We start from the raw sequence: 55,697 nt of genomic DNA, 5'->3' as shown, positions 1-55,697 counted from the left end.
GTGCGCGCCGTCGTCGACGGTCTCGAGCGCACCGCCTGGACCGACCTGGCCGTGCTCCGGCTGCCGGAGCGGTCGGTCGGGACGTCCGCTCAGCCGGCCGGGCGGCGCGCAGTGCAGGATCTCCCGACGCGCCAGGTGGCGACCCCTGCCCCGCACCGTCGTCGGGTCGACGTCGAGACCACCGCCAGCCTTCCGCTGGCGCGCGACCACGTGACGCAGTCCGCCCCGGTCTCCGCGGGTGGCCGGCGCCGGGCGCCGGAGGACGTCGACCTGCGGCCGGCTCCGGCGTCCGCTGTCCCGGTGCCGCCCGGCCGGCACCGTGCGCCCTCCGCCGACCCGGACGCGGGCCGGCACCGCGCCGCGGACACCGAGCTGTTCCCGGCCGTCGTCGCCGAGTCCGCCCCGGCTCATCCGAGCGAGCAGTTCCCGCCGACGGCTGCCTGGTCGGTGCCCGCCGCCCGGCCGGTGCCGGTGGAGGAGACGATCGCCGACGTCGAGTGGGGCGGAGCCGGGGACCAGCTGCTGACCCGCCCGATGCGGTTGACCGACCAGGCGCCGCACTCGCGACGACCCCGCCTCGTGGCGCACTGAGCGACGCCCGCACGTCCCCCGACGGCGTCCGGCCCCAGGGCCGGGCGCCGTCGGCGTACCCGGGGAAGGGGGTGGAGCGGCACCGCCGGGGGACGGTGCCGCAGGGCTCTCCGCGCGTCGTGCACGGCGTGTCGTGTGACTGGTGGGTGCCGGTGTTCCTCCTGCGCACGTCCGGGTCTGGGCGGAACACGCCGAGGAAACGATCACTTGCACATCTTGTGGAGCCCGGCCTAGGGTTCCCCTACATCTAGTAGTTACAGAGCTGTAAGCCCATCCACAGGCTCGTCCTCAGGTTCTCCCCGGCGCATCCACCGGATGTCCCCAGGAGGGTCCACAGGGCACCGGTGGAGGGCCAGGCCGGAACGCTCCGGGCGTCCGGCCGGAAGGGAGGTGAACCACCGTGCGCTGCCCGTTCTGCCACAACCCCGACAGCCGGGTCATCGACTCCCGCGAGGCCGACGAGGGCGCCACCACCCGGCGTCGTCGGTCCTGCCCGAAGTGCGGACGGCGGTTCACCACCGTCGAGGAGGCGGTGCTCGCCGTCGTCAAGCGCAACGGCGTCAGCGAGCCCTTCAACCGCAGCAAGGTGGTTGCCGGCGTCCGGCGGGCCTGCCAGGGCCGGCCGGTCGACGAGGACCAGCTCAAGCTCCTCGCCCAGCAGGTCGAGGACGCCATCCGCGCCAGCGGCGCCGCGGAGGTCCCGAGCAACGAGGTCGGCCTGGCCATCCTCGGCCCGCTGCGCGAGCTCGACGAGGTGGCCTACCTCCGGTTCGCCAGCGTGTACCGCTCCTTCACCTCGGTGGCGGACTTCGAGCGCGAGATCGCCGAGCTCAAGGCCCGGGAGTCGGCACCACCGCCGCCCGGGACCACTCCGCCGGCGCCCCGGGACCCCGTCCCGTCCGGCGGCTGAGAACTGTCAGTGCCGACCGATAGACAGCAGTTCGAGCAGTTACCGATCGCGGCTCTTCCCCAGCCTCAGATCCCGCACCGCGCAGCCCCGTTGCGCAGCCCCGCGAAGCACCACGCGACACACGACCAGGGAGAGCTCCACACCATGACCGAGACCGACGACCGCTTGGCCACCCGGGCCCGCCGTTCGAGCAAGGCACCCAGCCGCAAGGGCCTCAAGATCAAGCGCGTCTTCACCACCGCCGGTGTGCACCCGTACGACGACGTCACCTGGGAGCGCCGGGACGTCGTGATGACCAACTGGCGGGACGGCTCGATCAACTTCGAGCAGCGCGGCGTGGAGTTCCCCGCCGAGTGGAGCATCAACGCCACCAACATCGTCACCACCAAGTACTTCCGTGGCGCCGTCGGCCAGCCGCAGCGCGAGACCAGCCTCCGCCAGCTCATCGACCGCGTGGTGCTCACCTACACCGAGGCCGGTCGCGAGCACGGCTACTTCGCCACCGAGGGCGACGCCGAGGTCTTCGAGCACGAGCTCACCTGGATGCTGCTGCACCAGTACTTCAGCTTCAACTCACCCGTCTGGTTCAACGTCGGCACGAGCGCCCCGCAGCAGGTCAGCGCCTGCTTCATCCTCGCCGTCGACGACGAGATGGACTCGATCCTCAACTGGTACCGCGAGGAGGGCCTGATCTTCAAGGGCGGCTCCGGTGCCGGCCTGAACCTGTCCCGCATCCGCTCCTCCAAGGAGCTGCTCTCCTCCGGTGGCACCGCCTCGGGCCCGGTCAGCTTCATGCGCGGTGCCGACGCCTCCGCCGGGACCATCAAGTCCGGTGGCGCGACCCGCCGCGCGGCGAAGATGGTCGTCCTCGACATCGACCACCCCGACATCGAGGAGTTCATCGAGACCAAGGCGCGCGAGGAGAACAAGATCCGCGCGCTGCGCGACGCCGGGTACGACATGGACCTCGGTGGCAAGGACATCACCAGCGTCCAGTACCAGAACGCCAACAACTCCGTCCGCGTCTCCGACGAGTTCATGCGCGCGGTCGAGGAGAGCGGCGAGTTCGGGCTGCGGGCCCGCATGGACGGCACCGTCCTCGAGACGGTCGACGCCAAGGCGCTGTTCCGCAAGGTGACCCAGGCCGCGTGGGAGTGCGCCGACCCGGGCATCCAGTACGACGACACGATCAACGACTGGCACACCAACCCCGAGACCGGCCGCATCAACGCGTCCAACCCGTGCTCGGAGTACATGAGCCTGGACAACAGCTCGTGCAACCTCGCGTCGCTGAACCTCATGAAGTTCCTCAAGGACGACGGCACCTTCGACTCGAAGAACTTCGTCAAGGCCGTCGAGCTGGTCATCACCGCGATGGACATCTCGATCTGCTTCGCCGACTTCCCGACCGAGCCGATCGGTGACACCACCCGCGCCTACCGCCAGCTGGGCATCGGCTACGCCAACCTCGGCGCGCTGCTCATGGCCACCGGCCACGCCTACGACTCCCGCGGCGGCCAGAGCCTGGCCGCGGCCATCACCTCCCTGATGACCGGCACCGCCTACCGCCGCTCGGCCGAGCTCGCCGGCATCGTCGGGCCCTACGACGGCTACGCCCGCAACGCCGACGCCCACGCCCGGGTCATGCGCAAGCACGCCGCGGCCAACGACGCCATCCGCCCGGTCGGCGCCGACGACGCCGACGTGCTCAAGGCCGCCACCGCCCAGTGGCAGGACTGCCTGGAGATCGGCACCGAGAACGGCTGGCGCAACGCGCAGGCCTCGGTGCTGGCCCCCACCGGCACCATCGGCTTCATGATGGACTGCGACACGACCGGCATCGAGCCGGACTTCTCGCTGGTCAAGTTCAAGAAGCTGGTCGGCGGCGGCTCCATGCAGATCGTCAACCAGACGGTGCCGCGGGCGCTGCGCAGCCTGGGGTACCAGGAGGAGCAGATCGAGGCGATCGTCGAGTACATCGCCGAGCACGGCCACGTCGTGGACGCCCCGACCCTGCGCCCGGAGCACTACGAGGTGTTCGACTGCGCCATGGGCGAGCGGGCCATCTCCCCGATGGGCCACGTCCGCATGATGGCCGCGGTGCAGCCGTTCATCTCCGGCGCGATCAGCAAGACGGTCAACATGCCCGAGACGGCGACCGTCGAGGACGTCGAGACCATCTACTTCCAGGGCTGGAAGATGGGTCTCAAGGCGCTGGCGATCTACCGCGACAACTGCAAGGTCGGCCAGCCGCTGTCCGGTGGCAAGGGCAAGAACGACGGCACCAAGGACGAGGCGAAGGTGGCGGCCCCCGCCTCCTCCGAGCTCTCCCACCCGGTGCGCAAGCGGCTGCCCAAGAAGCGGACCAGCGTCACCACGTCGTTCAGCGTCGCCGGTGCCGAGGGCTACATGACCGCCGGGATGTACGAGGACGGCAGCCTCGGTGAGGTCTTCCTCAAGCTCGGCAAGCAGGGCTCGACCCTGGCCGGTGTCATGGACGCCTTCTCGATCGGCATCTCGCTGGCGCTGCAGCACGGTGTGCCGCTGGAGACCTACATCTCCAAGTTCACCAACATGCGCTTCGAGCCGGCCGGCATGACCGACGACCCGGACATCCGGATCGCCCAGTCGGTGATGGACTACATCTTCCGTCGCCTGGCGCTGGACCACCTGCCCGTGGAGAAGCGGGCCGGCCTCGGCATCTTCACCGCCGAGGAGCGGGCGGCGCAGGTCTCGGGCTACGGCTCGTCGGCCTCGACCACCGCCGTCCAGGAGGAGGAGGTCGACCTGGAGCAGCTGCGTGGCTCCGCGCCGATCGAGACCGCCAAGGTGGAGGAGAAGGTCACCCCGGAGGGCCCGAAGTCGGTCAAGGAGGCGCACTCCTCGGCCGAGCTGCTCGAGCTGGTCACCGGCACCGCCACCGACGCGCCGCTGTGCATGACCTGCGGCACGAAGATGCGTCCCGCCGGCAGCTGCTACGTCTGCGAGGGCTGCGGCTCCACCAGCGGCTGCAGCTGATCTGATCGGCCCACCGGCCCGGTTCCCCTCGGGGAGCCGGGCCGGTGGCATGTCCCGGGTCGGGCGGTCCCGCATGGCGCACCGGTCGATGTCACGGATCTGTCATGCGTGTGGCCGGGGGAAGCCCTGCCTTCCCGGGTAGGCAGGACCGCCCGGCGTCGCCGGGACAGGGAACCGTGGAGGAGGAGGGTCGATGCGCCGCCGCGCAGCAGCGGACCCCGGACCGCACGTGGCCGACGTCGGCTCCGGTCCGATCCGGGCCCCCCTCGCCGGACAGTCGACCGGACCGGATGGGACCCCGTGCTGATCGACGTCGTCCTCGTCGCCTCGGGAGCGCTCGGCCTGGCCGTCGCTGCGGCCTCCGGCCGGCTCCGCCGGTGGCCGGTCTCCGAGCCGGTGCTCGGCCTGCTCATCGGCATCGTCCTCGGCCCCCACCTGCTCGGGGTGCTGGACCTGGCGCCCGTCACCGAGGACCAGACCTGGCTGCACACCGCCACCCGGCTGCTGCTGGCCGTCTCGGTGATGTCGGTGGCGCTGCGCTACCCGCTCACCGACGCCCGCTCCCGGCTGCGCCCCGTCCTCCTGCTGCTCGCCGTCGTCATGCCGGTCATGGCCCTGGTCACCGCCGGGCTGGCCGCCCTCACCCTGGGCGTCGGCCTCGGTGCCGCTCTGCTCATCGGCGCGGCCCTGAGCCCGACCGACCCCGTGCTCGCCTCCAGCGTCGTCACCGGGACGCCGGCGGAGGAGGACCTCCCGGCCCGCGACCGGCAGATCCTGTCCCTGGAATCGGGAGCCAACGACGGCCTGGCGCTGCCGCTGGTCCTGATCGCGCTCGCGATCGCGGGCGCCGACAGCATCGGTGCCGGGCTCGCCGAGTCCCTGTGGCAGGTCGCCGGCGCGGTCCTGCTGGGCGTCCCGGCGGGATGGCTCGGTGCCCGGGCGCTGCGGACGGGTGAGCAGCACGGGTCCACCGATCCTGCGCCACGCCTGCTCTTCACCGTCGTCCTCGCCTTCGCCGTCCTCGGCGCCGCGGGCCTGCTGCACGTCGACGGGATCCTCGCGGTGTTCGTCGCCGGCCTCGCCTTCAACGGGGTGGCCACCGGCTCCGACCGCACCGACGACGCCCCCATCGACGAGGCGGTCAACCGCTTCCTCGTCCTCCCGCTGTTCGTCGCCATCGGCGCCGTCCTGCCGTGGGCGGCGTGGGCGGAGCTCGGCTGGCGCGGCCCCGCGCTCGTGGTGGGCGTGCTGCTGCTGCGCCGCCTGCCGGCGATCTGGCTGCTGCGGCGTCCCCTGCGGTTCGGCCGGCCCGACGCCGCCTTCGTGGGCTGGTTCGGTCCCATCGGCGTCTCGGCCCTGTTCTACCTCTGCCTGGAGGCCGAGCGCCTGGCCCTGGACCCGGTGGTGCTGGCCGCCGGCAGCCTCGTCGTCGCGGCGAGCACCGTCGTGCACGGCATGACGTCGTCCCCGGGCCGAGTCCTGTACCGGCGGGCGCACACGCCGGCCGACCGCCGCTCGAACGCCTGAGGAGAGAAGACAACACATGTGGTTCGACTCGTGGTCCGACCTGGGCCGCATCATCGCCATCGGGCTGAGCGCCTACGTCACCGTCGTGGTGATCCTCCGCCTGTCGGGGAAGCGGACGCTGGCGAAGCTCAACGCCTTCGACCTGGTCGTCACCGTGGCGCTGGGCTCGACCCTCGCGACGATCCTGCTCAGCAGCGACGTCTCCTGGACCGAGGGCGCCCTGGCCCTGGCGGTGCTGGCCTCCGCCCAGTTCCTCGTCGCCTGGCTGACCACGCGCTGGCCCCGCTTCCGCAACGTGGTCACCTCGCGGCCGACCCTGGTCCTCCGCGACGGCGAGCCGCTGGCCGACGCCCTTCGGGAGCAGCGCCTCTCCATGGACGAGCTCCGCCAGGCCGTCCGTGCCAGCGGCTCCGGCGACCTGTCCTCGATCGCCGCGGTCGTGCTGGAGAGCGACGGCTCCCTGAGCGTCGTCCCGGCGCAGAAGATGGGCAGCGGATCCAGCCTCGAGGGCGTGCTCCACGCCGAGCAGCGCGCCGGCGGCTGACCGCCGATGCGCCTCAGGGCTGCACGGTCCAGCGCCCCGCCAGTGCGTCGGACAGGTGCGTCCGCCAGAGCGTCGTCTCGGCCCGGTCGATGCTCGTCGACTCCTCGGCGAGCGCGACCACCTGGTCCAGGCGGGTCCGCAGCGTCTCGTCGAGGCTGCCCCGCGGCGCCCGCCAGGCGAGCTCCCGGAGCAGTCCGGCCAGCCGGCGGAGCACCGCGGGCTGGCCGCCCGCGTACTGGATCGGCTCCTCGATCCCCAGCCGCACCAGCTCCTCGGCGGTCCACTGCGGCAGCACGAACCGCAGCACGCCGTCCTCGTCCCGGAACGGGGTCGCGTCCAGCGGGCAGCTGACGAGCTCCCCCAGCAGGGCGGACACGTGCGAGAGGCCGTGCACCGCGGTCGTCGGGTCGTTGGACCCGGGGGACAGCGCGCGCCCGGTGATGTCGACGGTCTTGCGCAGGCTGTAGGCCACGTCCCGGTCGGGTGTGCGCTCGAAGCTGAGCCGGACGCCCTCGGCCAGCGCCTCGCCCACGGCGTCCAGGTCGACGGCGGATCCGGGCGCCGCGGGCCACGCGTGCGCGATCGGGGTGCCGGCCACGACCGAGTCGCCGATCCGGTGGGCCAGCAGCACCGTCGCACCGGCCCGCTCGGCCGCCTCGGCGATCCGCGGGCCGTCCACGTCCACGACGAACCCGCTGCTGCGGGCGAGGACCGGGCGGGGTGGGCCGGAGGGCAGCTCCGCCCTGGCCGACGCCGGTTCGCTGCCGGCCTCCGGCAGCTCCCGCGCGAAAGTCGCCCGGGCCTCGTCGGAGACGTCGCGCAGCATCGTCTCCACGCGCAGCGACCGGGCGAGGTGCCCGAGGAAGAGCACCAGGGCCATCACGCTGATGACGGTCAGCCCGAAGGCCACGGTGACCGACAGCCGGGGCACGAAGGCCACGTCGTCGGCCCCCTCGGTCCGCACGGTCCGCAGCACGGTGAGCGCGTAGACGAAGGTGCCCACGAGGACGCCGAGCGTGGCCTGCACGACCCGGTCAGTGACGAAGGTCTGCAACAGCCGGGGGGAGTGCTGGCTGCTGCTGAGCTGCAGGGCCACGACCGTGAAGGAGAACGTCAGGCCGGTCACCGAGATCAGCGAACCGGCGATCGCGGCCAGGACGTCGCGGGCCGCCGAGGGGCCGCCGCCGAAGGCGAAGGTGAGCGGGTTGTCGTCCCCCGGCCCGCCGAGCAGCCCGTCCAGCGCGGGGAGGGTGACCCCGAGGCCGACGGCCAGCACGATCGCCAGCGCGGGAACCGGCCACAGGGCACCGCTGAGCCGGTTGCGCACCTGCCGGAGCGCGCCGGTCGGGCTCATCGCCGGCCGCCGCGGACGGCCGGACGGACCGGCCGGCGTCCGGTGCGGGACGCCGGTGCCGACGTCGGGGGCACCGCCTCCGTCGGTCCGGGCGACGGCGCCGGTCCGGTCGACGAGGCGGGCGCCGAGGACCCGTCGGGCTGCTCGGCCGGCGCCACGGAGGCGTAGTCCTCGCGGCCGACGGGCCGGTCGGTCAGCCCGCGGTCGGTCGGCACCTCCAACGGCTCCTCCTCGGCGGTGAACCGCACGCGGTCCACCGTCGGGAACTGGGTCGCCGTCCAGACCACCTGGGCGACCGCGAGCTGCTGGTTGCCCCCGATCAGACCGGTGAACTCGCGGGTCACGTCCAGGGTCACGATCCGGTCCTCCGGGGTGGGGCCGTTGTGGTCCAGTTCCTGCGGACCCAGCGCCGTCCGCAGCCCGGACGCCGCCTCGTCGGGGCTCGGGCCGGTGACGAGCGCGGCGAGCACCGTCGGGACGTCGGCGGGCGAGACCGGCCGGGAGACCGCCTCCAGCCGTCGCCCCCGCACGAGCCAGATCTGCGCCTCCTGCCCGCCGAGGGACGCGGTCGGGTCCGCCGGCGCCTCGGGGGCGGGGACCTCGAGCCGCTCGGGCTCCTCCTGGGGCGGCACCCCGCAGCCACCCAGCCCCAGCGCCGCGAGCACGAGCGCCGCCGTCAGCCGCCTCACGGCGCGTCCTGCAGGGGGAGGGTGACGGTGAAGCGGGCGCCGCCGTCGGGGCTGTCCGACACCGCGACCCGGCCGCCCATCGCCGACACGTGCCGGGTCACCAGCGACAGCCCGAGGCCGGCGCCGTCGGTGCGTGCCCGGTTGGTGTCCCGGCCCCGCGCGAACCGCTCGAACACCCGCGAGCGCTCGTGCTCGGGGATCCCCGGTCCGGCGTCGTCCACCACCAGGCGGGCGTCGGCCGGTCCCGCCTCGACCCGGACCGCGGTCACGCCACCGCCGTGCTTGTCGGCGTTCTCCACCAGGTTGCCGATCACCCGTTCCAGCCGGCGCTTGTCGGCCAGCACGACCACGTCCGCGGCGTCCGGCGCGACGACGAGCGGAGCGGTGGGGCGGCCCTCGACGCGGCGCCGGGACAGCGATTCACGGACGAGGGCGGGCAGGTGGACCTCCTCCAGGACGGCGTCCGCGCTGCCGGCGTCGCCGCGCGAGATCTCCAGCAGGTCGGCCACCAGCCGCTCGAAACGGACGACCTCCGCCTGCAGGAGCGCCAGTCCCTCGCGGCCGTCCTCGGGGAGATCCTCCTCGTGCTCGGCCAGGAGGGCGAGCGCGCCGAGCATCGTGGTCAGCGGGCTGCGCAGCTCGTGGCTGACGTCCGCGGCGAAGCGGGCGTCGCTGCGGACCCGCTCCTGCAGGGCGCTGACCGTCGTGTCGAACGAGCGGGCGATCGGGACCAGCGCGGGGTCCCCCTGGGGGTCGATCCGTGCGTCCAGGTCCCCGGCGGCGACCGCCGCGGCCGCCGCGGAGACCCGGTCCAGGGGGCGCAGGGTCGGACGGGTGGCCCAGCTGCCGACCAGCAGCGAGGCGGGGACGACGGCGAGCACCGCGGCCGCGAGGACCCCGGCGAGCACGCGGTAGGTGTCGTCGAGCTCCTCGAGCGGGAAGACCTCGAAGTACGCCTCGCCGGATCCCTCGAGCGGCAGCCCGATGGCGAGCACCGTCCGACCGTCCACCTGGAACCGCTGGCGCGCGGGGGTCCCGTCCAGCACGGTGCGCCGCAGCTCGGCAGGCAGGTCGTCCCGGCCGATCCCCAGGGAGCTGGTGATCCACCGGTCGCCGTCGGCGATCAGCGACGTGGAGCCGCTCTCCCGGGGCAGCTGCGAGAGCAGCTGCTCGGGGGACAGCCCCTCGGCGGACGCGGCGCGCTGCACCTGTGCGGCGTTGGCCGTGGTCTGGGCCAGGGTGGCCCGTTCCCGGCCGAGCAGCAGGTAGCGGGAGACGCCCAGCCACACGCCGACGGCCAGGACGAGGCTGAGGACGACCGCCACCGCCGTGAACGCGAGGGTGACCCGGCCCCGGAGGGTGCGCGTCCAGGAGGCAGCGCTCACCCGGGTACCCGGTAACCCATGCCGCGCACGGTGGTGACGACCTCGGGGTTGGCCGGGTCGGTCTCGATCTTCTTGCGCAGCCGCCGGATGTGGACGTCGACCAGCCGGGAGTCGCCGAAGTAGTCGTACCCCCAGACCCGCTGCAGCAGCTCCTCCCGGCTGAGCACGCGGCCGCGGTCGGTCGCCAGCTCGGTGAACAGCCGGAACTCCGTCCGGGTGAGCTCCAGGGCTCGGCCGTCGCGCGTGACGCTCCCGGCCAGCGGCGAGATCTCCAGGTCCCCGACGGTGATGACGGGGATCTCCTCGACCTCGCGGGCGCGCCGGGTGAGGGCGCGCACCCGGGCCACGAGCTCCTTGGGGACGAAGGGCTTGGTGACGTAGTCGTCCGCCCCCGCCTCCAGCCCCGCGACGACGTCGTCGCTGTCCGAGCGGGCGGTCACCATGATCACCGGCGTGGTGCTCGTGCGGCGGATCTCGCGGCACACCTCGAACCCGTTCATCCCGGGCAGTCGGAGGTCGAGGAGGACGACGTCGAAGGGGCGGGCGGCGAGCCGGACGAGGCCGTCCTCGCCGGTGGCGACCTCGGCGACCTCGAAGCCCTCCCGGGTGAGCGTCATCTGCACCATGCGGCGGATGCGGGCGTCGTCCTCGATGACCAGTACTGAACGCGGCACAGGGAGCAGTGTGCCCATGACGGCGGCCGGGGTCTCATCCACCGCCGTACTGTGCTCACCGCCTGCGGTCCTCGCGCCCCGCCGCGCGGAATGTCACGCACCTGTCATCCGGATCCCGACTGCGCCCCGGACGAGGGGTATGGCCCAGCGTCGGGACCCTTGGGTGCGAGGAGGCAGCGGGTGCAGGGCGAGCTCACGGCGACCGGCGCGCTGATCGGCGCGCTCGTGCTCAGCCTGCTCCTGGCCGCCCTGCACGTGGCCGCACCCCGGCTGCGCGGGCTGCCCCTCGTGCCGGAACGGGTCACCGGGTCCTTCGCCGGCGGCCTCGCCGTCGCCTACGTCTTCCTGCACCTGCTGCCCGAGATCGCCGAGGGCAACGAGGCGATCGGGGAGGCCCTCAGCGACGTCCTGGAGCCGACCCCGCTGCTGGACCTGGGCGTCTTCCTCGTGGCGCTGGCCGGCTTCGCCGCCTTCTACGGCCTGGACCGGCTGGCCCGGTCCCGGGCGGTGGCGGCCGGCTCGACCGGTGGGGCGGGCGCGGGCGGCCGGCAAGCGGGTGGCGAGGGTGCGGGCGGCGCCGAACCGGCCGGTGTCTACTGGCTCCACCTCGGGTCCTTCATGGTCTACAACGCGCTGATCACGTACACGATGGCGCTCCGGCTGCAGACCGGGGTGGCGTTCGCGCTGCTGTTCGCGGTCGCGATGGGGCTGCACTTCGTGCTCACCGATCGGTCTCTGGAGGAGCACTACCCGCACCGGTTCCCGCGCTCCGGCCGGCTGCTGCTGGCGGCGGCGCTGCTGCTCGGCTGGGGCGCCGATGCGCTGTTCGCGCCGACCAGCACCGTGGTGGTGGCGTTGCTGACCGCGCTGCTCGGCGGCTCGATCCTGCTCAACGTGTTCAAGGAGGAGCTGCCCGCCAGCGGGCGGTCCAGCTTCGGCTGGTTCCTCGCCGGGCTCACCCTGTACGCGGGGCTGCTGACCCTCGTCACCGCGCTGGGGGAGTGACGTGGGCGGTGCGGCGCTCGTCGCCGCCGGCTCGGTCCTCGTCCTGCTCGTGCTCGCCGACGTTCTCCTGACGACCCTGACGCTCGGCGAAGGGGCCGGTCCGCTGACCCGTCGCCTCCTCGGTCTGCTCTGGCGCGGCTCGCTACGGCTGCGGCGGCCGGGGCGGCGGTCGCGGTTGCTGTCGAACTCCGGGCCGGCGCTGCTCGTCGTCACCGTCGCCTTCTGGCTGACCACCACGTGGCTGGGCTGGTGGCTGGTCTTCCTGGGCAGCGGTTCGGTCCGGTCGGCGGAGACGCAGGCGCCCGCCGGCCCGGCCGACGTCGCCTACTACGCCGGCTACGCCATCTCGACCCTCGGTACCGGCGACTTCGTCGCCGACTCGTCGGTGTGGCGGATCCTCACGGCGCTGGCCGGGGTGGAAGGGCTGATCCTCGTCACCCTCTCGATCACCTACCTGCTCGGGGTGGTCTCCGCCGTGGTGGCCCGCCGCGCACTGGCCACGCAGGTGCACGCGCTCGGCGGCACGGCGGGGGAGATCGTCGTCGAGGGGTGGACGGGGCACGGCTTCAGCCCGGCCTTCACGCAGCACCTCGTGGGGCTGACCACCGCGCTCACCGGCGTCGTGCAGCAGCACTTCGCCTACCCGGTGCTGCACTACTTCCGGACGGCGTCCCCGGCGGAGTCGGCGCCGGTCGCCGTCGCCCTCCTCGACGACGTGCTGCTGCTCCTGGACTCGGCGGTCGACGCCGGCGTCGCTCCCGATGCATCCGCGGTCCGGCCCGCCCGGCGGACGGTGGCCGACTACGTCCGCACCGTCGGCGGCCTGGCCGCCGGCGGGCATCCGGGCGATCCGCCGCCGTGCCCGTCGGTCGTGCCGCTGGAGCGTGCCGGCATCCCGCTGCGGTCCACCGCCGAGCGCGACAGCGCCTTCAGGTCCGGCACCGACCGGCGGCGCGGGCTCCGGCAGCTGGTCGAGGAGGCCGGCTGGTCCTGGCCCGGCGCCTGAGCCCGGCGCCTGGACCCGGAGCCCGTGTCAGTTCGGTGACGGACCCGGCCCGGCTCGTTTTCCGCTCCCGGGCACGGGCAGCCCTGAGGCGGAGCGCGACGCGGACCCGGCGGCGGTCCCGGGCGCTGCCGGACGCGAGGAACGAGGAGGACGACATGGCACAGCCCGCACGCACGAGAGCCCGGTGGACGGCCGTCGCCGCCGCGGCGGTGTTCGTCGTCGCCGGCTGCGGGGCCGACGAGCCCGACGTGGACGACAGCGGAGCCGTGGGCCCCGACGAGGCCGTCACCGAGGACCTCAAGCTCCTGCAGGTCCAGCTGGAGTACCCGCTGGACGGCGTGCACGACACCGGTGAGGACGCCGAGCTCTTCTTCGGCATCGCCAACACCGGCTCGACCGGGGACGAGCTGGTCGACGTCCGCGGCCCGGACTTCGCCGGTGCGACGCTCACGGCCGACGGCGCGACGGGGGCCATCCCGGTCCCGGAGGACGACAACGTGTACGTCGGCGCCGAGGGGGCGCCGTCGGTGGTGCTGCAGGACCTGCAGACCGACCTGCGGTCCTCGGAGTCCATCCCTGTGACGTTCGTCTTCGAGGAGGCCGGCGAGATCACCATCGACGCCATGGTCGCGGCGTCCGGGCAGGACCCGGGCGAGCCGTTCGACTTCGAGGACCCGGCCGAGGACCCCACCGGGAACTGACGCTCGGCGCGGGCCGGATACCGGGGGACGGCGGGACGGGCGCCTAGCCTTCCCGCGTGGGTCAGCTGCTGCGGTTCGCCTGGGTCGAGGCCCGGTGCTGCCTGTTCGCCGTCCTGTTCTTCCTGGGGCTGGCCGCGGTCCGCGTGCTGCCGCTGCCGATCGACCCCGCCGACGCGCTGCTGATCTGGTCCCTGGGGGTCACGCTCGTCCTCTGGCTGGTCCGCTGGGAGACCGGCCGGGAGGTCGCCGTCATCTTCGGCTTCCACCTCGTCGGCCTCGCGCTCGAGCTCTACAAGGTGCGGCAGGGGTCCTGGTCCTACCCCGACACCGGGTGGGCGACCGTCGGCGGGGTGCCGCTCTACAGCGGCTTCATGTACGCCGCCGTCGGCAGCTACATCTGCCAGGCCTGGCGCCGCTTCGACCTGCGGATCACCAACTACCGGGCCCGCAGCACCGCGGCCGTCGCCGCGCTGATCTACCTGAACTTCTTCACGTCCCACGTCATGGCCGACGTGCGGGTGCCGCTCGCGCTCGCCCTGCTGCTCGTCACGTGGCGGACGTGGGTGCACTTCACCGTGGGAGAGCGCCGCTACGCGATGCCGCTGGCGCTCTCCTTCGTGCTGATCGGCTTCTTCCTGTGGGTCGCGGAGAACGCCGCCACGCTGCTGCGGGCCTGGCAGTACCCGTCGCAGGAGTCGGTCTGGACCCTGGTCCACGCGGCCAAGCTCGGCTCGTGGTCGCTGCTCGTGGTGGTGAGCATCGTCCTGGTGGCCGCGGTCAAGGCCTACGAGGGACGGCTGTACGGGTCCGCGGCCGACCGCACCGTCCTGCGCGCCTACGACGTGCCGCCCGATCTGCTCCACCTCCCGGCCGAGGGCCCGCCGGCCGTGAGGTCCGCCCGCACCGGCTGACCCGTCGGTCGGGCACCGGCACGGTCCACGGTGTCGCGGACCGCCCCTCCGCAGGCAGCGGAGCGGGGCGACCGACGTCACAGCAGGACCTGCTCGGGTCACGGGTGGAGAGCGCCGATGACGTCTCCGGCCATGGAGCCGTGCCGCTCATCGACGAGCGTGCCGAGCGGCCGTGCGGATCGTCCGCGCGATGGCCCCGCCCCCTCGCAGCTCTTCCCGATCGGATCGTCGCTCCACCATGTCCGCCGCCCTCGGCGTCCTCGCGTCCACCCTCACCATCGCTCTCGTCTGGCCGCAGCTCTGGCTCTCCTGCCGGCACCGCCGCACCCGGGGCATGTCCCCGACCGCCACCTGGCTCGCCGTCGCCCTGAACGCCTGCTGGCTGGTCTTCGGCCTGCTCACCGACGACCCGGCGCAGATCGTGACGAACGCCGTCGTCGGTGCGGCCAACACCGCCCTCCTGCTCGTGCTGCTGCTCACCCAGCCGCACCTCCGGTCGCGGGGCGCCCTGCTGCGCACCGCGTCCGGAGCCCTCTGCCTGGTCGCGTTCGCCGCGGGGAGCGGGCTCGTCGTCGCCCTCCTCGGCGCCGACCCGGCCGCTGCCGCCGCACCGCTGGCCGCCGCCGCCTCCCTGGTCGGTGCGGCGGCCGCGCTGCCGCAGCCGGTCGCCCTGCTGCGCGACCGGAGGCAGGACGTGTCGGGGCTGTCGCCGGCCCGCTGGGTCCTCGGCGCGGGGGCCAATGCCGCGTGGGCCGGCTACGGCTGGGTGCTGGGGCAGCCTTCGGTGTGGCTCTCGGCCGCCGTCGGGCTCGGCTGCTCGCTCGTCGTCTGCGTGATCCTGCACGCCGGGATCCACAGCTCCGCCCGAGCGTGCGCACATCGGCCTCACAGGCGCGGGCCCGACGCTGCGTGCAGCGGCCGGAGATCGCTCCGGCCCCGGCGAAGGAGTGCACGTGCGCAAGAAGATCGTCATCGCCACCACGGCCGGGGTCCTCGGCCTGTCCGGTCTCGCCTTCGCGGTGCCGGCTCTCGCCGCTCCCGGCAGCGACGGGGGCGCGCCCGCCGCCGTCGAGCGGATCACCGAGGCGCTCTCCGGGCTCGTCACCGACGCCTCGATCACCCAGGAGCAGGCCGACGAGGTGGCCACCACGCTGAGCGAGGCGGGGGTCGGCCGCGGCGGGCACCACGGTGGGGGAGGGGTCGCCCTGGAGGCGGCCGCGACCGCGCTGGGCATGACCGAGGCGGGGCTGCGCACCGCGCTGGAGCCCGACGGCGCCACGCTGGCGCAGGTCGCCGAGGACCAGGGCGTCCCCGTCGACGAGCTGGTGGCCGCGCTGGTCCAGGCGCAGGAGGAGCGCATCGCGCAGGCGGTCGAGGACGGCCGGCTCACCCAGGAGGAGGCCGACGAGCGGCTGGCCGACGTCGAGGAGCGCGTGACGGAGCGGGTGAACAGCGAGGCGCCGGCGCGCGGGCACGGTCCGCGCGGGCACGACGGGGACTGATCCCGGTGCGGCGCCGCCTCCGCGCGGGAGGCGGCGCCGGCCCGCTTCGTCGTAGCCTGCCGCCATGCCGCCGGAGATCCTCGAGGTCCGTTCCGCCCACGACGTCGCCCTGACCGTCTACCGCTGGGACCCGGCCGGCCCGCCGCGCGGCGTGGTGCAGCTCGCCCACGGGATGGGCGAGCACCTGCTGCGCTACGAGCCGCTGGCCGCCGACCTCACCGCCGCCGGCTTCGTCGTCGTCGGCCAGGACCACCGGGGGCACGGCGCCACCGCGCGGGAGGGTGCCCAGGGCGAGCTGGGCCCGGGGGGCTGGGACGAGCTGGTGCGCGACATCGGCCGGGTGACCGACCGGGTGCGCGCGGACCTGCCCGACCTGCCGCTGGTCCTGCTGGGCCACAGCATGGGCTCCTTCGCCGCCCAGCAGCACGTCCTCGACCACAGCCGCGAACTGGCCGGCCTGGTGCTCAGCGGCACCACCACGCTGGACCTGCTGGAGCCCGCGCTCGACCTGGACGGGCCCACCGACCTGTCGGCGTTCAACGCGCCGTTCGCCCCCGCCCGCACCGACTACGACTGGCTGTCCCGCGACGAGGCCCAGGTCGACGCCTACGTGGCCGACCCGCGGTGCGGCTTCGGCCTGTCCGCCCCGGACAACAAGCAGATGTTCGTCTCGGCCCGTCAGCTGGCCGACGCCGACCGGCTGGCGCAGCTGCGCCCCGACCTGCCGGTCTACGTCGTCGTCGGCGACGCCGATCCGCTCAACGGGCAGCTGGCGCTCGTGCACGCCCTCGTGGAGCGGCTGCAGGGGGCCGGGCTGCAGGACGTGACGCTCCGGTCCTACGAGGGTGCCCGGCACGAGGTCTTCAACGAGACCAACCGGGCGGAGGTCGTCACCGACCTGCTCGGCTGGCTGGACCGGGTCGTCCCGGCCGCCTGACCCCTGGACGGCCGGCCGTCGCCTGCGGGACGCTGCTGCCATGAGCGAGAACCCGTACGCGCTGCCGGTCGAGGAGTTCCTGGACCGGTCCCGGGTGCCCGTGGCCGACCAGGTCGAGACGCAGACCGGCTCCGCCGCACCCGAGGGCGGCTGGGGCAGTGGGCTGGACCCCTACCTCGACGGCGGCGGCGGGGACGCGGACGGGGACTGACCCCACCCGGCCCGCGTCATGGCCGACCGGCGACGACGGAACTCCTCGACCGGGACGCTGGTCACGCCGGCCAGCCGCAGCGACCGCACCCGCCCCGCGTCGTCCCGCGTCACCGGCACCCGCTCACCGGATGCGCCGAAGCCGGGCTGGGGGACGACGCGCAGCGAGTCGTCGTCCAGCACCTCCAGCTCCTCGACCGTGGGCAGCGGATCGGGGGCGGTGGGTCGCAGCAGCACCAGCCGGCCGTCGAGCTCGGTGACGTCGAGCAGCCCCCACAGGCTGGCGAACCGGCCGGTGAACGACGACAGCGGCGGCGTTCCCGGCGGAGGGGGAGCCGAGGGGGTGCGCGGCGTCAGCGCGACGTCCACGAGCTTCACGAGGCCGACGGCGAGCTCGTGGGCGGGGCCGTCGACGGCGTTGGTGAGCACGCTGACCACCAGCTGGGCCTGCGGGTCGACCAGCGTCGTCGTGATGTGCCCGGGCCAGCCGCCGCCGTGCCCGACGAGCTGCCGCTCGCCGACGGTGACCAGCTCCAGGCCCAGCCCGTAGCGCCCGATCTCGCTGCCGTAGGCGGTCACCACCGACTCCAGCCGCTGCATGAGCCGTTTCGAGTCGTCGGTCAGCAGTCGCTCGTCGCCCAGGACGTGCGCCGCTCCGAAGGCCGACAGCTCCTCCGCGGTGGAGGAGAACCCGGTGGCGGCGGCCATCGCCCCGGTCCCGACGTGCTCGATCGTCTCCCGGCCGTCCTCGCCCAGCAGCAGGCCGGTGTGCCCGGCCGCGTACTCGCCCGCCCGCGCCGGGTCGTGGTCGGCGACGGTGCGGGCGAGGCCGAGCGGCTCGAGGATCGCGGCGCGGCAGTGCTCGGCGAACGGCGTGCCGGTGACCGACTCGATCGCCAGGCCGACGAGGGCGTAGCCGAGGTTGGAGTACTTGAAGTGCTCGTTGCGGGCGTGCACGACGCCGGCCCGCCGCGCCACGCCCAGCACCGCCGCGCGGTCGGGGAAGGAGATGCCGAGCTGCCAGAAGTCGGCGTCCTCGCCGTCGCGCAGCACGCCGCCCTGGTGTCCCAGCAGCTCGCGGACCGTGACCCGGGCGACCGGGGAGCCGGCCAGCTCGGGCAGGTGGGAACCGATCGGGTCGTCCAGCCGCATGCGGCCGGCCTCGACCAGCTGCAGGACGGCGGTGGCGGTGAAGGTCTTGGAGTGGGAGGCGACGTGGAACAGGTGCGCGGGGGTCAGCGGGGTGCCGGCGACGGCGTCGGCCACCCCGACGGCGGCCGACAGCACCAGGTCGCTCCCGGACCGGACGGCGACCTGGACGCCGGGCACGCGGCGGTGCGCGGCCTGGGCCTCGACCCAGGAGCGCAGGTACCCGGCGGCGGCCCGGACGGTGGCGGTCTGCCGGGCGAGGACCTCGGGGGAGGGGGTCACCGCCCGCGGGGCAGCGACTTCTGGTCGCGCTTGACCCAGCCGAGCACCGCGGTGCCGGCGAAGAAGAGCGCTCCCACCACGGCGAGCCAGAACAGCCCCTTCACCACGGCACCGACCACGGTGAGGACCAGCCAGATGACGAGCAGGAGTCCGATGAGGCGCAGCATGGCTCCACCGTAGGCCCGTGCCCTAGCAGCCGACGCCGGCCAGGTCGTCGTCGCGGACGGCGCCGTCGGCGGTCGTCACGGCGTAGCCGGAGCAGAAGTAGAAGGACAGGTTCTCGTCCCGGTCCAGGCTGATCGGTCGCCAGGTCCCGGTGGCGTCCGGCTCCAGGTACTCCAGCGACGTGCCGAGCAGGACGTCGTCGGCGGACGGGTCGTGCCGCAGGTACTTGGCCAGCCAGGCCTGGGTGTAGACGCTGGAGACCGCCTGCCCGTACCGCGAGGCGGGCAGCACGTAGGGAACGTCGGTGTACTCGAGGTGGGTCGAGGCGCGCGGCACGACCACCATCGAGTCGACGCCGGCCGCCGTCCACCCGTCGTAGCCGGTGGCCAGTTCCCGGCGCGGGTCCGGGGCCTGGGTCGGGGATCCGGCCCCCGAGGCGTCGAAGAGGCCGGAGTTGGCGAAGTAGGGCGCGACGGTGAAGCCGTACTCCGACTGCAGTCCGAGCGCCGGCACGACGGGCTCCAGCGGCCCGAGCGCGTCGAACTCCTCGCCGTCGCGGATCGACGCCGTCGTGGAGAGCTTGTCCAGGGCGACCACGGTCTGGATCCGCTCGTCGACCGACTGCAGGTAGGAGACGGCGATGGCACCGAGCGAGTGGCCGACGACGGCCAGCCGGGTGGTGCGGCCCGGCGTGACCGTGCCCGGATCCGGTGAGCGGTCGAAGGACGCCCACAGCGGGTTGAACGCGTCCACCCCGGCGTTGCCGGCCGGGGCGCCGGCGTACGGCTCGTCGGGCGTGGAGAGGAAGAAGTCGATCGCGTCCTGGGTGCCGTAGACGAAGTTCGACGTCTGCTGGAACGGCACGCCCGGGCAGCCGGTCTGCTCGCCGGCCGGCGGGGCGGCGGCGAACGAGCACCAGGGCAGGTCGGCGGGGTCGCCCTGGTGCGGGAACGTCTCGCTGCGACCCTGACCCTGCACGTCGTAGGTGAGGACGACGTAGCCGCGCTCGGCGAGGTCCTGGGCCAGCCACCAGTACATCCGCTCGCTGCCCTGCACCGAGCCGGTGGTCAGGACGACGCCGGGGAAGGGGCCTTCCAGCGGCTTCCCGCTGTAGGGGTCGCGAGCGCCGGGGAGCGGGGAGAAGACGTCGCCCTGGATCAGCGCGCCGTACCGGTTGGCGAACTGCACCGGGGTGATCTCGCCGCGGGTGCCGTCCCAGCCGGCCCGGTAGGGGTTGCCGCTGTTCCACCCGGGGACGAGCTGGCCGGGGCTGAGCGCCGGCCGGTTCGGGCGGGCCGCCTGGGCGAGCAGGTCGCGGGCGAACAGCGGGTTGATGGTGGTCAGCGACGCGAGCCCGTACGCGGGGGAGAGCTGCCCGTCCGGAGCGGTCTGCCGGCCGTAGGCGTCGGCGATGTTCTGCGCGTCGCGGACCAGGTACCCCGGCGTCCCCGGTGCCGGCCCGCCCGGGGCGGCGGCGGCCGCGGAGGACCCGGAGAGGGCGACGGCCACGGCGGCGCCGAGGGCGAGTGCGGCACGGGGCAGGGGGCGGCGCATGCGGACTCCTCGACGGTGGGGAGAGCTGTGCCGTGCCTCAACGAGCCGGGACGGATCCGGTTACCTCTCGACACAGGTACTGCGCCCAGGTGGTCCGGCGACGAGGATCGGCGCATGGCCTACACCGCAGCCGAGAACCGCTACGACTCCATGACCTACCGCCGGACGGGCCGCAGCGGCCTGGACCTCCCGGTGATCAGCCTCGGCCTGTGGCACAACTTCGGCGACGACGTGCCGTTCGACCGGCAGCGCGCCATCCTGCGCCGGGCCTTCGACCTGGGCATCACCCACTTCGACCTGGCCAACAACTACGGACCGCCCTACGGCAGCGCCGAGACCAACTTCGGCCGGCACCTCGACGACGACTTCCGGCCCTACCGCGACGAGCTGGTGATCAGCACCAAGGCCGGCTACGACATGTGGCCGGGCCCGTACGGCCAGGGCGGCGGGTCGCGGAAGTACCTGCTCTCCAGCCTGGACCGGTCACTGCGCCGGATGCGGCTCGACCACGTCGACATCTTCTACAGCCACCGGCCCGACCCGAGCACACCGCTCGAGGAGACGATGGGCGCGCTGGACACCGCGGTCCGCTCGGGCCGGGCGCTCTACGCCGGCATCTCCTCCTACTCCCCGCAGGACACGGCGAAGGCCGCGGCGATCCTGACCGACCTCGGCACGCCGCTGCTGATCCACCAGCCGTCGTACTCGATGCTCAACCGCTGGGTCGAGCGCGACGGGCTGCTGGACACCCTGGCCGACGTCGGCGCCGGGTGCATCGCGTTCTCGCCGCTGGCGCAGGGGATGCTCACCGACAAGTACCTGGACGGTGTGCCGGAGGGGTCGCGGGCCAGCCAGGGCAAGTCGCTGTCGCCGGACTTCCTCACCGAGGAGGCGCTCGGCCACGTCCGCGCGCTCGACGGGATGGCGCGGGGCCGCGGGCAGAGCCTGGCCCAGATGGCGCTGGCGTGGGCGCTGCGCGACGAGCGCGTGACGACGGTGCTGGTCGGGGCGAGCAGCGTCGGGCAGCTGGAGCAGAACGTCGGCGCGCTGGCGAACCTCGCCTTCACCGACGACGAGCTCGCCACGATCGACCAGCACGCCGTCGACAGCGGCATCGACCTGTGGGAGGGCCCCCGCACGGGCGCCTGACCAGCGGCGGGACTGCTCCCCGGGCGGTGCTGGGCGGTGATCCGTGTCACGATCACCGCCGCAGCGCCGTCCGGCGGCGTCGTCGCCCGGCCCGGGGGACGGGGAAAGTCCGGCCCCGGCGCAACCGCCGGGCGCGCGACCCGTTGGTGCTGGACGACGTCCCTCGACGGGGCGTCCCGTCCTTCAGAGCAGAGGGAGCCACCATGAGCGACTCCGACCAGCCGAACCTCCTGCAGCGGGTGATCCAGTGGCGCGTGGGCGCCGCGATGGAGCCCCAGCCGCCGAACGAGACGGTGATGAAGCTCCAGCAGCCGCTGGTCGACCTGCTCGAGAAGTACTACTTCCGGCTGGAGATCTCCGGCTGGGACCGGGTGCCCGACGAGCCCTGCCTCGTCGTCGGTGTGCACTCCGGCGGCGCGCTGACCATGGACGCGTGGACGCTGGTCAACGCCTGGCAGAAGCACTTCGAGGGCAGGCGGTTCCTGCACGGCACCGCGCACGACGTCCTCATGGCCTCGCCCGGCCTCGGTGACTACTTCCGCGCCGTCGGGGTGATCGCCGCCAACCGGAAGAGCGTCTCGGCGGCGCTGGCGCAGGGGGAGGACGTGGCGATCTGGCCCGGTGGCGAGATCGACGCGATGCGCAGCTGGTTCAAGCGCGACGTCGCCACGCTCGCCGGTCGCAAGGGGTTCGTGAAGCAGGCGATCCGCTCCGGCGTCCCGATCCTGCCGGTGGCCACGGTCGGCGGGCACGACACCGTCTTCGTGCTGTCGGAGGGCAAGTGGCTGGCCAACGGGCTGGACAAGCTGCTCGGCCTGAAGAAGACGCTGCGCGGGTCCAACCTGCCGATCATCGCCGGCTTCCCGTTCCCGATCGCGGTGGAGATCCTGCCCGCGCACGTGCCGCTGCCGGCGAAGATCCGCACCGAGCTGCTGGAGCCGATCGAGGTCGACACCGACCCCGAGCGCGCGGACGACGCGGCCTACGTGCAGAAGATCTACGACGAGGTCGAGGTCGCCATCCAGGCCGGCATGGACCGGCTGGCCGCGAAGCGGACGCTGCCCGTCCTGGGCTGACCCGCCCGCGCGCCGCCGCGGGACTCACCCCGACGGGGGATGCACCGGGGGAGCCGGTGTGTCGATGCCTGCGGGGTGAGCACTCCCGCGGCCGCCGCCCGGGGCAGCGCCCTGCCCGGGCCCGGCCGGGCCGCCGGTGGGTACGCCACCGCCGGCCTCGGGCGCCCGACCGGGGCACGGGACGCCGTCCCGGCGCCGGAGAGCGCGCTGCGGCTGCTCGTCGTCCGGACCGTGGCGGTCGCCGCGATCGTGGCCACCGCCGGCTACCTCGGGTGGCGTGTGCTGACCACGCTCCCGGAGGGCCCGGCGCTGTGGCTCGGGGTGCCGTTCCTGGCCCTGGAGCTCTACGGCGGCATCGCGCTCGTGCTGTTCGTGATGACGACGTGGGACGTGGCACCCGCCCGGGTCCCGGCACCGCGGCCCGGCCCGGCGCCGTCGGTCACCGTGCTCATCGCCACCTACGACGAGCACCTCGACGTGCTGCTGCCCACCGTCGCCGCCTGCCTGGCGATGACCGGGGACCACGAGACCTGGGTGCTCGACGACGGCGACCGCCTCGAGGTGGAGGAGATGGTCACCGCCCTGGGCGCCCGCTACGTCAGCCGGCCGGAGCACGACCACGCCAAGGCGGGCAACCTCAACCACGCGCTGGGCCTGGTGCGCACCGAGCTGGTGGCGGTGTTCGACGCCGACCACGTGCCGGACCCGGAGTTCCTCGCCCGCACGGTGCCCTACTTCGCCGACGACCGGCTGGCCCTGGTGCAGACCCCGCAGCACTTCTACAACACGACGTCCTTCGAGCACCTGCGCGCCGACGCCGACCTGCACGAGGAGTCGCTCTTCTACCGGGTGATCCAGCCGGGCAAGCACCACGCCGGAGCGGCCTTCTGGTGCGGGACGAACGCGGTCCTGCGTGCCGACGCGCTGCGGGAGATCGGCGGCGTGGCCACGCAGTCGCTCACCGAGGACTTCCACACGACCATGAAGCTGCACCGCGCCGGCTGGCGGAGCGCGTACCACAACGAGGTGCTCGCCCGGGGCCTGGCCGCGGGCAGCCCGGACGCCTTCTACGCCCAGTGACGTCGCTGGGGCCGCGGGGCCATGCAGGTCCTGCGGCAGGACAACCCGCTCACCGCCTCCGGGCTGACCGTGCGCCAGCGGCTGGGCTACCTCTACTCGCTGTCGGCCTGGTTCGACTCGTGGCGGACCCTCGGCCTGGCGCTCGTGCCAGTGGCCGTCCTGGTCACCGGGCTCTTCCCGGTCGAGGCGCCGCCGGCCGAGTTCGCGCTCATGGCCGGCATCCCGTTCCTGCTGCAGCAGGTCGCCCTCACGCTGCTGTCCCGGGGGTTCGCCCCCGCGCGGTTCTCGCTGCTGTTCGAGGTGGTGCGGCTGCTCTCCAACCTGGCCGCCACCCTCACCCTCGTCCTCCGGGGCACCGGTCGGTTCGCCGTCACCGCGAAGGGCCGCACCGGTGAGGAGCGCACCCGCGCCCGGGTGCCGGCCGTGCTCGTCGCGCTGGCCGCCGTCCTCGTCGGCAGCCTGCTCTGGACGGCGGCCTGCGTCGCCGGCTGGACGCCGACCCGGCACGGGCTGGGCGGCACCACCCTGGTCCCGGTCCTCTGGGTGGCCGTCACGCTGGGGTTCGTGCTGGCCGGGATCCGCCGCATCCGGGACCCCCGCTTCTCCGCCGAGCGCCGGGACGCCCACCGGTTCCCCGCCACGATGCAGGCGGTCGTCGACGGGGCGCCGGCGCGGCTGGTCGACGTCTCCCTCGGCGGTGCCCAGGTGCGGGTCCGGGGGGTGGGTGCCGCCGTCGGATCCGACGTGGAGCTGGCCATCCGGGTGCCCGACCGTGCGGCGCACGTGATCTTCCGGGCGACGGTCCGCTCGCGGCAGGACGACGTCCACCGGCTGCAGTTCACCGGCCGGCAGTGGGTCGAGCTGGCCGCGCTGTCGGCGACGGCCTTCGGCGCCGGTGCCGCTCGCTGGGCGGCGGTCGTGCCGACGCCGGTCGCCGTGCCGGGCGCTCCGGTTCCCGGGCAGCGCGTCCGGGCCGCGCAGGTGCACCCGGACGCCGTCGCGGCCGCCGTGCACAGCCCCTTCGTCGCCGCACCCCGCCGTCCGGTCGCGACCGACGACACCCAGCCGATCCCGCTGCTGACACCGGAGCTCGAGCGGGCGCTGGCCGCCGTCCGGGGCTGACGTCCGCCCCTCTCGCCACGGGCCGCCGGAACCGGCAGGGTGGGTGCTCCACGACGAGGACAGGAGCGGTCATGGCAGCGCGCTACGAGTACAAGGTCGAGGAGATCCGCGAGGGGATGATCGGCGGCAAGATGTCCGGCGGGAAGCTGGAGAAGGTGCTCAACCAGCATGCCCGCGAGGGGTGGCAGCTCAAGGCCATCACCTCCGTGGAGGTCAAGGGACGCATCGGCCCCGGCGGGGTCGAGGGCGTGCTGGTCACCTTCGAGCGCCCCGTGGCATGACCGCGGGCTCCACCGACGCCGACCGGCTCGCCGGGTACGCCCTCGGCACGACGCCGGCCGAGGCGCTGGCCTGGTTCGACTCCCTCGAGGCGGTCGAGCCGGCGGCGATGCTCGGCCGGTGGCGGGGGAGCGGGCTGCCCACCGGCTCGCCGCTGGACGGGCTGCTGGAGGCATACGGCTGGTACGGCAAGGAGTTCCTCGACGCCGAGACCGTGCACCCGCTGCTGTTCGCGACGGCCGCCGGGCCGCGCCCGGTGGACCCGGCCCTGGTCCCGATCGGCGTGCTGCGCGACCGGCCCGGGCTCGCGCACTCCCGGGCGGCACGGCTGGCGTTCCGCGCCGTCCGCCCGCTGGTGACGACGACCAAGCCGCGGGCCCGGCTGCGCGCGGTCGAGCACCGGGGCGTGCGGACCGCGGCGATGGTCTACGACGCGCTGCCGATCATCGACGTCTTCCGCCGGGTGTCCGACGACGTCCGGCTGGGCCTGATGGACCTGCGCGGCCTGCCCGACCCGTTCTTCTTCCTGCTCAGGCGGGGGAGCTGACCCCGAGCTCGGCGAGCAGGCCGCGGATCCGCCCCTCGATCTCGTCGCGGATCGGCCGGACGGACTCCACGCCCTTGCCGGCCGGGTCCTCCAGCGCCCAGTCCAGGTAGCGCTTGCCCGGGAAGATCGGGCAGGCGTCACCGCAGCCCATGGTGATGACGACGTCGGAGGCCTCGACCGCGTCGGTGGTGAGCACCTTGGGCCGCTGGTCGGAGATGTCGATCCCGACCTCGGCCATCGCCTGCACCGCGGACGGGTTGATCTGGTCGCCGGGGACGGAGCCCGCCGAGCGGACCTCGACGCCGTCGCCGGCCAGGTGGCGCAGCCAGCCGGCCGCCATCTGGGAGCGGCCGGCGTTGTGCACGCAGACGAACAGGACGCTGGGCTTGTCGGGCACGGAGTTCCTCTCGGAGGGGTTCAGGCGGGGCTGGGCTGCAGCTCGGCGAGCAGCGCCCGGACCCGGACGTCGATGTCGTGGCGGATCGCGCGGACCTCGCCGAGGGTGAGGCCGGCGGGGTCGCGCACCTGCCAGTCCAGGTAGCGCTTGCCGGGGTAGACCGGGCAGGCGTCGCCGCAGCCCATGGTCACGACGACGTCGGCAGCGCGGACGACGTCGTCGGTGAGCGGCTTGGGGAACTCGGCCGTGAGGTCGACGCCGACCTCGGCCATGGCGGCCACCACGGCGTCGTCGACACCGGGCGCGGGCTGGGAACCGGCCGAGCGCACGTGCACGCGGTCGCCGCCGTGCAGCTGCAGCAGGCCGGCGGCCATCTGCGAGCGGCCGGCGTTCTGCACGCAGACGAACAGGACCTCGCAGGCGTCGCTGGTCAGCGCGCCCTTCGACTGGGCCAGCGCGGTGAGCCGCTCGGTCGCGAACCGCCCGGCGAGGACCGGCAGGTGGGTGGTGACCTTCGCCGTGCGGGCCAGGGCCGTGTAGGACTCGAAGACGTACCGGTCGATCGTCTCGCGGGCGAAGACGCCGGCGAAGCGGGCGGCCAGATCGTCGGCGAGTCGGTGCAGCGAGGCCTCCGGTGCGAGCAGGCCGGGGAGGGACTTGTCGGTCATCGGGCGCTCCTCGCCGGTGCCGGGACGGTGGGGTCGCCCGGGAACCAGCGGCGGGCGGCCCAGAGGGACACGTAGACCAGGGCGACGAGCACCGGCACCTCGATGAGCGGGCCGACGACGCCGGCCAGCGCCTGCCCGCTGGTGACGCCGAAGGTGCCGATGGCGACGGCGATGGCCAGCTCGAAGTTGTTGCCGGCCGCGGTGAAGGCCAAGGTCGCCGTCTTCGCATAGCCCAGGCGAAGCCGCATGCCGAGCAGGAACGAGCCGCCGAACATCAGCGCGAAGTAGGCCAGCAGCGGCAGCGCGATGCGGGCGACGTCCCAGGGCTGGGAGGTGATCGCGTCGCCCTGGAGGGCGAAGAGCATGACGATCGTGAACAGCAGCCCGTAGAGGGCGACGGGACCGATCTTCGGCAGGAAGCGGCCCTCGTACCAGTCACGGCCCTTGCGCCGCTCGCCGATCGTGCGGGTGAGGAACCCGGCGACCAGCGGGATGCCGAGGAAGACCAGGACCGACACCACGATCGCCCAGAAGCTGAACTCCGCCGACGTCGTGGACAGGCCGAGCCAGCCGGGCAGCACCTGCAGGTAGAACCAGCCGAGCGCGGCGAAGGCCACGATCTGGAACACCGAGTTGATGGCGACCAGGACGGCGCCGGCCTCCCGGTCACCGCAGGACAGGTCGTTCCAGATCAGCACCATCGCGATGCAGCGGGCCAGGCCCACGATGATCAGGCCGGTCCGGTACTCGGGCAGGTCGGGCAGCAGCAGCCAGGCCAGGGCGAACATCAGCGCCGGGCCGAGCACCCAGTTGAGCACCAGGCTGGCGCCCAGCAGCTTCCGGTCGCCGGTGACCCGGTCGAGCTCGGAGTACCGGACCTTGGCCAGCACCGGGTACATCATCAGCAGCAGACCGACGGCGATCGGCAGGCTGACGTTGCCCACCTCCACCGCCGAGAGCGCGTCGTCCAGGCCCGGGACCCAGCGGCCCAGCGCCAGGCCCAACGCCATCGCGGCGACGATCCAGACCGGCAGGAAGCGGTCCAGGGTGGCCAGCTTCTGCAGGACCGGGGCGTCGGCGGGGACGTCGGTGCGTGCGGTCTCGCGGACGGCGTCGCTCATGCGCGCACGGCCGTGCTGAACAGGGTGGCGACGGCGGTCAGCGCCTCGGGCCGGACCGCGTAGTAGACCCACACCCCGCGCTTGTCGCGGTCGAGCACACCGGCCGAGTGCAGCACCTTGAGGTGGTGGCTGATCGTGGCCTGGGTGAGGTCGAAGGCGTCGTTGAGGTCGCAGACGCAGGCCTCGCCGGTGGCGCTGGAGGCGATGAGGCTGACCAGCCGCAGCCGCACCGGGTCGGCGAGCGCCTTGAGCAGCGCGGCGACCTGCTCGGCCTGCTCGGCGGACATCGCGGTGCCGGACAGCGGCGTGCAGCACGCCAGACCGGGTTCGCTCATCGTCAACTCCTGGGTTTCAGACATCGGCGTCGATCATAACGATCGGCATCGTATTGACAAGTATCGATGTCCGGTGTTCATTCTCGGTTCATGCATCGACGTCCGTCGATGTCTTCCCTTCCAGGAGGTAATCGTGTCCCGGATCCAGCTGGCCCTCCGCGTCGCCGACCTCGAGGCGGCCGTCGCGTTCTACTCGCGCCTGTTCGACACCGCGCCGGCCAAGCGGCGGCCCGGGTACGCCAACTTCGCCGTCGCCGAGCCGCCGCTGAAGCTGGTGCTGCTCGAGGGCGAGGCCGGCGAGCCCACCCGCATGGACCACCTCGGCGTGGAGGTGGCGTCCACCGACGAGGTCACCGCGGCGACGAACCGGCTCGCCGACGCCGGCCTGGCCACCCGCGTCGAGGACGGCACCACCTGCTGCTACGCCGTCCAGGACAAGGTGTGGGTGACCGGCCCGGGCGGGGAGCCGTGGGAGGTCTACACGGTCACGGCCGACGCCCGCCCCGACCTGGAGGGCGCGACGTCGGCGGAGGTTGCCGGGGACGGCTCGTGCTGCGCGCCCGAGGGCACCGGCGCCGACCGGCTCGCGACCGCCTGCTGCTGACGGCGCACCCCTGCCCGGATCGCGGCCCGATCGTGACCGGGGAGGGGTCCGGTGGCGTGCCTCCTCTGAGAGGGTGGCCCCGCTCACCGTGGTGCGCGGTGGGGTCACCGTCGACCCGAGAGGCCCGTCATGGAAGAAGTCGTCCCGGCGCTGGGAACCGGTCCGCTGCTGCTGATCGCGGTCGCCGCCGTCGCCGTGCTGCTCGTCCTGGTCATGAAATTCAAGGTCCACGCCTTCGTGGCGCTGGTCCTGGTCAGCCTCATCACCGCGCTGGCCACCGGCATCCCCACGGGCGAGGTCATCGACACGATGCTCGCGGGGTTCGGGTCCACGCTCGCCAGCGTGGCGCTGCTGGTGGGCCTGGGCGCCATGATCGGCAAGCTGCTCGAGGTCACCGGCGGCGCCACGGTGCTCGCCGACACCCTGATCAGCCGCTTCGGGGAGAAGCGCGCCCCGCTGGCGCTCGGCGTCGCCTCGCTGCTCTTCGGCTTCCCGATCTTCTTCGACGCCGGTTTCGTCGTCTTCCTCCCGATCATCTTCAGCGTCGCCCGGCAGTTCGGCGGCTCGCTGCTGCTCTACGCGCTGCCCTCGGCCGGCGCCTTCGCCGTCATGCACGCGTTCGTCCCCCCGCACCCGGGCCCCGTCGGCGCGGGGGACATCCTCGGCGCGAACATCGGCCTGCTGGTCGTCGTCGGCCTGGTGGTCGGACTGCCCACCTGGTTCATCGCCTCCTACCTGTTCAGCAAGTGGGCCGGCCACCGCTTCCCGCTGCCGGTCCCCGACGCGTTCAGCGCCGGCAGCGGGCCGGCCGAGCGGCTGCCCGGCGGCACGGTGGACGACGGCAGTGACCAGGGCCGGGACCAGGGCCGGGACGAGGGCCGGGCCCCCGGCACGGGTGGAGCCGCCCCGGCCGGTGGCGGCACGGACGTCGCGACCCGGCGGCCCGCGCGCACCGAACCGCGGTTCGGCACCGTGCTGTCGCTGCTGCTGCTGCCCCTGGTGCTGATCCTGTTCAACACCGGGCTGAACACGCTGGCCACCACGGGCGTCGTGGACGGGGACGCCACGTGGGTCGTCGCGCTGCGGCTCATCGGCCAGACGCCGGTGGCCCTGCTCATCACCGTCCTGGTCGCCGCCGTCGTCCTGAGCCGTGAGCGGTTCTCGCGGGGCGAGGTCGAGGAGCTGCTCAACTCCTCGCTGGCGCCGGTCTGCGCCATCATCCTGATCACCGGTGCCGGTGGCATGTTCGGTGGCGTCCTGCGGGCCAGCGGGATCGGCGCCGCGCTCGCCGAGAGCCTGGACGGGCTGGGGCTGCCGGTGATCGTGGCCGCGTTCGTCGTCGCCACCTGCCTGCGGGTCGCGCAGGGCTCGGCCACCGTCGCCCTCCTCACCACGGCCGCGCTCATCGCGCCCGCCGTCGCCACCGCCGACCTGTCGGAGCTCGACGTCGCGCTCGTCGTCATCGCCATCGCCTGCGGCGCCACGGTGCTCTCGCACGTCAACGACTCGGGGTTCTGGCTGGTCGGCCGGTTCCTGAAGATGGACGTCGCCACCACCCTGCGCACCTGGACGGTGATGGAGACGCTGATCGGGGTGGTGGGGTTCGCCATCGCCGCGCTGCTCAGCCTGGTGGTCTGACCGCCCACGCCGCCGACCCGCTTCTGGCAGGGTCGGCGGCGTGCAGCTGGACGACATCGCCGACGAGCTCTACGCGGTCGCGCCCGAGGAGTTCGTCGCGCGGCGCGGCGAGCGGCAGGCCGAGGCGAAGGCCGCCGGCGACAAGGCCCTGGCCAAGGCGGTCGGTGCACTGCCCAAGCCGTCCACGCCGGCGTGGGTGTGCAACCTGCTGGTCCGCCAGCACCGGGAGGAGATCGAGGGCCTGGTCGACCTCGGCAACCTGCTCCGCGACGCCCAGCAGAACCTCGCCGGGGACCAGCTCAAGGCGCTGGACGTGCAGCGGCGGCAGCTGCTGGGCGCACTGACCCGGCAGGCGCGGGCGCTGGCGCACGAGCGCGGGCACGCCGTCAGCACCGCCGTCGCCACCCAGGTCGAGGAGACGCTGCGGGCCGCCATGTCCGACCCGGAGGCCGGCGAGGCGCTGCTCACCGGCCGGCTCACCGCCCCGATGTCCTACAGCGGCCTCGGTGAGGTGACCGGCCGTCCGAAGCTCCGACTGGTCCCGCCCACCGAGCCGGCCGCGGCCCCGCCGCGGGCGCCGGCGACGCGCGCGGGCCGGACCGGACCGGAGGAGTCGGCGGCCGACCGGCGTCGCCGCGAGCAGGAGGAGCGCCGCCGGGCCGCCGAGGAGAAGCGCTTGCGGGAGCTCGCCGCGGCCCGGGAGGCGGAGGACGAGGCGCGGACGGCGGCCGAGGAGGCGCGGGCCGCGCTCGAGGAGCACCAGCGGGCGACCGACGAGCTGACCGCCCGCCGGGCGGAGCTGCAGGCTCGGGTCGAGGAGCTCGCCGACTCCCTCGCCGACGCCGAGCGGGACGCCGGGGACGCGGCCGCGGCGCTCAGGCGCGAGGAGCGGCGCCGTGCGGCGGCCGAGCGGGAGGCCGCCGACGCCGCCGCGGCCCTCGATGCCGCCGTCGCCCGCGTCGCCGGGCTGGCCGACGACGGCGCGTGAGCGCGGTCGGGCGTCCTCAGCCCATCGTCTTCTGACCGTCCAGGGACTCCCGCAGTATGTCGGCGTGCCCGGCGTGCTGGGCGGTCTCGGCCACGATGTGCAGGAGCACCCGGCGGGCGGAGCGGACCGCGCCCGGCGCGAACCACGGTGCCTCGGGCAGCGGGTGGGCCAGGTCGAGGTCGGGCAGCGTGCGCACCACGTCGTCGGTCCGCCGCGCGACCTCCTCGTAGCGGGCCAGGACGCCGGCGAGGGTCTCCTCGGGGCGCATCCGGAACTCCTCGCCCCACGCCTCGACCTGGGCCTCGTCGTCGGCCGCCGCCATGGCGGAGGTGCCCGCGAGGATGAAGTCCACCCACGACTCCTCGGTGCCGGCGACGTGCTTGACCAGCCCGCCGAGGGTCAGCTCGCTCGCGGTCGGCCGCTGCCGTGCCTGCTCGTCGGTGAGGCCCTGCACGGTGAACCGCAGGAAGGAGCGGTGGGTCGCGAGCGTCTCGAGCAGGTCGGCCCGTTCGCCGGTCAGGTCGGTCCGGTCGGGTGCGGTCTGGCTGGTCATCGGAAGGCCTTCCGTCTGGAGTGGATCCGTCGCTCCCGACGCTAGGGATCATCGGTGCCAGTTCCTGTCACCATTGCGGCAGACTCTGGTCCCGTGGCCGACACCGGGAACCGCACGCTGCGTCTGCTCTCGCTGATGCAGGGCCGCCGCCAGTGGGCCGGCGACGAGCTCGCCGACCGGCTCGGCGTCTCGCTGCGCACCCTGCGCCGCGACGTCGGGCGGCTCCGCGAGCTCGGCTACCCGGTGGACGCCCGGCCCGGCGTCGAGGGCGGCTACCGGCTGACGCCCGGCGCCGCCCTGCCGCCCCTGGTCCTCGACGACGACGAGGCGGTGGCCCTGACCGTGGGGCTCCAGGCGGCCGCGCAGACGGCGGTCGCCGGCATGGCGGAGGCCTCGGTGCGGGCCCTCACCAAGGTCGTCCAGGTGCTGCCGCCCCGGTTGCGGCGGCGGGCCGACGCGCTGCGCGCCGTCACCGACACCGCCGCGTGGGCGGCGCCGGGCGGGACGGTGGATCCCCGGGACCTCACGGTCCTCGCCCAGGCCTGCCGGGACACCGAGCGGCTCACGTTCTCCTACACGGCGGCCGGGGGTGCCGGCAGCGAGCGGTTCGTGGAGCCGCACCGGCTCGTCGCCCTCGGCCGGCGGTGGTACCTGGTGGCGCACGACCTGGACCGGGGGGAGTGGCGCACCTTCCGGCTGGACCGGCTCGCCTCGCCTCGCCCCGGGCGACCGGTGCGCGCTTCGCCCCGCGTGCCCTCCCGGCCGAGGACGCCGCGGCTTTCGTGCGCGCGGCCCTCGGCGCGCGAGGCGCGGCGACCGAGGTCGAGGTCCTGGTGCACGCACCGGCCGAGGAGGTGCGGCGACGCATCGGCCAGTGGTCGGCGGTGGAGCCGGTCGACGGCGGCGGCTGCCGGGTGCGCATGCAGACCGACGACCTGGCCTGGCCGGCCTTCGCGCTCGGCATGACCGGTGCGGAGTGCACGGTCGTCTCCCCGCCGGAGCTGCGCGACCTGCTGGGGGAGTGGGCGCAGCGGTTCGGCCGGGCGGCGGCGGGCCCGGGGGCCTGAGGCCGCGCCACCACCTCAGGAGCAGGTGGCGCCGTCCTCCGCGGGCCGGGCGATCGGCTCCACCGGTGGGGTCTTCCCGGCCACCGGGGGGCGGTCGGCGTCGACCGTTCGCCCGAACTCCTGAGCCGCCCACACCGACCCGTCCGGCGCGCAGAACACGCCCACCCCGAGCCGGTCCCACCCCGGGTCGAGCACGTTCCCCCGGTGGTCGTCCGACCGCATCCAGCCCACGTGCGCGACGCCGGCCGGCACGGGCCCGGAAGCGGTGAAGATGTTCTCGCCCAGGCCGGTGAAGCCGGCGAGCTCCTCGCGCCCGAGCACCTCCCGCATGTCCTGGTGCTCCAGCTGGCCGGTCCCGGCCATCTGCTCGCTCCAGCTGCGCGCCACCCCGGCCAGCGCCCCGTTCCACTCCACGGGTTCCAGGTCGCGCGCGCGGCGTTCGTCGTTGACCCGGTCGAAGATGTCCCGCGCCATGCGCTCCTCGATGCCCGCATCGTCCCCGGGCGGGGACTGCGGGGCCGGCCCCGTCGCCGTCCCTACCGCGCCCGGCGAGCCGTCGACCACTCCGCACCCGGTCGTGGACAGCACCGCGGCCAGCAGTACACCGGCCAGCGCGCCGGAGGGCCTGCACCGAGTTGTCACCGGTGCTGCCTACCCGGCGTTCGACGCCGGCAGTCGGCCGGCGCCGGCCGAGCTGCGACCCCGTCGCCCCCGCCGAGCAGGGCGGCGACCCCGGCGACGTCAGGTCCGGCCGCTGCGCTTGCGCCGGTAGAGCTGCGCGTCGGCCCGGGCCAGCACCGTGGCCAGCGTGTCGCCCGGGCGTGCCTCGGCGACCCCGCCGGTCCAGGTGAACGGGTGGGTCGCGGCGAGCTGGGTCAGCAGCTCGGTCGCCGCGGCCTCGTCGGTCGCCGGGAGGCACAGCACGAACTCGTCGCCGCCGTAGCGGCCGAGCAGGTCGGCGTGCCGCAGCCGTCGGCTCCAGCCGGCGGTGAGCGTCCGCAGGAGGTCGTCCCCGGCGCTGTGGCCGTCCCGGTCGTTGACCTCCTTGAAGTCGTCGAGGTCGAGCAGCACGAAGCTCAACGGCTCACCGCTCCGGGCGGCCCGGGCGAGGTGGCGGGAGGCCTGCTCCTCCCACGCCCGGCGGTTCGCGACGCCGGTGAGCGGATCGGTGCCGGCCGCGGTCCGCAGCTGTCCCGCCAGCCGGGCCTGCACCTCGACCAGGACGACGGAGGCGGCGATCAGGGTGATCCAGGGGGACAGGAACCCGGACGGCTCGGCGGCCCAGGCGCCGGCGCTGCCCGCGAGCAGGGCGAAGGCGGCGTGCACCCGGGCGGCGGGCGGCGGCAGGAAGTGCGCCGCGTACAGCCCCAGCGCGATCAGCGCGGGACCGAGCCCGACGATGCCGACGGCGGTGGCCGAGCGCCACGCCAGCACCCCGACCAGCACCGAGGCGAGGGCCACGGCGGCGTGCAGCACCCACGGGCGGACGGAGCGGGCCGTCCGCCACAGCCCCGCGGCGATGCCCAGGCCGAGGAGTCCCAGGGTCCACAGCAGGGCGACCGGGGTCGTGCGGACCATCGGCAGGGCGGCGCCCACCAGGCACAGTGCCCCGCTGACGGCGTACAGCGTCGCCAGCAGCGTCACGGCCGTTCGTTGCCCGGTCTGCACCAGATCCCTCCCCGTCGGCGACCATCCTGCTGGTCGGAGCGCCGCGGTGTGACGCGCCCCCCGGAGGATGCCCCCCGATGGGGGTGCGTCCGCGGCCCGGGCCTCGTACCGTTCCGGTGCGGCTGCCCCTCAGCCGTCCCCGGACCGGGGCCGCTGGTAGCGCGGGAGGCGTCGCCTTCCGTACGGGAGCGTGCATGGAGTCCACCGCCCGTCGTCCTCCGGCCGAGGCGGGGACCACCGTCGGGGTGGAGGAGGAGTTCCACCTCGTCGACCCCGAGACCTTCGCGCTCGTGCCCAGCCCCGGGCTGGCGGCCGCTGCGGTGCGGCACGAGCTCGGTGAGCGGGTCCACCCGGAGATCACCACCACCCAGCTGGAGACCGCGACCGGCATCTGCCGGTCGCTGGGGGACCTCCGGGCCGAGCTGACGACGGCGCGGGCGCAGGCCCGGGCGGCGGCGGCCGATGCCGGGGTGGCGCTGCTCGCGGCGTCGACGCACCCCTTCGCCGGCTGGCGGGAGCAGGTGATCACCCCGGACCCGCGGTACGCGGCGATGGTCGACCGCTGGGCCGGGCTCGCCGTGCGGCAGGACATCGCCGGCTGCCACGTGCACGTGGGCGTCCCGGACGTGGAGACCGCGGTCGCCGTGCTGGACCGGGCCCGTCCGTACCTGCCGCTGCTGCTGGCGATGACCGGGAGCTCCCCGTTCCACGACGGCGCCGACACCGGCTACGAGAGCTACCGGACGCTGTGGTGGGGCCGGTGGCCGCACACCGGCATCCCCGAGCCGCTCGGCACCGAGGCCGGTTACCGCGAGGTGGTCGACGGGCTGGTCGCGGCGGGCGTGGTCGGCGACGCGTCGCACCTGTACTGGGACGTGCGCCCCTCCTCGCACCTGCCCACGCTGGAGTTCCGGCTGGCCGACGTCTGCACCGACCTCGACGACGTCGTCCTGCACGCGGCTCTGGTGCGCTCGCTGGTGCGGGTGCTCGCGGCCCGGGCCGCGAGCGGGGAGCCGGCTCCGCAGCCCCGCCGGGAGCTGCTGCGGGCGGCCCGCTGGCGGGCCGCGCTCGACGGCATCGGCGGACAGCTGTTCGACCCGCTGGCCGGGCACGTCGTCGACGCCAGGACGGCGGTGGAGGGGCTGCTCGCCGAGCTGTCCGACGACCTCGCCGACCGCGGGGAGGAGGACGAGGTACGGGAGCTGGTGCGGCAGCTCTTCGCCCGGGGCACCTCGGCGGTGCGGCAGCGGGCGACCTGGCGGCGGACGGGGGACCTGCGCGAGGTCGCCGCCGCGATCGTGCGGGAGGCCGACGCCGGCCCCTGACCCGCAGGGCCGGGCGCTCCGCGGGGAGCGCCCGGCGCTCTCAGGCGGATTCGCGGTTGGTGGGGTCCTCGTTCTCCGGGGAGGTGTTCTTCGGCCCGCCGGTCTTGGAGACCTCCCAGCCGTTCCCGAGCTCCTCCAGCGCCAGCCGGCCGTAGACCTGCTGCTGGGTGGCGACCCGCTCCGACCGGCCGCGGCCGAGGAAGCTGACCATCCAGTGCAGGACCGTGGTGACGCGGCTCTTGAACCCGACGATGTACATCAGGTGCACGACCAGCCACAGCACCCAGGCGATGAAGCCGCTGAACTTGAACTTCCCGATGTCGGCCACCGCGGAGAACCGCGAGATCGTCGCCATCGAGCCCTTGTCGAAGTACTTGAACGGTTCCTGCGGCTGCTTGCCGGCGATCCGCCGCTCGATGGACTTGGCCGCATAGCGGCCGCCCTGGATGGCGACCTGCGCGACGCCGGGCAGCTTGCCCAGCGCCATCATGTCGCCGACCACGTGGATCTCGGGGTGGCCGGGCAGCGTGAGGTCGGGCTGCACCGAGATGCGCCCGGCGCGGTCGACCTCGGCCCCGGTCTGCTCGCCGAGCATCCGGCCCAGGCCGCTGGCCTGCACGCCCGCGGCCCAGATCTTGGTGGCCGCCTGGATGCGACGGACCTGGCCGTCGGTGTCCTTGACCTCGAGGCCGTTGGCGTCGACGTCGGTGACCATGGCGCCGAGCTGGACCTCCACGCCGATGCCGTTGAGCTGGCGGCGGGCGCGGTCGCCGAGCTTCTCCCCGAAGGAGGGCAGGACGGCCGGTGCCGCGTCGAGCAGGATCACGCGGGCGCCGGTCGGGTTGATGTTGCGGAAGTCGCGGCGCAGGGTGCGGCGGGCCAGCTCGGCGATCTGGCCGGCCATCTCCACACCGGTCGGGCCGGCGCCGACGACGACGAAGGTCAGCAGCCGGTCGATCTCGGCGGGGTCGGTGGCGATCTCGGCGAGCTCGAACGCGCCGAAGATGCGACCACGCAGCTCCAGGGCGTCGTCGATGCTCTTCATGCCGGGTGCGAACTCGGCGAACTGGTCGTTGCCGAAGTAGGACTGGCCGGCGCCCGCGGCCACGATCAGCTCGTCGTAGGGGTGCGTCGACGCCCGGCCGAGGATCTCGGAGGTGACCGTCCGGTTCTCGACGTCGATCGAGGTGACCTCGCCGAGGACCACGCGGGCGTTCTTCTGCCGGCGCAGGATCTCGCGGGTGGCGGGGGCGATCTCACCCTCGGACAGGATGCCCGTGGCCACCTGGTAGAGCAGCGGCTGGAACAGGTGCTGGGCGGTCTTGCCGATGAGCGTGATGTCCACCGGCGCCTTGCCCAGCGCCCGGGCGGCGAAGAGGCCGCCGAACCCGGAGCCGACGATGACGACGCGCGGTCGGCCGCTGCGGGGGTCGCCGGTGGCGGGGGTCTGCGCTGGTGATGTCGTCATGATGAATCATTCTCCCACTTCGGGCGGTGCCGTCCTGGGTGCCCCCCGAGAGATGCGGGACACACTCTGCTGACTGCCGGTCGCGCACGGGCCCGCCGACCGGTACACCCGACGGGTGCCGTCCGCAGACCTCCTCGTCCACGTGCCCGGTCTGGGCCTCGACGAACGTTCATCGGCAGGATTGCGCGAGAATTTGCCGGTCACCGTCGTGACCCTCCCCGGTATGGGGCAGGCGCGGCCGATCCCGTCGCTGGACGAGCTGGCCCGCCTGCTGCTCGCCGCCCTTCCCGACGGGCCGCTGGTGCTGCTCGGTCACTCGCAGAGCTGCCAGGTCGTGGCCGCGGCGGCGACCGATCCCCGCGTGACCGCCGTCGTGCTGTGCGGACCGACCACCGACCCGCGGATGCGCCGGCTCCCCGTGCTCGCGTGGCGGTGGCTGCGGACCGCGTTCGCCGAGCCCTGGTGGCAGGTGCCGCTGATCCTGCGGCAGTGGCTGCACACCGGCCCCCGGGCGATGTCCGCGCTGTGGCGGAAGGCGTCGCCGGACCGGATCGACGTCCGGCTGGCCGCGGTCGCCGTGCCGGTGGTCGTCGTCCGCGGCACCCGGGACGCCCTGTGCCCGGCCGGTTGGGCCGCGCGGGTCGCCGCCGCGGCGCCGCGCGGGCAGCTCGTGGAGCTGCCCGGCGCGGCGCACATGATCGTGCAGACCCACCCGGCGGAGATCGCCCGGATCGTCGGTGACCTGCCGGGACGGCTCCGGTGAGCTGACGGGCCCGTCTCCCGGCGTACCCGGCCCGGGTCGACCCGCACGGCCGCCCGTGGGACCGCGCCACGGCACGGCCTGGGAGACGGTGGTGCGGCTCAACCCCCTGTTCACGCGCTGGAACGCCCCCGCTGCAGGGACCCGGTGCGAGCGGAGCGAGGGGTGAGGGGGTCGGGTCCTCCTGCTACTGGCCGTCGGTCCGGCCGCGCACCTCCGCGTAGCGCTCCCGCACGTGCGCCGCGGGGGCGGCGTCGAGCTCCTGCAGCCCCGGCTGCGCCCACTCGGGCGCGGCGTCGGCACCGGAGAGCACCCAGGCCGCCTGCCGGGCGGCCCCGTCCGCGACGTACTCGCCCGGCGGCGGCACGAGCACCGGCCGGCCGAAGATGCCGGGCGCCAGCTGCTGGACGGCGGGGGAGCGGGCCGCGCCGCCGATGAGCAGCACCCGCTCCACGGTGACCCCCTGGGCGACGACCGCCTCGATCCCGTCGGCGAGGCCGCACAGCAGCCCCTCGACCGCGGCCCGCGCCCAGTGCGCCGGCGTGGACGACCGCAGCGTCAGCCCGTGCACCGAGCCGGTCGCGTTCGGCAGGTTCGGCGTCCGCTCGCCCTCCAGGTAGGGCACCAGCACCAGCCCGTCGGCGCCCGAGGGCGCCGAGAGCGCCAGGTCCGACAGCGTCGCGTGGTCGACGCCGAGCAGCGCGGCGGCGGCGTCGAGCACCCGCGCGGCGTTCATGGTGGCGACCAGCGGCAGGTGGTTGCCGGTGGCGTCGGCGAACCCCGCGACGGTGCCGGTGACGTCGGCGACGGCGGTCGGGGTCACCGCGGAGACCACGCCGGAGGTGCCGATCGAGACGACGACGTCGCCCGGTCGCGCGGCCAGGCCGAGCGCGGCGGCGGCGTTGTCGCCGGTACCCGGGCCGAGGACCGCGCTGCCGCCGGCGAGCGTGCCGACCCGCTCGGCGGGCCCCGCCACCCGGGGGACGGCGGGACGGCGCCCGCGCATCGCCCGCTCGAGCAGGTCGAGGCGGTACTCGCCGGTGCGGGCCGACCAGTAGGCGGTGCCGCTGGCGTCGCCGCGGTCGGTGACCAGCGTGCCGAGGTCGCGGTCGGCCGACAGCCGCCAGGTCAGCCAGTCGTGCGGCAGGCAGACGGCGGCGGTGCGGTCGGCGTTGTCGGGCTCGGCGTCGGCCAGCCAGCGCAGCTTGGTCGCGGTGAAGGAGGCGACCGGGACCAGACCCACGGCGTCGGCCCAGGCCCGGCGCCCGGCGGCCTCGTCGCCGTCGCCCAGCTCGCGGATGAGCTCGGCGGCCGCCGGCGCGGAGCGGACGTCGTTCCAGAGCAGCGCGTCCCGGACCACCTCGCCGTCGGCGTCCAGGCAGACCATGCCGTGCTGCTGGCCACCGACCGCCAGCGCGGCGACGTCGTCCAGCCCGCCGGCCTCGCCGGCCGCGGCCCGGAAGGCCTCCTCCCAGGCCCGCGGCGCGACCTCGGTGCCGGCCGGGTGCGACGCCCGGCCCGAGCGCACCAGCTCCCCGGTCGCGGCGTCGCGGACGACGACCTTGCAGGCCTGCGTCGAGGTGTCGACCCCGGCGACGAGGGTCATCGGACCGGCCCCCGGCCCAGGGGGGCGGGGAGGGCGACGGAACGGGCCCGGCGGGGCCGCGGGGAGAACACGGGCGTCATGGGAAGGGGACCTTAGGCCGCCGCGCGCCGCTCCGCCGAGCGAGGGGGGAGGGGGGCCGTCTTGACCGACCGGACCCGCACCCTTAATTTGTTTGCTGATCCGACAAATCTCGTCGGCCGCCGCGTCGAGGAGGTGTGATGTCCGAGGAACCCCCGCTCTACGACGGATCGTCCGAACGTCGCGCGCCCGCCGACCAGGCGACCGTGCGACGGAACAACCTCGGTCTCGTCCTGCGCCACCTGCGCGACCACGGCCCGCGCTCCCGCGCCCGCATCGCCCAGGAGACCGGCCTGAACAAGGCCACGGTCTCCAGCCTCGTCGCCGAGCTGGGCGAGCGGCGCCTGGTCAGCGCCGGCGAGGTGGACCGCGCCGGGTCGGTGGGCCGGCCGGGCCTGATCGTGCACCTCGACGGCCGCTGCGTGTGCGGGATCGGCGTCGAGCTGAACGTCGACTACGCCGCCGTGCTCGTGCTGGACCTGCGCGGCGAGGTCCTGTTCGAGCACCGGCTCGCCCTGGACATCCCCTCGCTGGGCGCCGAGGAGACCCTCGACGCCGTCGCCGGGCTCGTCCGGGAGGCGGTCGAGGCGGCCGCGGGGCTCGGCGCGCGCCCGGCGGGTCTCACCGTGGCCGTCGCCGGTCTCGTCCGCAGCGTCGACGGGGTGGTCACCCTGGCCCCCAACATCGGCTGGCGCGACGTCGCCGTGCTCGACGGTCTCCGCTCGCGGCTGGACGTCGAGTTCCCGATCCGGGTGGAGAACGACGCGAACCTCTCGGCCATCGCCGAGTGGGCCATGGGCAGCGAGGCCCGGACCCCCGACCTGGTCTACCTGACCGGTGAGGTCGGTGTCGGCGGTGGCGTGATCGTGGCCGGCCGGCTGCTCCGCGGGGCCGGCGGGCTCTCCGGCGAGGTGGGGCACACCTCGCTGGGCGACCCGGACGTCGTCTGCGGCTGCGGGCGGCGCGGGTGCTGGGAGACCGTCGTCGGCCTGGCCGCGCTGCTGCGCGCCGCCGCCGACCCCGGCGACCCCGTCCGGGACCCGGGCCGGGACCTGGAGACCCGGCTGGCCGAGGTGGCCCGTCGCGCCGAGGCCGGCGACGACCGGACGCTGCAGGCGCTGCGGCAGGTCGGCACGTCGCTGGGCACCGGGGCGGCGGTGCTGATCAACGTGTTCAACCCCCGGGTGGTCCTGCTCGGCGGCTACTTCGCCGTGCTCGGCCGGTACCTCATGGAGCCGGTGCTGGCGGAGCTGGAGTCCCGCGTCCTGGGACCCGGCATGGCCGGTGCGCGGGTGGTGCTCTCCACCCTGGGCTTCACCGCCGCCGTCCGGGGTGGCGCGCACGTCGCGCTGGAGTCGGTCTTCGACGACCCGACGCTGGCGCCTGCGCCGCTGCACGAGCCGGCCGCGGCGGCGCTGCGATGAGCGCACCCTCCTCCGGCCCGTGGCCGCCCGCTCCCGGGCCGGCCCGCCACCCCACGTCCTCCCGCCAGGTCGCCGACCTGGTGAACCGATCGATCCGGACGGAGATCCACCCATGACCGACCGCTTCACCCCCTCCAAGGACGACAAGTTCAGCTTCGGTCTCTGGACCGTGGGCTGGCAGGGCGTCGACGTCTTCGGCGGCCCCGTCCGCCCGGTGCTCGACCCGGTCGAGTCCGTGCACCGGCTCGCCGAGCTGGGCGCGGCCGCCGTGACCTTCCACGACGACGACCTGGTGCCCGACGACGCCACCCGCGACGCCACCCTCGAGCGCTTCAAGAAGGCGCTGGCCGAGACCGGCATGGGCGTGGAGATGGCCACCACCAACCTCTTCGGCGCCCCGGTGTTCAAGGACGGTGGCTTCACCGCCAACGACCGCGCCGTCCGCCGGTACGCGATCGCCAAGGTGCTGCGCAACATCGACCTGGCCGCCGAGCTGGGCGCCAGGACCTACGTCCTGTGGGGCGGGCGCGAGGGTGCGGAGTCCGGGGGCAGCAAGGACGTCTCCGCCGCGCTCGACCGCTACAAGGAGGGCCTCGACGTCCTCTGCGCCTACGTGCGCGACAAGGGCTACGACATGCGCTTCGCCCTGGAGCCCAAGCCCAACGAGCCGCGCGGCGACATCCTGCTGCCGACGATCGGGCACGCGATCGCCTTCATCAACGAGCTCGAGGAGCCGACCCGTGTCGGCCTCAACCCCGAGGTCGGGCACGAGGAGATGGCCGGGCTGAACTTCGCCCAGGGCATCGCCCAGGCGCTGTGGCACGACAAGCTCTTCCACGTCGACCTCAACGGCCAGCACGGCCCGCGCTTCGACCAGGACCTGCGCTTCGGCGCGGGCAACCTGCGCGGTGCGTTCTGGACCGTGGACACCCTGCTGGGCGCCGGCTCCGGCAAGGCCTACGACGGCTACCTGCACTTCGACTACAAGCCGCCGCGGACCGAGGACATCGAGGGCGTCTGGGAGACCGCGCGCGCCTGCATGCGCAACTACCTGATCCTCAAGGAGAAGGCGCAGGCGTTCCGGGCCGACCCGGAGGTCGCCGAGGCCCTGGAGGCCGCGCGCGTCGCCGAGCTCGCCGTCCCGACCCTCGCCGAGGGGGAGAGCCTCGACGCCCTGCGCAACGAGGCCCACGACCCGGAGACCCTGGGGGCGCGCGGCCTGCAGTTCGAGCGGCTCGACCAGCTGGCGATGGAGCACCTGCTCGGCGTCCGCTGACCTGTTCCGCCCCGGACGGGCGGGCACCCGGGACCTCCCGGGTGCCCGCCCGTCCGTCGTCCGGGAGCGGTCAGGCCCGTCGCCGGGCGGCCACCACGGTCAGCACGGCGAGGACGACGGCGGCGCCGGCCTCGACCCAGAACGTCTCCCACCACAGCGGGGCGGCGGTGGTCTCCACGAAGCCGAACAGCCCGACGGTGGTCGACAGCAGCAGGGCGGCCAGCGTGCCGGCGGCGGCGAGCGCGCCCAGTGCGGCGGCCCAGACGAGCAGCCGGCGCGGCACCACCAGCAGCAGGACCGCCAGGATGAAGCCGGCGACGGCGTTCAGCATGAACGCCGGGCCTATCACGTCGATGGTCCGGTAGCCGTCGAACCACAGGTCCAGGTGCAGCCAGCCCATCGCGGCGAGCAGCACCGCGCCGAGGATGCGCAGCCCCCAGGTGAGCCCGGTCGCCGACCGGGCCGGAGCCGCCGTGGTCATCAGGTCACCTCGATGGTGATCTCCATGCCCATGGAGCGGTGGGCGCCGACGCTGCAGTAGAAGACGTACGTGCCGGGCTCCAGGTCGACCGCCAGCGTCTCCGTTCCGCCGGGGCTGAGGATCTCCGTGGCCGCGACGTCCTCGCCGTCCCGCTCGACCACCAGGTCGTGGCTGGCGCCGCCGGCGTTGACGACCTCGATCTCGTAGCTGCCGGCGGAGAGCTGGTCCTCGTCCACGGAGATGCTGAAGTCCTCCTCCGTGGCGGTGATCGTCTGCACGGCGCTCTCCGAGCCCGACGGCGCGGCCGGCTCCGGTGCGCTGGACGACGACGGGCTCGACGACGAGTTCTCCGCGGGCGCCGGAGCGGCGGACCCGTCGTCGGTGCCCATGCCGCAGGCGGCGGTGACCGCCAGCGAGCCGGTCAGGAGGAGCGCCGAGGCGGCGCGGCGCACGGCTGCGGACGTGCGCGGACGGGAGCTGGGGGAGCGGGACATGGGCCCTCCTCGGATCGGCGGTGCGCGCGCTGGAGTGCGCGCGGCGCCCGCACGTCCCGGGCCTGGGTCGTGCTGCCCGTGACGTCAGGTGTTCGTGCGCCGCGGTCGCTCCGGATGTGTTCCGGGCCACCCGAACCGGCGGAGGCACCAGTCGCCGACGGTGCCGAGGACCTCGGCGTCGACGGGGGAGCGCAGCTCCTTCCGGTAGGCGCTCAGCGACGCCGGGCCGGGCTGCCGGCGGAGGGTGTGCGTGAGGTCGGGGACGAGGTGGGTCTCCACCGGGCCGGGCGCCGTGGCGGCCAGGACGGCCAGGTCGTCCGGCTTCACCTGCAGGTCCTTGGCGCCGGTGACCGCCAGGATCGGGACCGCGACCCGGTGGAGGTCCTGCCGGGGGTCGTGCGCCATGAACTCCCGCGTCCACCGGGCATTGAGCCTGGCGCCGCCGATCCGGGCGACGTCGGTGGTCGTGGCCCGGATCCGCTCGTGGTTGGCCGCCACCTTCTTCTCCAGGTCGAGGCGGAGCAGCCGGAGCAGGAAGCGGACCGGTGCGGGCAGCGTCGGGGCGATCTGCCGGGCCTGCCAGCGCAGCAGCTCCTCGCCCGGGGTCGCGCTCATGGCCAGCAGCACGAGACCGGCGACCGGCGCTCCCCGGGCGGCGAGCGCGGTGGCGAGGATCGCGCCCTCGCTGTGGCCGGCCAGGACCACGCGGTCGCCGTCGACCTCGCGGCGGCTCTGCAGCAGGTCCAGCGCGGCGGCCAGGTCGTCGACGTTGTCGTGCAGCCCGGCGGCACGCCAGTCGCCCGGGCTCCCGCCGACCCCGCGCTTGTCGTAGCGGAGCGAGGCGATGCCGGCCTCGGCCAGCGCGCAGGCCAGCTGGCGGGTGATGTCGAACCGTGCCCGGCGGTGGTTGGAGTCGCGGTCGAGCGGCCCGGAACCCGACGCCAGCAGGACGGCGGGGGCGGGCAGTGGTGCGTCGGGGAGCGTCAGCGTGGCGGCCAGCAGCGCCGGCCCGGACACCTGGACGGGGACGTCGCGCATCTCAGCGGGCCGCGGAGAGGGTCGCCGCGACGGCGGCGGCGTCGTCGGCACCGACGAGCAGCGCGTCGAACGGCTGCCCCTCGAGCCGGATCCGGACGGCGGGTTGCCCCCTGCGGACGCTGACCATCGTGCGCTCGCCGCGGCGCCGCCACGTGCCGATCTTGCGGATGCCGGGCAGCGCGAGCCCGGGAGCCCGGATGCCGCGGGTGGCCCGCAGGCCGTCGGGCAGCACCTCGACCTCGCGCACGGAGTCCAGCGGCACGTCCACGTCGCGCAGCAGGAGGCCCGCGATCCGCTCGCCGAGGGTCAGCCGGACGCGGAGGCGGGAGTCGGTCAGTTGCAGCGTGGCCATGCCCTCACTATTCTCACGGCTCGGAACGTTGTCAATCGTGAGAACGGTGAGTCGCGTGAACTCGGTCGACCTGCTCCTGCACCCGGTGCGCCTGCGGGTGGTGCAGGCGTTCCTCGGCGACCGGACGCTCACCACCGCGGCGCTGCGGGCCGAACTGCCCGACGTCCCCGCGGCCACGCTGTACCGGCACGTAGGCGTGCTCGCCGGGGCCGGCGTGCTCGCCGTCGTGGGGGAGCGCAGGGTGCGCGGGGCGGCCGAGCGCAGCTACCGGCTGGTACTGGAGGCCACGAGCGTGTCGGCCGAGGACCTGGCGGCCATGACGGCCGACGACCACCGCCGGGCGTTCACCACGTTCGTCGCCGCACTGCTGGCCGACTTCGACCGGTACGTCGACCGGGGCGACGTCGGGGGCGAGGGCGTCGACCTGTCCCGCGACGGGGTCGGGTACCGGCAGGTGGGGCTGTGGCTGACCGACGAGGAGTTCACGGAACTGGCGGGGGAGCTGCGGGCCGCCCTGCAGGCGCGGCTGGCCAACCGGCCCGGCGACGAGCGCCGGCGCCGGCTGGTCAGCGTGGTGCACCTGCCCGGGCAGGAGGGTCCGGAGGCGGTCAGGCGCTGAGGCGCTTGCGGGCCTTGGCGGCCTTCTTGTTCGCCTTGTCGAGCACCTTCGCCGCCTTGCGCACCTGGCGCGGCTGGCGGTCGATCGTGCCCCGCACGAGCAGGCCGATGCCGATGCCGAGCAGCCAGCTGTCCTTGGCGATCGACAGCCCCTGCTCGGTGGGAGCCAGGCTGCCCGGCTTCCGCATGCCCGGCGTCTTGAGGTAGAGGCCGAGCAGGCCGCCGGAGAACGCGGTGAGCGCGGCCCCGGCCACGGCGGTCGGCACGAAGGGGGTCAGCAGGGCGGCGCCGACGGCGATCTCGGCCGTGGACAGCATGTTCGTGAACTGCTGCGGCGCCATGCTGCCGAGGAACGGGTAGGTGCCGGCGGCGAAGCCCTGCATGCCGGCGGCGGTCTCCTCGTCGGCGCCTCGCTTGCCGAGGCCGCTGTTGACGATGAAGGCCCCCGCGGAGATGCGGGGTGCGATCTCGGACAGGGTGATGGGCAGCCCCATGAGGGAACCTTTCTGGTCGACGGTGCTGGTCCAGAGCTCAACCAGCCGTGTGCGACCTGTGCCCTCGTCCGCGTGCACCCAACCGTGGGAGGCGGGTGCTGCACCGTCTCGCGTCACCGTGGGTGAGAGTGGCGGCGTGCCACTATGACGGCGTGGCCTCCACCTCTGCATCGGCCGGCGTGCTGCTGCGTCATGTGCGGACCGGCCGCGCCCGGAGCCGCGCCGACCTGGTCGCCCTGACCGGGGCCTCTCGCAACACGGTCAGCGCGCGGGTGGACCAGCTGATCGCTGCCAACCTGCTCGAGGAGGGCGGCCGGGGGTGGAGCACCGGTGGCCGCCCGCCGACGCTGCTGCGGTTCAACAGCGGGGCCGGCTGCGTGATCGCCGTCGACCTGGGCGTCACCAGCGTCGACGTCGCCGTCACCGACCTGTCCGCGCAGATCCTGGGCACCGTCGGTCATCCCATCGACATCGCCGACGGGCCGGCCCGGGTGCTGGCCGAGGTCGACCGGCTGGCCCAGCAGGTGCTGGCCGAGGTCGGCCACACGGCGGCCGACGTGTGCGCGGTCGGCGTCGGCGTGCCCGGGCCGGTCGAGTTCTCGACCGGCCGGCCGTCGCACCCGCCGATCATGCCGGGCTGGCACGACCACCCGATCCCGAGCGCCTTCGGCCGCTACGACTGCCCCGTCTACGTCGACAACGACGTGAACGTCATGGCCCTGGGCGAGATCGGCGTCGCCGGCTCGGTGCAGGACGTGCTGGTCGTCAAGGTGGGCACCGGCATCGGCTGCGGGGTGATCGTTGACGGGCGGGTCTACCGCGGCGCCCAGGGCAGCGCCGGCGACATCGGGCACATCTACGTCGCCCAGCCCGACGGGCGCACCGTCACCTGCCGGTGCGGGCAGGAGAACTGCCTGGAGGCCATCGCCGGTGGCGGGGCGCTGCTGCGCGACGCCGTCGCCGCGGGGTTGCCGGTCGAGACCGTCCGCGAGGTCGTGCGGCTCGCCGCCCAGGGTGACGGCGTGGCGCTGGAGCTGGTGCGCGGGGCGGGCCGCACGATCGGCACGGTGCTCGCCGCGCTGGTCAACTTCTTCAACCCGCACCGCATCGTCATGACCGGCGGCGTCGCGCAGGCCGGCGTCCCGCTCCTGGCCGGCATCCGCGAGGCCGTCTACCGGCGGTCCATGCCGCTGGCCGCCCGGGCGCTGGAGATCACCGTGAGCGAGGCCCCGGACCTCTCCGGCCGGGTCGGCGCCGCCCTCATGGCCATCGAGGAGTTCCTGGACGAGGACTCGGTCCAGGCCCTGGCGCGCTGACCTCGCGACCCTCGCCGATCGCACCGCTGCTACGAGCCGTCCCTCCGCTGCGGCGAGCGCGTCCGTCGTGCCTGAGCGGGACCCTCCCGGCCCCACTCGGCGCGACGCCCCGCACAACGCCCCGCGCTCGGCCCGCGTGCTGAGCAGCAGGGCTCTGTCGTCGCCGGCAGGGCCCTCGTTCCCCGCACTCGGGCCCGGCCGCTGACCCGCCGAGGGCGGTCGTCGGCGGCCGACGTGGCCGGCTGCGGGTCTCGGTTCGGTAACTCCGGCCGAACTCCTTGACCCTCGTGTGACCCGCCCCATATGTTGCTGCCTCAACGGACTAATGATCAGCGTTGAGCAAAAGTCTCGAGGTGGCGACGTGGCCGGTGCAGCAGGCGATGGGGGCGGCCCCGGCAGCGGGGTGCCGCTGCTGGAGATGCACGGGATCGTCAAGACGTTCCCCGGGGTGCGCGCCCTCGACGGCGTGGACCTCGACGTGCGCGCCGGTGAGGTGCACTGCCTGCTCGGCCAGAACGGCGCCGGCAAGTCGACGCTGATCAAGGTGCTCGCCGGTGCCCACCAGCCCGACGGCGGCCGGATCGAGTGGCGGGGCGAGCCCGTCTCGCTGACCAACCCGCAGGCGGCGATGAGGCACGGGATCGCCACGATCTACCAGGAGCTCGACCTGGTCGCCGGCCTCACGGTGGCCGACAACATCTTCCTCGGGCGCGAGCGCTCGCGCTTCGGTCTGGCCCGTCCGGCGCCTGCGAACGAGGCAGCCGGGAAGCTGCTGGCCCGGCTCGGCCACCCGGAGATCCGCCCCACCGCCGAGGTGGGCTCGCTGCCCGCGGCCGCGCAGCAGATGGTCAGCATCGCCCGGGCGCTCTCCCAGGACGCGAAGCTGATCGTCATGGACGAGCCCTCGGCCGTCCTCGACAACGAAGAGGTCCAGCACCTCTTCGAGGTCGTCCGCGACCTGACCCGCGACGGCGTCGCGGTCGTCTACATCTCCCACCGGCTGGAGGAGATCCGTCAGGTGGGTGACCGGATCACCGTGCTCAAGGACGGGCGCACCGTGGCCACCGGGCTGCCGGTGCAGGACACCTCCACGCGCCAGGTGATCGAGCTGATGACCGGCCGGGACATCGAGTACGTCTTCCCCGACCGCCGGCCGGTCGCCGCCGCCGAACCGCTCCTCTCGGTCCGCGACCTGGGCCTGCGCGGCACCTTCCGCGCGGTGTCCTTCGACGTCCGGCCTGGCGAGGTGGTCGGCCTCGCCGGACTCGTCGGGTCGGGGCGGTCGGAGATCCTCGAGACGATCTACGGCGCGCGCCGGGCGACCGGCGGCACCGTCACCGTGCGGGGGAAGCGGTTGCGCCCGGGCGGCGTGGCCGCCGCCGTGTCCGCGGGGGTGGGCCTGGCCCCGGAGGAGCGCAAGAGCCAGGCGCTGCTGCTCGGCGACGCCGTCTACCGCAACATCAGCATCGCCAGCCTGGCGCGCTTCGCCCGCGGCGGCTTCCTCTCCGGCAGCAGCGAGAGGGAGGCCGCCCGCGAGCAGGTCGGAGCCCTCGACGTCCGACCGGGCGACGTCGACCGCGAGGTGCGGACGCTCTCGGGCGGCAACCAGCAGAAGGTCGTGCTCGCCCGCTGGCTGCTGCGCGACTGCCGGGTCCTGCTGCTCGACGAACCCACCCGCGGGGTCGACGTCGGGGCCCGCTCGGAGATCTACGCCCTGATCCGCGACCTGGCCGACCGCGGCGTCGCCGTCGTCGTGGTCTCCAGCGAGATCCCGGAGGTCCTCGGCCTCGCCGACCGGGTCCTGGTGATCTCCGACGGATCCGTCGTCGCCGAGCAACCGGCCGACGCGCTCGACGAGCACGCCGTGCTCGACCTCGTCATGGAGGGAACGGTCGGCCCGCGTCACCGCGGCGACCGGCAGCAGCCCACCGCACAGCAGCACGAAGGGGACGTGGCATGACCGGCAGCACCGCGACGACCGGGGGAGCGGGCGCGCCCGCTCCGGCGAAGGACCGCGCGCCGGAGGGCGCGAACGGCAAGGGGCCCGGCTTCATGGCCGGACCGGCCGGGCGTCTCCTGGGCCTGGTCGTGGCCCTGGGTCTCCTCTGCATCGTCGGGGCCGTCACCGCCCCCGACCGCTTCGTCGACATCGACAACGTCCTCACGATCCTGCGGCTGGCCGCCGTCGTCGGCGTGGTCAGCATCGGCATGACGTTCGTGATCATCGGCGGCGGCATCGACCTGTCGGTGGGCGCGCTGGTCGCCCTGTCGTCGATCTGGGCGACCACGCTGGCCACCCAGCAGATGGCCGAGGACTTCCACTGGATCGTCATGGTGTTCACCGCGATCGCGGTGGGCGCCGGCGCGGGACTGATCAACGGCATCGTCATCGCCTACGGGCGGCTGGTGGCCTTCATCGCCACCCTCGCCATGCTCGTCTCCGCCCGCGGCCTGGCCGAGATCATCGCCAACCGCCGCACCCAGATCGTGCAGGACCGCGACTTCCGCGAGTTCTTCGGCGGCGACGTCCTCGGCGTCCCGGGGCTGGTGATCATCTGGGCGCTGGTGTCGGTCGGCGGCTGGATCCTGCTGAACCGCACCACCTTCGGCCGGCACACCTTCGCCGTCGGCGGCAACGCCGAGGCCGCCCGCCTGGCCGGCATCCGGGTGCAGTGGCACACGCTCAAGCTCTACGTGCTCTCCGGCATCACCTGCGGCATCGCCGCGGTGATGCTCATGGCGCGGACGACGACCGGCAGCTCGACCCACGGCACGTTGATGGAGCTCCAGGCGATCGCCGCCGTCGTCATCGGCGGCACCCTGCTCGTCGGTGGCCGGGGCACGATCGTCGGCACCGTCCTGGGCGTGCTGATCCTCATCACGCTCGGCAACGTCTTCGTGCTCAACAACCTGTCCAGCTCGGCCCAGGCCGTCGCCCAGGGCCTGATCATCGTGCTCGCCGTCCTGCTGCAGACGCGGCTCGCCGAGGGGCGCGGAGGCGGCGCCGGCTGGCTGTCCCGCCTGCGCACCGGCCGGGGCGAGTCGTCGTCCGGCGGACCCGTCGCCGGAGGCACGCCGGCGGGCGCGGTGTCCGGTGGCACGAGCGTGCCCGGCGCCCCCGGCGGCGACCGGCCCGGCACCGGCACCACCCACTGACCGATCCACCCGTCCAACCATCCGCCGGCGACCCGCCGGAGAAGGCAATCCGAGGAGAGAGATCCATGTCTGCAGCGAGGCAGCGCCCCTACCGTCGCCTGATGTCCACCGCGGTCGCCCTGGCCGGCGCCGGCGTGCTCGTCGCCGGCTGCACGAGCAACGAGCCGGAGAACTCCGGTTCCGGCGACGGGGACTCCGTCGCCAGCTCGAACGACGAGACCGGCGAGACCGTCCGGATCGGTTTCTCGGCCCCGGCCGCCGACCACGGCTGGATGGCCGGCATCACCGAGGCCGCACGGGCCGAGGCGGAGAAGTACGAGGACGTCGACCTGATCGTCGCCGAGGGCACGAACGACGTCAGCACGCAGATCAGCCAGGTCGAGACCTTCATCAACGAGGGTGTCGACGCGATCGTGCTGCTGCCCTTCGACGGGGCCGCGATGACCCCGGTCGCGTTGCAGGCGATGGAGGCCGGCATCCCGGTCATCAACGTCGACCGCGAGTTCAGCAGCCCCTTCGCCGCCCGCGCCACGATCCTCGGCGACAACTACGGGATGGGCGTCTCCGCCGGCACCTACATCTGCCAGGAGGTCGGCGACAACGCCGACGCCGTCGTCGCCGAGATCGCCGGCATCGACTCGCTGCCCCTGACGCAGGAGCGCAGCCAGGGCTTCGCCGACGCGCTCGCCGACTGCGGTCTCGACGTCGACAACCGCGTCGCGGCGGACTTCACCGTCGAGGGCGGCGAGGAGGCCGCGGCCAACCTGCTGCAGGCCGCCCCGCAGATCGACGCGCTGTGGAACCACGACGACGACCAGGGCGTCGGCGTCCTGGCCGCGATCGACAACGCCGGCCGCGACGAGTTCGTCATGGTCGGTGGCGCCGGATCGGCGAACGCCATGCGCGAGATCCAGGAGGGGGACTCCGTCCTCCAGGCGACCGTCATCTACCCGCACACCCAGGCCGCCGACGGCATCGCGCTCGCCCGCCTGGTCGCGCAGAGCAAGTCGCTGTCGGACCTGGTCTCTCCGGTGGTGCCGCGGGAGATCGTGCTCAACGCCCCCGTCGTCACGAGCGAGAACGTCGAGGAGTTCATCGACCGCGCGTTCGAGTCCTGATCCGTCTCCGGCGCAGCAGGGGAGCGCTTCCGCTTCCCTGCTGCGCCACCCCCGCACCGGAGTTGCAGATGACCCCCACCCTCGGCATCGGGCTGATCGGCTACGCCTTCATGGGCGCCGCGCACTCGCACGCCTGGCGCACCGCCCCCCACTTCTTCGACCTCCCGCTGCACCCGGAGCTGACCGTGCTGGCCGGCCGGGACCCCGCCAAGGTCGCCGAGGCCGCCGGCAAGCTGGGCTGGGCAAGCACGGAGACCGACTGGCGGCGGGTGATCGAGCGCGACGACGTCCACCTCGTCGACGTCTGCACGCCCGGCAACACCCACGCCGAGATCGCGATCGCCGCGCTCGAGGCCGGCAAGCACGTGCTCTGCGAGAAGCCCCTGGCCAACAGCGTCGCCGAGGCCGAGGCGATGGCCGAGGCGGCGGCGAAGGCCGCGGCCGCCGGCGTCCGGTCGATGGTCGGCTTCACCTACCGGCGGGTGCCGGCCATCGCGCTGGCCCGCCGGCTGGTCTCCGAGGGCAGGCTGGGGCAGATCCGGCACGTCCGGGCCCAGTACCTGCAGGACTGGATCGCCGACCCGAAGGCCCCCATGTCCTGGCGGCTGGAGAAGGACAAGGCCGGCTCCGGGGCGCTGGGGGACATCGGCGCGCACATCGTCGACCTGACCCAGCACATCACCGGCCAGGCGCTCACCGGCGTGAGCGCCACCCTGGAGACGTTCGTCGAGGAGCGGCCGCTGCCCGCGGCGGCCGGCTCGCTGTCCGGCGTGGGCGGCGAGGGGACCGGCACCGTCACCGTCGACGACGCCGCCGTCTTCCTCGGCCGGTTCAGCGGCGGCGCCCTGGGCGTCTTCGAGGCCACCCGGTTCGCACTCGGCCGCAAGAACGGCATCCGGATCGAGATCAACGGCTCGACCGGCAGCCTGGCCTTCGACTTCGAGGACATGAACGTCCTGGAGTTCTTCGACGGCACCGAGCCGGCCGAGACCGCTGGTTTCCGCCGGATCATCGTCACCGAGCCCGGTCACCCCTACGTCGGCGCCTGGTGGCCGGCCGGCCACGGGCTGGGCTACGAGCACGGCTTCACCCACCAGGTGGTCGACCTCGTCACCGCGATCGCGGCGGGGGAGGACCCGGCGCCGTCGTTCGCCGACGGGCTGCAGGTCCAGCGCGTGCTCGACGCCGTCGAGCGCAGCGCCGCCGACCGCTCCACCTGGACCGAGATCCCGTCATGACCCGAGAGGACTTCTGATGCCCCGTCCCGTCACCCTCTTCACCGGCCAGTGGGCCGACCTGCCGTTCGAGGAGGTGGCCCGGCTCGCCTCCGGGTGGGGCTACGACGGCCTGGAGATCGCCTGCTGGGGCGACCACCTCGACGTCGAGCGCGCCGCGAACGACGACTCCTACGTCGCCGAGCGCAAGGCGCTGCTGGAGAAGTACGGCCTGCAGGTGTTCGCGATCTCCAACCACCTCAACGGCCAGGCCGTCTGCGACGACCCGATCGACGAGCGGCACCGGGGCATGGTGCACCCGCGCGTCTGGGGCGACGGCGATCCCGAGGGCGTCCGGCAGCGCGCGGCCGAGGAGATGAAGCTGACCGCGCGGGCCGCGGCGAAGCTGGGCGTGGAGACCGTCGTCGGGTTCACCGGCTCCAAGATCTGGAAGACCGTGGCCATGTTCCCGCCGGTGCCCGAGTCGATGATCGAGGACGGCTACCGCGACTTCGCCGACCGGTGGAACCCGATCCTCGACGTCTTCGACGAGGTCGGCGTGCGGTTCGCCCACGAGGTGCACCCGTCGGAGATCGCCTACGACTACTGGACGACGGTGCGCACGATGGAGGCCATCGGCCACCGGGAGGCGTTCGGGCTCAACTGGGACCCGTCGCACTTCGTCTGGCAGGACCTGGACCCGGTGAGCTTCATCTGGGACTTCAGGGACCGGATCTACCACGTCGACTGCAAGGACGCGAAGAAGCAGGTGGGCAACGGCCGCAACGGCCGGATGGGCTCGCACCTGCCGTGGGCCGACCCGCGGCGCGGCTGGGACTTCGTCTCCACCGGGCACGGCGACGTCCCGTGGGAGGCGTGCTTCCGGATGCTCAACACCATCGGCTACGACGGGCCGATCTCGGTGGAGTGGGAGGACGCCGGCATGGACCGCCTGGTCGGCGCGCCCGAGGCGCTGGAGTTCGTCCGCCGGCTGGCGTTCGACCCGCCGGCGGCCGCGTTCGACGCGGCCTTCGCCAGCGGGAACTAGCCGAGTGTCGGCCTGTCGTCGTCTCCGGGGAATCCGGGACGACGACAGGCCGACAGTCGAGAGGTCAGCGACCGCCGCGGCGCGAGCGGGCGCTGAAGGAGGCGGCCGACGACGAGCCGGCGCGGGCGGCGAGCTCGGCGCGGGTGCGTGCCGGCCCGGATGCCCGACCTGCGCCACCGGACTTGCCGGCGCCGCCGGAGCTGCGGCCACCCGACGTCGACGCGCCGCCGGAGGAGCCGCGACCCGAGCCGCCGCCACCGCTGCGACGGCGACCGCCGCCACCGCCCTGGGGCTGGGCCTCGACGACCGGAGCCGGCTCGACGTGGGGCGCGGCCGGGCCGACCAGCGCGGTGATCTCCCGGGCGCCGGGCTTGATCGCCGACACCTCCGGGGTGATCCCCGCCTGGCGGGCCAGCGTGCGGACCTCGCCGGCCTGGTCGGGCGTGGCGATGGTGACGACGGCGCCCTCGGCACCGGCGCGGGCGGTGCGGCCCGAGCGGTGCAGGTAGGCCTTGTGCTCGGCCGGCGGGTCGACGTGCACCACGATCGCGACGTCGTCGACGTGGATGCCGCGGGCGGCGATGTCGGTCGCGCACAGCACGCGGGTCTCGCCGCTGGTGAACGCCTCGAGGTTGCGCTCGCGGGCGTTCTGGCTGAGGTTGCCGTGCAGGTCGACGGCGGGCACGCCGGCGGCGGTGAGCTGCTTGGCCAGCTTCTTGGCCTGGTGCTTGGTCCGGGTGAACAGCACGCTGCGGCCGAGGCCGGAGGCCAGCTCCTGGACGATCCGGGCCTTGTCGGTGGCGTCGACGCGGAACACGTGGTGGGTCATCGTCGAGACCGGCGCGACGGCCGGGTCCACCGAGTGCGTGACCGGGTTGCTGAGGTACCGCTTGACGAGGACGTCGACACCGTTGTCCAGCGTCGCCGAGAACAGCATCCGCTGACCGACCTTGGGCGTGCGGTCCATGATCCGCTTCACGCCGGGCAGGAAGCCGAGGTCGGCCATGTGGTCGGCCTCGTCGAGGATGGTCACCTCGATGGCGCCGAGGTCGCAGTGGCCCTGCTGGATGAGGTCCTCGAGCCGGCCGGGGCAGGCGATGACGACGTCCAGGCCGCCGGCGAGCGCCGACACCTGCGGGTTCTGGCCGACGCCGCCGAAGACCGTCGCGGTCTTCATGCCCAGCGCCCGGGCCATCGGGTCGACGACCGCGGCCACCTGGTTGGCCAGCTCGCGGGTCGGCACCAGGATCAGCGCGCGCGGGCGCTTGGCCTGGCGCTTGGTGGTCGAGGCCGCGAGGCGGGCGACCAGCGGGATGCTGAAGGCGAGGGTCTTGCCCGAGCCGGTTCGGCCGCGGCCGAGCACGTCACGGCCGGCGAGGCTGTCGGGCAGCGTCGCGACCTGGATCGGGAACGGCGCGCTGATGCCGCTGGCAGTGAGCACCTCGACCAGGGGAGCCGGGACACCGAGCGCGGCGAAGGTGGTGTCGGTGGGGAGGACGGTGGCGTCCGCCCCGACCGGGACGACGACGGGCGTCGGTGCGGCGACCGGACGGTCCTGGGTCTGGACCTGCTGCTCGCCGGCCGGGCGGGAGCCGCGGCCGCGTCCACCGCGGCGGCGGCGGGGGCCCGAGGTGGTGGGGGAGTCGCCGGTGGCGGCGGAGGAGTTGTTCGGAGAGGTCACGGGGATCCTTCGGCGTTCGCGTGGCCGAACGAGCACCGCAGTCGAGCGAGCGCCGGCGCGTCTGCACGGGGGCAGGGCGGGCTCGCATCGTCGGCGAGACGTCGGTCAGCCGGGCGCACCAAGGTGGCGCAGCCGCAGCCCGACGTCGATTCCTGCCGCTCCGGATGAGCGAGGGCGGCGCCGGTACGTAGTACTCAACCAGACGCGGCGGCGGTCTGGTCCGATCTGCGGGGAGTGTCAGGTCACATCGGGTGATGCGTCGCGCTCCCTAGGTGTACTGACCACGGACGTTGGTGACGGCGGACGGCGTGGGTCGATGACATGAGGAAGACCTCCGAGTGAGG

Annotated in this window: 55 protein-coding genes and 2 pseudogenes (1 of these 57 running past the window's edge); 35 read left to right on the top strand and 22 right to left on the bottom strand. The window is 74.1% G+C overall.

All coding sequences use genetic code 11. The annotated features are described in order from the left end of the window. The 5 genes from GCU60_RS13480 to GCU60_RS13460 form a co-directional block, all read left to right on the top strand. Positions 1–591, top strand: partial view of a hypothetical protein gene (locus GCU60_RS13480; RefSeq protein WP_163206054.1) — the 3' portion only. The gene continues 138 nt to the left of window position 1, outside the view; 591 of the gene's 729 nt are visible here — the last part of the coding sequence; the start codon falls outside the window, past its left edge; its stop codon occupies positions 589–591. A gap of 400 nt (positions 592–991) precedes the next feature. Then, complete coding sequence (nrdR, locus tag GCU60_RS13475; protein WP_163206053.1) at positions 992–1,501, top strand: transcriptional regulator NrdR; 510 nt, start codon at positions 992–994, stop codon at positions 1,499–1,501. A gap of 144 nt (positions 1,502–1,645) precedes the next feature. Further along, positions 1,646–4,519 (top strand): vitamin B12-dependent ribonucleotide reductase, encoded by a 2,874-nt coding sequence (locus tag GCU60_RS13470; RefSeq protein ID WP_163206051.1) that lies wholly within the window; start codon positions 1,646–1,648, stop codon positions 4,517–4,519. 300 nt (positions 4,520–4,819) lie between these two features. Beyond that, on the top strand, positions 4,820–6,046 hold the full coding sequence (locus GCU60_RS13465; RefSeq protein ID WP_163206049.1) for a cation:proton antiporter: 1,227 nt from the start codon (positions 4,820–4,822) through the stop codon (positions 6,044–6,046). Between the two features lie 16 nt (positions 6,047–6,062). Beyond that, a complete protein-coding gene (locus GCU60_RS13460; RefSeq protein WP_163206047.1) occupies positions 6,063–6,590 on the top strand; it encodes a DUF421 domain-containing protein in 528 nt (175 codons plus the stop codon). Positions 6,591–6,603: 13 nt separating this feature from the next. Here the strand turns inward: GCU60_RS13460 and GCU60_RS13455 are convergent, their stop codons facing one another. Genes GCU60_RS13455 through GCU60_RS13440 form a run of 4 tightly spaced genes read right to left on the bottom strand, consistent with a single transcriptional unit; the run spans position 6,604 to position 10,734 of the window. Continuing rightward, positions 6,604–7,944, bottom strand: coding sequence for a DUF2254 domain-containing protein (locus GCU60_RS13455; protein ID WP_163206045.1), 1,341 nt, complete (start codon positions 7,942–7,944; stop codon positions 6,604–6,606). Then, entirely contained in the window at positions 7,941–8,633 is a 693-nt protein-coding gene (locus GCU60_RS13450; RefSeq protein WP_163206043.1) for a GerMN domain-containing protein, read from the bottom strand. Before GCU60_RS13450 ends, GCU60_RS13455 begins: the two co-directional genes overlap by 4 nt. Further along, positions 8,630–10,018 carry an ATP-binding protein gene (locus GCU60_RS21625; RefSeq protein WP_163206041.1) on the bottom strand — a complete coding sequence of 463 codons (1,389 nt, stop codon included), beginning with the start codon at positions 10,016–10,018 and terminating at the stop codon, positions 8,630–8,632. Before GCU60_RS21625 ends, GCU60_RS13450 begins: the two co-directional genes overlap by 4 nt. Beyond that, a complete protein-coding gene (locus tag GCU60_RS13440) occupies positions 10,015–10,734 on the bottom strand; it encodes a response regulator (protein ID WP_430537424.1) in 720 nt (239 codons plus the stop codon). The genes GCU60_RS21625 and GCU60_RS13440 overlap by 4 nt, the downstream gene beginning before the upstream one ends. 138 nt (positions 10,735–10,872) lie before the next feature. On the opposite strand from GCU60_RS13440, the gene GCU60_RS13435 reads away from it, so the two are divergent. The 8 genes and pseudogenes from GCU60_RS13435 (at position 10,873) to GCU60_RS13400 (ending at position 16,965) form a co-directional block, all read left to right on the top strand. Continuing rightward, the gene (locus tag GCU60_RS13435) at positions 10,873–11,697 is read left to right on the top strand and encodes a hypothetical protein (protein WP_163206039.1); all 825 of its coding nucleotides are present in this window, start codon (positions 10,873–10,875) and stop codon (positions 11,695–11,697) included. A gap of 1 nt (position 11,698) precedes the next feature. Next, positions 11,699–12,703, top strand: coding sequence for a hypothetical protein (locus tag GCU60_RS13430; protein WP_163206037.1), 1,005 nt, complete (start codon positions 11,699–11,701; stop codon positions 12,701–12,703). 155 nt (positions 12,704–12,858) lie between these two features. After that, the gene (locus GCU60_RS13425; RefSeq protein WP_163206035.1) at positions 12,859–13,404 is read left to right on the top strand and encodes a copper chaperone PCu(A)C; all 546 of its coding nucleotides are present in this window, start codon (positions 12,859–12,861) and stop codon (positions 13,402–13,404) included. 56 nt (positions 13,405–13,460) lie between these two features. After that, on the top strand, positions 13,461–14,315 hold the full coding sequence (locus GCU60_RS13420) for a DUF817 family protein (RefSeq protein WP_163206033.1): 855 nt from the start codon (positions 13,461–13,463) through the stop codon (positions 14,313–14,315). A gap of 190 nt (positions 14,316–14,505) precedes the next feature. After that, a pseudogene (locus GCU60_RS22110) lies at positions 14,506–15,096 on the top strand (SemiSWEET transporter); the annotation flags it as partial. Between the two features lie 172 nt (positions 15,097–15,268). Next, positions 15,269–15,817 (top strand): hypothetical protein, encoded by a 549-nt coding sequence (locus GCU60_RS13410; RefSeq protein WP_163206031.1) that lies wholly within the window; start codon positions 15,269–15,271, stop codon positions 15,815–15,817. A 64-nt stretch (positions 15,818–15,881) separates the two neighbouring features. Next, positions 15,882–16,754, top strand: a complete 873-nt coding sequence (locus GCU60_RS13405) for an alpha/beta fold hydrolase (protein WP_163206029.1) — start codon at positions 15,882–15,884, stop codon at positions 16,752–16,754. Positions 16,755–16,794: 40 nt separating this feature from the next. Beyond that, the gene (locus GCU60_RS13400) at positions 16,795–16,965 is read left to right on the top strand and encodes a hypothetical protein (protein ID WP_163206027.1); all 171 of its coding nucleotides are present in this window, start codon (positions 16,795–16,797) and stop codon (positions 16,963–16,965) included. Here GCU60_RS13400 and GCU60_RS13395 read toward each other — a convergent pair. The 3 genes from GCU60_RS13395 to GCU60_RS13390 are packed head-to-tail and all read right to left on the bottom strand — an operon-like array spanning position 16,926 to position 20,114. After that, a complete protein-coding gene (locus GCU60_RS13395) occupies positions 16,926–18,395 on the bottom strand; it encodes a serine hydrolase (protein ID WP_163206025.1) in 1,470 nt (489 codons plus the stop codon). The genes GCU60_RS13400 and GCU60_RS13395 overlap by 40 nt on opposite strands. Continuing rightward, a complete protein-coding gene (locus GCU60_RS19910; RefSeq protein WP_204261993.1) occupies positions 18,392–18,562 on the bottom strand; it encodes a hypothetical protein in 171 nt (56 codons plus the stop codon). Before GCU60_RS19910 ends, GCU60_RS13395 begins: the two co-directional genes overlap by 4 nt. Positions 18,563–18,584: 22 nt before the next feature. Then, positions 18,585–20,114 carry an alpha/beta hydrolase gene (locus GCU60_RS13390; protein WP_163206023.1) on the bottom strand — a complete coding sequence of 510 codons (1,530 nt, stop codon included), beginning with the start codon at positions 20,112–20,114 and terminating at the stop codon, positions 18,585–18,587. A 114-nt stretch (positions 20,115–20,228) separates the two neighbouring features. Here GCU60_RS13390 and mgrA point away from each other — a divergent pair, with 114 nt between their 5' ends. The 6 genes from mgrA to GCU60_RS13360 all read left to right on the top strand — a co-directional run bounded on the left by mgrA (position 20,229) and on the right by GCU60_RS13360 (position 25,367). Beyond that, positions 20,229–21,263 carry an L-glyceraldehyde 3-phosphate reductase gene (mgrA, locus tag GCU60_RS13385; RefSeq protein WP_163206021.1) on the top strand — a complete coding sequence of 345 codons (1,035 nt, stop codon included), beginning with the start codon at positions 20,229–20,231 and terminating at the stop codon, positions 21,261–21,263. Positions 21,264–21,466: 203 nt separating this feature from the next. Beyond that, positions 21,467–22,339 (top strand): lysophospholipid acyltransferase family protein, encoded by an 873-nt coding sequence (locus GCU60_RS13380; RefSeq protein ID WP_163206019.1) that lies wholly within the window; start codon positions 21,467–21,469, stop codon positions 22,337–22,339. Positions 22,340–22,414: 75 nt separating this feature from the next. Further along, the gene (locus GCU60_RS13375) at positions 22,415–23,419 is read left to right on the top strand and encodes a glycosyltransferase (RefSeq protein WP_163206017.1); all 1,005 of its coding nucleotides are present in this window, start codon (positions 22,415–22,417) and stop codon (positions 23,417–23,419) included. 21 nt (positions 23,420–23,440) lie between these two features. Beyond that, positions 23,441–24,541, top strand: coding sequence for a PilZ domain-containing protein (locus tag GCU60_RS13370; RefSeq protein WP_163206015.1), 1,101 nt, complete (start codon positions 23,441–23,443; stop codon positions 24,539–24,541). Between the two features lie 71 nt (positions 24,542–24,612). Continuing rightward, positions 24,613–24,822, top strand: coding sequence for a DUF4177 domain-containing protein (locus GCU60_RS13365; RefSeq protein WP_040339856.1), 210 nt, complete (start codon positions 24,613–24,615; stop codon positions 24,820–24,822). Then, the gene (locus GCU60_RS13360) at positions 24,819–25,367 is read left to right on the top strand and encodes a DUF4334 domain-containing protein (RefSeq protein WP_163206012.1); all 549 of its coding nucleotides are present in this window, start codon (positions 24,819–24,821) and stop codon (positions 25,365–25,367) included. Before GCU60_RS13365 ends, GCU60_RS13360 begins: the two co-directional genes overlap by 4 nt. Here the strand turns inward: GCU60_RS13360 and GCU60_RS13355 are convergent. The 4 genes from GCU60_RS13355 to GCU60_RS13340 are packed head-to-tail and all read right to left on the bottom strand — an operon-like array spanning position 25,351 to position 27,888. Further along, on the bottom strand, positions 25,351–25,764 hold the full coding sequence (locus tag GCU60_RS13355; protein ID WP_163206010.1) for an arsenate reductase ArsC: 414 nt from the start codon (positions 25,762–25,764) through the stop codon (positions 25,351–25,353). The genes GCU60_RS13360 and GCU60_RS13355 overlap by 17 nt on opposite strands. Before the next feature lie 20 nt (positions 25,765–25,784). Beyond that, positions 25,785–26,432, bottom strand: coding sequence for an arsenate reductase ArsC (locus GCU60_RS13350; RefSeq protein WP_163206008.1), 648 nt, complete (start codon positions 26,430–26,432; stop codon positions 25,785–25,787). Continuing rightward, a complete protein-coding gene (gene arsB, locus GCU60_RS13345) occupies positions 26,429–27,553 on the bottom strand; it encodes an ACR3 family arsenite efflux transporter (protein ID WP_163206006.1) in 1,125 nt (374 codons plus the stop codon). The genes GCU60_RS13350 and arsB overlap by 4 nt, the downstream gene beginning before the upstream one ends. Then, a complete protein-coding gene (locus GCU60_RS13340; protein ID WP_239521161.1) occupies positions 27,550–27,888 on the bottom strand; it encodes an ArsR/SmtB family transcription factor in 339 nt (112 codons plus the stop codon). The genes arsB and GCU60_RS13340 overlap by 4 nt, the downstream gene beginning before the upstream one ends. Positions 27,889–28,021: 133 nt before the next feature. Between GCU60_RS13340 and GCU60_RS13335 the strand changes: the two genes are divergently transcribed. The 3 genes from GCU60_RS13335 to GCU60_RS13325 all read left to right on the top strand — a co-directional run bounded on the left by GCU60_RS13335 (position 28,022) and on the right by GCU60_RS13325 (position 31,118). After that, positions 28,022–28,492 (top strand): ArsI/CadI family heavy metal resistance metalloenzyme, encoded by a 471-nt coding sequence (locus GCU60_RS13335; RefSeq protein WP_163206002.1) that lies wholly within the window; start codon positions 28,022–28,024, stop codon positions 28,490–28,492. A gap of 129 nt (positions 28,493–28,621) precedes the next feature. Next, on the top strand, positions 28,622–30,130 hold the full coding sequence (locus GCU60_RS13330) for a GntP family permease (RefSeq protein WP_163206000.1): 1,509 nt from the start codon (positions 28,622–28,624) through the stop codon (positions 30,128–30,130). A gap of 40 nt (positions 30,131–30,170) precedes the next feature. Further along, positions 30,171–31,118 (top strand): hypothetical protein, encoded by a 948-nt coding sequence (locus tag GCU60_RS13325; protein WP_163205998.1) that lies wholly within the window; start codon positions 30,171–30,173, stop codon positions 31,116–31,118. A gap of 16 nt (positions 31,119–31,134) precedes the next feature. Here GCU60_RS13325 and GCU60_RS13320 read toward each other — a convergent pair whose 3' ends face one another. Further along, positions 31,135–31,671 (bottom strand): DinB family protein, encoded by a 537-nt coding sequence (locus GCU60_RS13320; protein WP_163205996.1) that lies wholly within the window; start codon positions 31,669–31,671, stop codon positions 31,135–31,137. 135 nt (positions 31,672–31,806) lie between these two features. Between GCU60_RS13320 and GCU60_RS20370 the strand changes: the two are divergent. Continuing rightward, positions 31,807–32,343: pseudogene (locus GCU60_RS20370) on the top strand (helix-turn-helix transcriptional regulator); the annotation flags it as partial. After that, entirely contained in the window at positions 32,316–32,738 is a 423-nt protein-coding gene (locus tag GCU60_RS20365) for a WYL domain-containing protein (protein WP_345770588.1), read from the top strand. The pseudogene GCU60_RS20370 and the gene GCU60_RS20365, both read left to right, overlap by 28 nt. A 15-nt stretch (positions 32,739–32,753) precedes the next feature. On the opposite strand, the gene GCU60_RS13310 is transcribed toward GCU60_RS20365, so the two are convergent. Together GCU60_RS13310 and GCU60_RS13305 are read right to left on the bottom strand one after the other, a co-directional pair. Beyond that, the gene (locus GCU60_RS13310; RefSeq protein ID WP_163205994.1) at positions 32,754–33,380 is read right to left on the bottom strand and encodes a CAP domain-containing protein; all 627 of its coding nucleotides are present in this window, start codon (positions 33,378–33,380) and stop codon (positions 32,754–32,756) included. A 99-nt stretch (positions 33,381–33,479) separates the two neighbouring features. Then, positions 33,480–34,382 carry a diguanylate cyclase gene (locus GCU60_RS13305; RefSeq protein ID WP_163205992.1) on the bottom strand — a complete coding sequence of 301 codons (903 nt, stop codon included), beginning with the start codon at positions 34,380–34,382 and terminating at the stop codon, positions 33,480–33,482. Between the two features lie 218 nt (positions 34,383–34,600). Between GCU60_RS13305 and GCU60_RS13300 the strand changes: the two genes are divergently transcribed. Beyond that, entirely contained in the window at positions 34,601–35,731 is a 1,131-nt protein-coding gene (locus tag GCU60_RS13300; RefSeq protein ID WP_163205990.1) for a carboxylate-amine ligase, read from the top strand. A gap of 40 nt (positions 35,732–35,771) precedes the next feature. Here GCU60_RS13300 and GCU60_RS13295 read toward each other — a convergent pair whose 3' ends face one another. Then, on the bottom strand, positions 35,772–37,199 hold the full coding sequence (locus tag GCU60_RS13295; RefSeq protein WP_163205988.1) for an NAD(P)/FAD-dependent oxidoreductase: 1,428 nt from the start codon (positions 37,197–37,199) through the stop codon (positions 35,772–35,774). Between the two features lie 115 nt (positions 37,200–37,314). Between GCU60_RS13295 and GCU60_RS13290 the strand changes: the two genes are divergently transcribed. Further along, the gene (locus GCU60_RS13290) at positions 37,315–37,962 is read left to right on the top strand and encodes an alpha/beta fold hydrolase (RefSeq protein WP_163205986.1); all 648 of its coding nucleotides are present in this window, start codon (positions 37,315–37,317) and stop codon (positions 37,960–37,962) included. A gap of 184 nt (positions 37,963–38,146) precedes the next feature. Here GCU60_RS13290 and GCU60_RS13285 read toward each other — a convergent pair whose 3' ends face one another. Continuing rightward, on the bottom strand, positions 38,147–39,565 hold the full coding sequence (locus GCU60_RS13285) for a xylulokinase (protein WP_163205984.1): 1,419 nt from the start codon (positions 39,563–39,565) through the stop codon (positions 38,147–38,149). A 218-nt stretch (positions 39,566–39,783) separates the two neighbouring features. On the opposite strand from GCU60_RS13285, the gene GCU60_RS13280 reads away from it, so the two are divergent. Further along, positions 39,784–41,067: an ROK family transcriptional regulator gene (locus GCU60_RS13280; RefSeq protein WP_163205982.1), complete on the top strand. Its 1,284-nt coding sequence runs from the start codon at positions 39,784–39,786 to the stop codon at positions 41,065–41,067. Between the two features lie 112 nt (positions 41,068–41,179). Beyond that, entirely contained in the window at positions 41,180–42,343 is a 1,164-nt protein-coding gene (gene xylA, locus GCU60_RS13275) for a xylose isomerase (protein ID WP_163205980.1), read from the top strand. A gap of 70 nt (positions 42,344–42,413) precedes the next feature. Here the strand turns inward: xylA and GCU60_RS13270 are convergent, their stop codons facing one another. The 4 genes from GCU60_RS13270 to GCU60_RS13255 all read right to left on the bottom strand — a co-directional run bounded on the left by GCU60_RS13270 (position 42,414) and on the right by GCU60_RS13255 (position 44,708). Beyond that, complete coding sequence (locus tag GCU60_RS13270; RefSeq protein ID WP_163205978.1) at positions 42,414–42,824, bottom strand: hypothetical protein; 411 nt, start codon at positions 42,822–42,824, stop codon at positions 42,414–42,416. Then, positions 42,824–43,318 carry a cupredoxin domain-containing protein gene (locus GCU60_RS13265; protein WP_163205976.1) on the bottom strand — a complete coding sequence of 165 codons (495 nt, stop codon included), beginning with the start codon at positions 43,316–43,318 and terminating at the stop codon, positions 42,824–42,826. Before GCU60_RS13265 ends, GCU60_RS13270 begins: the two co-directional genes overlap by 1 nt. 84 nt (positions 43,319–43,402) lie before the next feature. After that, positions 43,403–44,356 carry an alpha/beta hydrolase family protein gene (locus tag GCU60_RS13260; protein WP_163205974.1) on the bottom strand — a complete coding sequence of 318 codons (954 nt, stop codon included), beginning with the start codon at positions 44,354–44,356 and terminating at the stop codon, positions 43,403–43,405. Between the two features lies 1 nt (position 44,357). Further along, entirely contained in the window at positions 44,358–44,708 is a 351-nt protein-coding gene (locus GCU60_RS13255; protein WP_163205972.1) for a hypothetical protein, read from the bottom strand. 55 nt (positions 44,709–44,763) lie between these two features. Here GCU60_RS13255 and GCU60_RS13250 point away from each other — a divergent pair, with 55 nt between their 5' ends. Next, on the top strand, positions 44,764–45,327 hold the full coding sequence (locus tag GCU60_RS13250) for a helix-turn-helix domain-containing protein (RefSeq protein ID WP_163205970.1): 564 nt from the start codon (positions 44,764–44,766) through the stop codon (positions 45,325–45,327). On the opposite strand, the gene GCU60_RS13245 is transcribed toward GCU60_RS13250, so the two are convergent. Continuing rightward, positions 45,317–45,820, bottom strand: a complete 504-nt coding sequence (locus GCU60_RS13245) for a hypothetical protein (protein ID WP_163205968.1) — start codon at positions 45,818–45,820, stop codon at positions 45,317–45,319. The two genes, GCU60_RS13250 and GCU60_RS13245, sit on opposite strands and share 11 nt — an antisense overlap. Before the next feature lie 152 nt (positions 45,821–45,972). Here GCU60_RS13245 and GCU60_RS13240 point away from each other — a divergent pair, with 152 nt between their 5' ends. From GCU60_RS13240 to GCU60_RS13215, 6 genes are all read left to right on the top strand, one after another. Continuing rightward, positions 45,973–47,136, top strand: a complete 1,164-nt coding sequence (locus GCU60_RS13240; RefSeq protein ID WP_163205966.1) for an ROK family protein — start codon at positions 45,973–45,975, stop codon at positions 47,134–47,136. A 361-nt stretch (positions 47,137–47,497) separates the two neighbouring features. After that, the gene (locus GCU60_RS13235; RefSeq protein WP_345770582.1) at positions 47,498–49,096 is read left to right on the top strand and encodes a sugar ABC transporter ATP-binding protein; all 1,599 of its coding nucleotides are present in this window, start codon (positions 47,498–47,500) and stop codon (positions 49,094–49,096) included. Beyond that, complete coding sequence (locus tag GCU60_RS13230) at positions 49,093–50,292, top strand: ABC transporter permease (RefSeq protein ID WP_163205964.1); 1,200 nt, start codon at positions 49,093–49,095, stop codon at positions 50,290–50,292. The genes GCU60_RS13235 and GCU60_RS13230 overlap by 4 nt, the downstream gene beginning before the upstream one ends. A 101-nt stretch (positions 50,293–50,393) precedes the next feature. Continuing rightward, entirely contained in the window at positions 50,394–51,410 is a 1,017-nt protein-coding gene (locus tag GCU60_RS13225) for a substrate-binding domain-containing protein (RefSeq protein ID WP_239521159.1), read from the top strand. A 68-nt stretch (positions 51,411–51,478) separates the two neighbouring features. Then, a complete protein-coding gene (locus GCU60_RS13220) occupies positions 51,479–52,648 on the top strand; it encodes a Gfo/Idh/MocA family protein (protein WP_163205960.1) in 1,170 nt (389 codons plus the stop codon). Between the two features lie 16 nt (positions 52,649–52,664). Next, entirely contained in the window at positions 52,665–53,672 is a 1,008-nt protein-coding gene (locus tag GCU60_RS13215) for a sugar phosphate isomerase/epimerase family protein (protein ID WP_163205958.1), read from the top strand. A 64-nt stretch (positions 53,673–53,736) separates the two neighbouring features. Here GCU60_RS13215 and GCU60_RS13210 read toward each other — a convergent pair whose 3' ends face one another. Further along, positions 53,737–55,353, bottom strand: coding sequence for a DEAD/DEAH box helicase (locus GCU60_RS13210; protein ID WP_345770581.1), 1,617 nt, complete (start codon positions 55,351–55,353; stop codon positions 53,737–53,739). Between the last annotated feature and the right edge of the window lie 344 nt (positions 55,354–55,697).

This window comes from Blastococcus saxobsidens (assembly GCF_010682065.1).
In the GTDB taxonomy this organism is placed as follows: domain Bacteria; phylum Actinomycetota; class Actinomycetes; order Mycobacteriales; family Geodermatophilaceae; genus Blastococcus; species Blastococcus saxobsidens_B.
Note: the sequence above shows the minus strand (reverse complement) of the source record. Positions and strands in the feature narration are given on the sequence as shown.

Excerpts from the sequence above, each read along its gene's own strand:
- mgrA (WP_163206021.1), top strand. The coding sequence starts at position 20,229 with ATGGCCTACACCGCAGCCGAGAACCGCTACGACTCCATGACCTACCGC.
- GCU60_RS13380 (WP_163206019.1), top strand. The coding sequence starts at position 21,467 with ATGAGCGACTCCGACCAGCCGAACCTCCTGCAGCGGGTGATCCAGTGG.
- GCU60_RS13350 (WP_163206008.1), bottom strand. The coding sequence starts at position 26,432 with ATGACCGACAAGTCCCTCCCCGGCCTGCTCGCACCGGAGGCCTCGCTG.
- GCU60_RS13390 (WP_163206023.1), bottom strand. The coding sequence starts at position 20,114 with ATGCGCCGCCCCCTGCCCCGTGCCGCACTCGCCCTCGGCGCCGCCGTG.
- GCU60_RS13230 (WP_163205964.1), top strand. The coding sequence starts at position 49,093 with ATGACCGGCAGCACCGCGACGACCGGGGGAGCGGGCGCGCCCGCTCCG.
- GCU60_RS13260 (WP_163205974.1), bottom strand. The coding sequence starts at position 44,356 with ATGCGCGACGTCCCCGTCCAGGTGTCCGGGCCGGCGCTGCTGGCCGCC.
- GCU60_RS13285 (WP_163205984.1), bottom strand. The coding sequence starts at position 39,565 with ATGACCCTCGTCGCCGGGGTCGACACCTCGACGCAGGCCTGCAAGGTC.
- GCU60_RS13270 (WP_163205978.1), bottom strand. The coding sequence starts at position 42,824 with ATGACCACGGCGGCTCCGGCCCGGTCGGCGACCGGGCTCACCTGGGGG.
- GCU60_RS13425 (WP_163206035.1), top strand. The coding sequence starts at position 12,859 with ATGGCACAGCCCGCACGCACGAGAGCCCGGTGGACGGCCGTCGCCGCC.
- GCU60_RS13330 (WP_163206000.1), top strand. The coding sequence starts at position 28,622 with ATGGAAGAAGTCGTCCCGGCGCTGGGAACCGGTCCGCTGCTGCTGATC.
- GCU60_RS13225 (WP_239521159.1), top strand. The coding sequence starts at position 50,394 with ATGTCCACCGCGGTCGCCCTGGCCGGCGCCGGCGTGCTCGTCGCCGGC.
- GCU60_RS13220 (WP_163205960.1), top strand. The coding sequence starts at position 51,479 with ATGACCCCCACCCTCGGCATCGGGCTGATCGGCTACGCCTTCATGGGC.
- GCU60_RS13365 (WP_040339856.1), top strand. The coding sequence starts at position 24,613 with ATGGCAGCGCGCTACGAGTACAAGGTCGAGGAGATCCGCGAGGGGATG.
- GCU60_RS13245 (WP_163205968.1), bottom strand. The coding sequence starts at position 45,820 with ATGGGGCTGCCCATCACCCTGTCCGAGATCGCACCCCGCATCTCCGCG.
- GCU60_RS13265 (WP_163205976.1), bottom strand. The coding sequence starts at position 43,318 with ATGTCCCGCTCCCCCAGCTCCCGTCCGCGCACGTCCGCAGCCGTGCGC.
- GCU60_RS13295 (WP_163205988.1), bottom strand. The coding sequence starts at position 37,199 with ATGACGACATCACCAGCGCAGACCCCCGCCACCGGCGACCCCCGCAGC.
- GCU60_RS13455 (WP_163206045.1), bottom strand. The coding sequence starts at position 7,944 with ATGAGCCCGACCGGCGCGCTCCGGCAGGTGCGCAACCGGCTCAGCGGT.
- GCU60_RS13280 (WP_163205982.1), top strand. The coding sequence starts at position 39,784 with ATGTCCGAGGAACCCCCGCTCTACGACGGATCGTCCGAACGTCGCGCG.
- GCU60_RS13300 (WP_163205990.1), top strand. The coding sequence starts at position 34,601 with ATGGAGTCCACCGCCCGTCGTCCTCCGGCCGAGGCGGGGACCACCGTC.
- GCU60_RS13320 (WP_163205996.1), bottom strand. The coding sequence starts at position 31,671 with ATGACCAGCCAGACCGCACCCGACCGGACCGACCTGACCGGCGAACGG.
- GCU60_RS13255 (WP_163205972.1), bottom strand. The coding sequence starts at position 44,708 with ATGGCCACGCTGCAACTGACCGACTCCCGCCTCCGCGTCCGGCTGACC.
- GCU60_RS13400 (WP_163206027.1), top strand. The coding sequence starts at position 16,795 with ATGAGCGAGAACCCGTACGCGCTGCCGGTCGAGGAGTTCCTGGACCGG.
- GCU60_RS13340 (WP_239521161.1), bottom strand. The coding sequence starts at position 27,888 with ATGAGCGAACCCGGTCTGGCGTGCTGCACGCCGCTGTCCGGCACCGCG.
- GCU60_RS13470 (WP_163206051.1), top strand. The coding sequence starts at position 1,646 with ATGACCGAGACCGACGACCGCTTGGCCACCCGGGCCCGCCGTTCGAGC.
- GCU60_RS13360 (WP_163206012.1), top strand. The coding sequence starts at position 24,819 with ATGACCGCGGGCTCCACCGACGCCGACCGGCTCGCCGGGTACGCCCTC.
- arsB (WP_163206006.1), bottom strand. The coding sequence starts at position 27,553 with ATGAGCGACGCCGTCCGCGAGACCGCACGCACCGACGTCCCCGCCGAC.
- xylA (WP_163205980.1), top strand. The coding sequence starts at position 41,180 with ATGACCGACCGCTTCACCCCCTCCAAGGACGACAAGTTCAGCTTCGGT.
- GCU60_RS13215 (WP_163205958.1), top strand. The coding sequence starts at position 52,665 with ATGCCCCGTCCCGTCACCCTCTTCACCGGCCAGTGGGCCGACCTGCCG.
- GCU60_RS19910 (WP_204261993.1), bottom strand. The coding sequence starts at position 18,562 with ATGCTGCGCCTCATCGGACTCCTGCTCGTCATCTGGCTGGTCCTCACC.
- GCU60_RS13370 (WP_163206015.1), top strand. The coding sequence starts at position 23,441 with ATGCAGGTCCTGCGGCAGGACAACCCGCTCACCGCCTCCGGGCTGACC.
- GCU60_RS13460 (WP_163206047.1), top strand. The coding sequence starts at position 6,063 with ATGTGGTTCGACTCGTGGTCCGACCTGGGCCGCATCATCGCCATCGGG.
- GCU60_RS13405 (WP_163206029.1), top strand. The coding sequence starts at position 15,882 with ATGCCGCCGGAGATCCTCGAGGTCCGTTCCGCCCACGACGTCGCCCTG.